This is a genomic window from Sulfitobacter sp. AS92 (genome assembly GCF_038900015.1).
Lineage (GTDB): Bacteria > Pseudomonadota > Alphaproteobacteria > Rhodobacterales > Rhodobacteraceae > Sulfitobacter.
Genome location: NZ_JBBMQL010000003.1, coordinates 55,299 through 112,036, shown reverse-complemented (window position 1 = coordinate 112,036; position 56,738 = coordinate 55,299). Strand labels below are relative to the sequence as shown.

The 56,738-nt window shown below is 60.6% G+C and carries 51 protein-coding genes and 2 tRNA genes (1 of these 53 only partly in view); 9 read left to right on the top strand and 44 right to left on the bottom strand.

The genetic code is table 11. From position 1 onward, the window contains the following. The 11 genes in view from WNY61_RS06695 to WNY61_RS06645 are tightly spaced (at most 54 nt apart) and all read right to left on the bottom strand, a layout consistent with a single transcriptional unit that may run on beyond the window. On the bottom strand, positions 1-1,000 hold the 5' portion of the coding sequence (locus WNY61_RS06695) for a class I adenylate-forming enzyme family protein (protein ID WP_342850693.1). It extends 500 nt beyond the left edge of the window; only the first 1,000 of its 1,500 coding nucleotides appear in the window; its start codon is at positions 998-1,000; its stop codon lies beyond the left edge, outside the window. A 54-nt stretch (positions 1,001-1,054) separates the two neighbouring features. Next, positions 1,055-1,822, bottom strand: a complete 768-nt coding sequence (locus WNY61_RS06690) for an enoyl-CoA hydratase family protein (RefSeq protein WP_342850692.1) — start codon at positions 1,820-1,822, stop codon at positions 1,055-1,057. Further along, positions 1,819-2,226 (bottom strand): PaaI family thioesterase, encoded by a 408-nt coding sequence (locus WNY61_RS06685; protein WP_342850691.1) that lies wholly within the window; start codon positions 2,224-2,226, stop codon positions 1,819-1,821. Before WNY61_RS06685 ends, WNY61_RS06690 begins: the two co-directional genes overlap by 4 nt. Continuing rightward, a complete protein-coding gene (locus WNY61_RS06680) occupies positions 2,207-3,340 on the bottom strand; it encodes an acyl-CoA dehydrogenase (RefSeq protein WP_342850690.1) in 1,134 nt (377 codons plus the stop codon). The genes WNY61_RS06685 and WNY61_RS06680 overlap by 20 nt, the downstream gene beginning before the upstream one ends. Further along, positions 3,337-4,536 carry an acyl-CoA dehydrogenase family protein gene (locus tag WNY61_RS06675; RefSeq protein ID WP_342850689.1) on the bottom strand — a complete coding sequence of 400 codons (1,200 nt, stop codon included), beginning with the start codon at positions 4,534-4,536 and terminating at the stop codon, positions 3,337-3,339. Before WNY61_RS06675 ends, WNY61_RS06680 begins: the two co-directional genes overlap by 4 nt. Positions 4,537-4,549: 13 nt before the next feature. Beyond that, complete coding sequence (locus WNY61_RS06670; RefSeq protein ID WP_342850688.1) at positions 4,550-5,725, bottom strand: acetyl-CoA C-acyltransferase; 1,176 nt, start codon at positions 5,723-5,725, stop codon at positions 4,550-4,552. Further along, positions 5,722-7,818: a 3-hydroxyacyl-CoA dehydrogenase NAD-binding domain-containing protein gene (locus WNY61_RS06665; RefSeq protein ID WP_342850687.1), complete on the bottom strand. Its 2,097-nt coding sequence runs from the start codon at positions 7,816-7,818 to the stop codon at positions 5,722-5,724. Before WNY61_RS06665 ends, WNY61_RS06670 begins: the two co-directional genes overlap by 4 nt. A 17-nt stretch (positions 7,819-7,835) precedes the next feature. Beyond that, the gene (locus WNY61_RS06660) at positions 7,836-8,624 is read right to left on the bottom strand and encodes a helix-turn-helix domain-containing protein (RefSeq protein ID WP_342850686.1); all 789 of its coding nucleotides are present in this window, start codon (positions 8,622-8,624) and stop codon (positions 7,836-7,838) included. Next, the gene (locus tag WNY61_RS06655) at positions 8,621-9,961 is read right to left on the bottom strand and encodes a TRAP transporter large permease (RefSeq protein WP_342850685.1); all 1,341 of its coding nucleotides are present in this window, start codon (positions 9,959-9,961) and stop codon (positions 8,621-8,623) included. Before WNY61_RS06655 ends, WNY61_RS06660 begins: the two co-directional genes overlap by 4 nt. After that, a complete protein-coding gene (locus tag WNY61_RS06650; RefSeq protein ID WP_007117719.1) occupies positions 9,961-10,494 on the bottom strand; it encodes a TRAP transporter small permease subunit in 534 nt (177 codons plus the stop codon). The genes WNY61_RS06655 and WNY61_RS06650 overlap by 1 nt, the downstream gene beginning before the upstream one ends. 25 nt (positions 10,495-10,519) lie before the next feature. Further along, positions 10,520-11,575 carry a C4-dicarboxylate TRAP transporter substrate-binding protein gene (locus WNY61_RS06645; RefSeq protein WP_342850683.1) on the bottom strand — a complete coding sequence of 352 codons (1,056 nt, stop codon included), beginning with the start codon at positions 11,573-11,575 and terminating at the stop codon, positions 10,520-10,522. Between the two features lie 211 nt (positions 11,576-11,786). Here WNY61_RS06645 and WNY61_RS06640 point away from each other — a divergent pair, with 211 nt between their 5' ends. Further along, positions 11,787-12,431, top strand: a complete 645-nt coding sequence (locus WNY61_RS06640) for a 5-formyltetrahydrofolate cyclo-ligase (protein WP_342850682.1) — start codon at positions 11,787-11,789, stop codon at positions 12,429-12,431. Between the two features lie 17 nt (positions 12,432-12,448). Here the strand turns inward: WNY61_RS06640 and WNY61_RS06635 are convergent, their stop codons facing one another. From WNY61_RS06635 to lepA, 4 genes are all read right to left on the bottom strand, one after another. Beyond that, a complete protein-coding gene (locus WNY61_RS06635) occupies positions 12,449-13,225 on the bottom strand; it encodes an MBL fold metallo-hydrolase (protein ID WP_342850681.1) in 777 nt (258 codons plus the stop codon). 205 nt (positions 13,226-13,430) lie between these two features. Then, the gene (locus WNY61_RS06630; protein ID WP_342850680.1) at positions 13,431-13,943 is read right to left on the bottom strand and encodes an alkylphosphonate utilization protein; all 513 of its coding nucleotides are present in this window, start codon (positions 13,941-13,943) and stop codon (positions 13,431-13,433) included. Positions 13,944-14,164: 221 nt separating this feature from the next. Continuing rightward, positions 14,165-15,184 (bottom strand): hypothetical protein, encoded by a 1,020-nt coding sequence (locus WNY61_RS06625; RefSeq protein ID WP_342850679.1) that lies wholly within the window; start codon positions 15,182-15,184, stop codon positions 14,165-14,167. Positions 15,185-15,429: 245 nt separating this feature from the next. Beyond that, positions 15,430-17,229, bottom strand: a complete 1,800-nt coding sequence (gene lepA, locus WNY61_RS06620) for a translation elongation factor 4 (RefSeq protein ID WP_342850678.1) — start codon at positions 17,227-17,229, stop codon at positions 15,430-15,432. A gap of 214 nt (positions 17,230-17,443) precedes the next feature. Here lepA and WNY61_RS06615 point away from each other — a divergent pair, with 214 nt between their 5' ends. Next, complete coding sequence (locus WNY61_RS06615; RefSeq protein ID WP_342850677.1) at positions 17,444-17,806, top strand: hypothetical protein; 363 nt, start codon at positions 17,444-17,446, stop codon at positions 17,804-17,806. 4 nt (positions 17,807-17,810) lie between these two features. On the opposite strand, the gene WNY61_RS06610 is transcribed toward WNY61_RS06615, so the two are convergent. The 7 genes from WNY61_RS06610 to WNY61_RS06580 all read right to left on the bottom strand — a co-directional run bounded on the left by WNY61_RS06610 (position 17,811) and on the right by WNY61_RS06580 (position 22,485). Further along, positions 17,811-18,272, bottom strand: coding sequence for a low molecular weight phosphatase family protein (locus WNY61_RS06610; protein WP_342850676.1), 462 nt, complete (start codon positions 18,270-18,272; stop codon positions 17,811-17,813). Beyond that, positions 18,273-18,776: a UPF0262 family protein gene (locus WNY61_RS06605; protein ID WP_279625044.1), complete on the bottom strand. Its 504-nt coding sequence runs from the start codon at positions 18,774-18,776 to the stop codon at positions 18,273-18,275. 78 nt (positions 18,777-18,854) lie between these two features. Next, complete coding sequence (gene hisD / locus WNY61_RS06600; protein WP_342850675.1) at positions 18,855-20,156, bottom strand: histidinol dehydrogenase; 1,302 nt, start codon at positions 20,154-20,156, stop codon at positions 18,855-18,857. A gap of 51 nt (positions 20,157-20,207) precedes the next feature. Next, complete coding sequence (locus WNY61_RS06595; protein ID WP_342850674.1) at positions 20,208-20,537, bottom strand: hypothetical protein; 330 nt, start codon at positions 20,535-20,537, stop codon at positions 20,208-20,210. Positions 20,538-20,566: 29 nt separating this feature from the next. Beyond that, on the bottom strand, positions 20,567-21,037 hold the full coding sequence (locus WNY61_RS06590; RefSeq protein ID WP_342850673.1) for a DUF2948 family protein: 471 nt from the start codon (positions 21,035-21,037) through the stop codon (positions 20,567-20,569). Continuing rightward, entirely contained in the window at positions 21,034-22,305 is a 1,272-nt protein-coding gene (murA, locus tag WNY61_RS06585; RefSeq protein ID WP_342850672.1) for a UDP-N-acetylglucosamine 1-carboxyvinyltransferase, read from the bottom strand. The genes WNY61_RS06590 and murA overlap by 4 nt, the downstream gene beginning before the upstream one ends. 3 nt (positions 22,306-22,308) lie before the next feature. Then, positions 22,309-22,485: a hypothetical protein gene (locus WNY61_RS06580; protein WP_342850671.1), complete on the bottom strand. Its 177-nt coding sequence runs from the start codon at positions 22,483-22,485 to the stop codon at positions 22,309-22,311. 85 nt (positions 22,486-22,570) lie between these two features. Between WNY61_RS06580 and WNY61_RS06575 the strand changes: the two genes are divergently transcribed. After that, a tRNA-Thr gene (locus WNY61_RS06575) sits at positions 22,571-22,645 on the top strand. A 312-nt stretch (positions 22,646-22,957) separates the two neighbouring features. Here WNY61_RS06575 and WNY61_RS06570 read toward each other — a convergent pair. Together WNY61_RS06570 and WNY61_RS06565 are read right to left on the bottom strand one after the other, a co-directional pair. Continuing rightward, positions 22,958-25,642 (bottom strand): Hint domain-containing protein, encoded by a 2,685-nt coding sequence (locus tag WNY61_RS06570; RefSeq protein ID WP_342850670.1) that lies wholly within the window; start codon positions 25,640-25,642, stop codon positions 22,958-22,960. A gap of 220 nt (positions 25,643-25,862) precedes the next feature. After that, entirely contained in the window at positions 25,863-26,384 is a 522-nt protein-coding gene (locus WNY61_RS06565; RefSeq protein ID WP_342850669.1) for a superoxide dismutase family protein, read from the bottom strand. A gap of 105 nt (positions 26,385-26,489) precedes the next feature. Here WNY61_RS06565 and WNY61_RS06560 point away from each other — a divergent pair. Next, positions 26,490-26,566, top strand: a tRNA-Arg gene (locus tag WNY61_RS06560). 127 nt (positions 26,567-26,693) lie between these two features. On the opposite strand, the gene WNY61_RS06555 is transcribed toward WNY61_RS06560, so the two are convergent. Continuing rightward, positions 26,694-28,082, bottom strand: coding sequence for an MHYT domain-containing protein (locus tag WNY61_RS06555; protein ID WP_342850668.1), 1,389 nt, complete (start codon positions 28,080-28,082; stop codon positions 26,694-26,696). Between the two features lie 560 nt (positions 28,083-28,642). On the opposite strand from WNY61_RS06555, the gene WNY61_RS06550 reads away from it, so the two are divergent. Next, on the top strand, positions 28,643-30,448 hold the full coding sequence (locus tag WNY61_RS06550) for a histidine kinase N-terminal 7TM domain-containing protein (RefSeq protein WP_342850667.1): 1,806 nt from the start codon (positions 28,643-28,645) through the stop codon (positions 30,446-30,448). 6 nt (positions 30,449-30,454) lie between these two features. Here the strand turns inward: WNY61_RS06550 and WNY61_RS06545 are convergent, their stop codons facing one another. The 3 genes from WNY61_RS06545 to WNY61_RS06535 form a co-directional block, all read right to left on the bottom strand. After that, positions 30,455-31,162 carry an SDR family oxidoreductase gene (locus WNY61_RS06545; RefSeq protein WP_342850666.1) on the bottom strand — a complete coding sequence of 236 codons (708 nt, stop codon included), beginning with the start codon at positions 31,160-31,162 and terminating at the stop codon, positions 30,455-30,457. Positions 31,163-31,222: 60 nt separating this feature from the next. Continuing rightward, positions 31,223-31,942, bottom strand: a complete 720-nt coding sequence (locus WNY61_RS06540; RefSeq protein WP_342850665.1) for a LuxR family transcriptional regulator — start codon at positions 31,940-31,942, stop codon at positions 31,223-31,225. Positions 31,943-32,191: 249 nt separating this feature from the next. Beyond that, positions 32,192-32,314 (bottom strand): hypothetical protein, encoded by a 123-nt coding sequence (locus WNY61_RS06535; protein ID WP_342850664.1) that lies wholly within the window; start codon positions 32,312-32,314, stop codon positions 32,192-32,194. A 239-nt stretch (positions 32,315-32,553) separates the two neighbouring features. On the opposite strand from WNY61_RS06535, the gene WNY61_RS06530 reads away from it, so the two are divergent. The 3 genes from WNY61_RS06530 to arsJ are packed head-to-tail and all read left to right on the top strand — an operon-like array spanning position 32,554 to position 35,650. After that, entirely contained in the window at positions 32,554-33,396 is an 843-nt protein-coding gene (locus WNY61_RS06530; protein WP_342850663.1) for a helix-turn-helix domain-containing protein, read from the top strand. Next, positions 33,393-34,391: an ArsJ-associated glyceraldehyde-3-phosphate dehydrogenase gene (locus tag WNY61_RS06525; RefSeq protein WP_342850662.1), complete on the top strand. Its 999-nt coding sequence runs from the start codon at positions 33,393-33,395 to the stop codon at positions 34,389-34,391. The genes WNY61_RS06530 and WNY61_RS06525 overlap by 4 nt, the downstream gene beginning before the upstream one ends. Continuing rightward, a complete protein-coding gene (gene arsJ / locus WNY61_RS06520; RefSeq protein ID WP_342850661.1) occupies positions 34,388-35,650 on the top strand; it encodes an organoarsenical effux MFS transporter ArsJ in 1,263 nt (420 codons plus the stop codon). The genes WNY61_RS06525 and arsJ overlap by 4 nt, the downstream gene beginning before the upstream one ends. 7 nt (positions 35,651-35,657) lie before the next feature. On the opposite strand, the gene WNY61_RS06515 is transcribed toward arsJ, so the two are convergent. From WNY61_RS06515 to WNY61_RS06465, 11 genes are all read right to left on the bottom strand, one after another. Beyond that, positions 35,658-37,163, bottom strand: a complete 1,506-nt coding sequence (locus WNY61_RS06515) for a mannitol dehydrogenase family protein (protein WP_342850660.1) — start codon at positions 37,161-37,163, stop codon at positions 35,658-35,660. Between the two features lie 72 nt (positions 37,164-37,235). Next, positions 37,236-38,240, bottom strand: coding sequence for an ABC transporter ATP-binding protein (locus tag WNY61_RS06510; protein ID WP_342850658.1), 1,005 nt, complete (start codon positions 38,238-38,240; stop codon positions 37,236-37,238). Between the two features lie 15 nt (positions 38,241-38,255). Then, on the bottom strand, positions 38,256-39,086 hold the full coding sequence (locus tag WNY61_RS06505; protein ID WP_342850657.1) for a carbohydrate ABC transporter permease: 831 nt from the start codon (positions 39,084-39,086) through the stop codon (positions 38,256-38,258). Positions 39,087-39,098: 12 nt separating this feature from the next. Next, positions 39,099-39,965: a sugar ABC transporter permease gene (locus tag WNY61_RS06500; protein WP_342850656.1), complete on the bottom strand. Its 867-nt coding sequence runs from the start codon at positions 39,963-39,965 to the stop codon at positions 39,099-39,101. A gap of 118 nt (positions 39,966-40,083) precedes the next feature. Further along, positions 40,084-41,388: a sugar ABC transporter substrate-binding protein gene (locus WNY61_RS06495; protein WP_342850655.1), complete on the bottom strand. Its 1,305-nt coding sequence runs from the start codon at positions 41,386-41,388 to the stop codon at positions 40,084-40,086. 115 nt (positions 41,389-41,503) lie between these two features. Then, entirely contained in the window at positions 41,504-42,535 is a 1,032-nt protein-coding gene (locus WNY61_RS06490) for a LacI family DNA-binding transcriptional regulator (RefSeq protein WP_342850654.1), read from the bottom strand. A gap of 154 nt (positions 42,536-42,689) precedes the next feature. Continuing rightward, a complete protein-coding gene (eda, locus tag WNY61_RS06485) occupies positions 42,690-43,343 on the bottom strand; it encodes a bifunctional 4-hydroxy-2-oxoglutarate aldolase/2-dehydro-3-deoxy-phosphogluconate aldolase (RefSeq protein ID WP_342850653.1) in 654 nt (217 codons plus the stop codon). A gap of 3 nt (positions 43,344-43,346) precedes the next feature. Beyond that, complete coding sequence (gene edd, locus WNY61_RS06480) at positions 43,347-45,155, bottom strand: phosphogluconate dehydratase (protein WP_342850652.1); 1,809 nt, start codon at positions 45,153-45,155, stop codon at positions 43,347-43,349. Then, positions 45,152-46,615: a glucose-6-phosphate dehydrogenase gene (zwf, locus tag WNY61_RS06475; RefSeq protein ID WP_342850651.1), complete on the bottom strand. Its 1,464-nt coding sequence runs from the start codon at positions 46,613-46,615 to the stop codon at positions 45,152-45,154. Before zwf ends, edd begins: the two co-directional genes overlap by 4 nt. Before the next feature lie 148 nt (positions 46,616-46,763). After that, complete coding sequence (locus tag WNY61_RS06470) at positions 46,764-47,690, bottom strand: carbohydrate kinase (RefSeq protein ID WP_342850649.1); 927 nt, start codon at positions 47,688-47,690, stop codon at positions 46,764-46,766. Between the two features lie 3 nt (positions 47,691-47,693). After that, positions 47,694-48,821, bottom strand: a complete 1,128-nt coding sequence (locus WNY61_RS06465; RefSeq protein ID WP_342851103.1) for an ROK family transcriptional regulator — start codon at positions 48,819-48,821, stop codon at positions 47,694-47,696. Positions 48,822-49,130: 309 nt separating this feature from the next. Here WNY61_RS06465 and WNY61_RS06460 point away from each other — a divergent pair, with 309 nt between their 5' ends. Then, complete coding sequence (locus tag WNY61_RS06460) at positions 49,131-50,063, top strand: EamA family transporter (protein ID WP_342850648.1); 933 nt, start codon at positions 49,131-49,133, stop codon at positions 50,061-50,063. Between the two features lie 184 nt (positions 50,064-50,247). Here WNY61_RS06460 and WNY61_RS06455 read toward each other — a convergent pair whose 3' ends face one another. From WNY61_RS06455 to WNY61_RS06435, 5 genes are all read right to left on the bottom strand, one after another. Beyond that, entirely contained in the window at positions 50,248-51,864 is a 1,617-nt protein-coding gene (locus WNY61_RS06455; protein ID WP_342850647.1) for an MFS transporter, read from the bottom strand. A gap of 570 nt (positions 51,865-52,434) precedes the next feature. Then, positions 52,435-53,217 (bottom strand): arginine deiminase family protein, encoded by a 783-nt coding sequence (locus WNY61_RS06450; protein ID WP_342850646.1) that lies wholly within the window; start codon positions 53,215-53,217, stop codon positions 52,435-52,437. 15 nt (positions 53,218-53,232) lie between these two features. Continuing rightward, positions 53,233-54,825: a 5-guanidino-2-oxopentanoate decarboxylase gene (locus WNY61_RS06445; RefSeq protein ID WP_342850645.1), complete on the bottom strand. Its 1,593-nt coding sequence runs from the start codon at positions 54,823-54,825 to the stop codon at positions 53,233-53,235. Then, positions 54,822-56,009, bottom strand: coding sequence for a pyridoxal phosphate-dependent aminotransferase (locus WNY61_RS06440; protein ID WP_342850644.1), 1,188 nt, complete (start codon positions 56,007-56,009; stop codon positions 54,822-54,824). The genes WNY61_RS06445 and WNY61_RS06440 overlap by 4 nt, the downstream gene beginning before the upstream one ends. Further along, positions 56,006-56,689: a TetR/AcrR family transcriptional regulator gene (locus WNY61_RS06435; RefSeq protein ID WP_342850643.1), complete on the bottom strand. Its 684-nt coding sequence runs from the start codon at positions 56,687-56,689 to the stop codon at positions 56,006-56,008. The genes WNY61_RS06440 and WNY61_RS06435 overlap by 4 nt, the downstream gene beginning before the upstream one ends. Positions 56,690-56,738 lie beyond the last annotated feature (49 nt).

The window sequence follows — 56,738 nt, the reverse complement described above, 5'->3', positions numbered from 1 at the left end:
CGTCGATTTTGCATTCAGTGCCCGGCGTGACCGGCCCGACAGAGGTGTCGGGCGAGCCAAGCGCGTTGCTTGTGGCCGATGCGCCGGAACAGGTCTCAGTCATGCCAAAACCGTTTTGCAGCGGCAGTTCATAGAATCCTTCCGCTTTGCGTTTCCACGCAGGATCAAGCGGTGCGCCGCCCGAAGAGACATAGCGCAGCGTGGGGCTGGCCAGTTTCGCCATGCCGCCCTCGCGGGAGTATTGCATCACCAGCGCGTGCATCTGCGGCACCGCTGGAAGGATGGTCACATCTTCGTGGGTCGCGGCATGAAGCTTGGCTGCGGAAAAACGCGACTCCTGCCGCACCTTCGCACCCGCGCTCACTGCCGCCATCAAGACAGAAACCAGCCCGAAAACATGGGTCATCGGCAATACGCCATAGACCACATCACCCGGCACCATCTGTCGCAGGTCCGCCGAGGCCCGCGCGCCGAAACGCAGGTTCTGATGGGTCAGCATCACGCCTTTGGGGTCGCCCGTGGTGCCGGTGGTGTAGAGCAGTACAGCCACGTCATGCAGATCAGCGTCCGGGCTGCTGGGCAGCGGCGTGGCCAAATGCAGGCTGCCAAAAGCGCCGGAGACCTCACGCGCGTTAAAACGCGCCGCATGAGCCGCCGCTTCGGGGGAGACATCACAGGTCAGCAGCACCGCTGCGGGGGTGGCATGGTCGATGATGCGGGTGACTTCGGCTTCGGTCTGGCGGGCGTTCACGGGGATCGCCACCGCGTCCAACTCCCAGCAAGCATAGAGCGAAGCAACCGCTGCAACACAGTTTTCCACCATCAAAAGCACGCGGTCGCCCGCCTGCACACCCGCACCGCGCAGCTCAGCGGCCAAAGCCACCCGCGCGCGGTCCAGATCGGCGTAGTTCCAAGCGGCACCGCTGGCGTCACTCAGCGCGGGCGCCTCTGGACGGGTCGCCAATTGCTCAGCTAGAAAATCCTGTACCCTGGCGTTCATGGGTGTCTCCTCCTGCCTAAAAGCGCTGCCCCTCCCCGGGTGGCGCTGCCTGGTCTAAAACCGGGGCTTACGTTTTTCCAAAAAGGCCGCGATCCCTTCGGCGGCCTCATCTCCGCCAGCAGCACGCGCCATAGCGTCGCGTTCGGCATCAAGCTGATCGGCCTCGTTGGCTTCATAGGCTTGCGCCACCAACTGCCGGATCACACCCTGCGCCTCACGCGGACCAGCGGCCAACGTATCGGCCAGCATCAGCGCTTCGTCCAAGGCTTTGCCATTGGCGCAAATGCGGTTCACCGCGCCCAGTTCAGCAAAGCGCATCGCCATGACGGGGCGGCCCAAAAGGCACATCTCCGCCGCCAGCGGGCGCGGCAAAAGTCGGGCGAGCGACGCGGTGAGACCGGCATCCGGCACTAAGCCAGCTTTGACATAGGCGGCGGTGAACTGCGCCTCTTCGCAGGCCACGATCATATCGCAAGCCAGCGCCAGCGACAGCCCCGCCCCGGCAGCGCCCCCTTCAATGGCCGCGATGATGGGCACCGGGCAGGCACGCATGGCGCGCACCAGATCATGTAGCCCGTCGACCCGCTCGCGGCGCACCTCTTCGGTCAGCTTGCGCCGCTCGATCAGCACGTTGAGGTCGCCCCCCGCGCAAAAAAACCGCCCCTCAGAAGTGAGGATCACCGCACGGATGCGCGGCTCCTCGGCTACGGTCATGGCTTCGGCAATCGCTTCATAAAGCTCGGGCGTCAGCGCCCCGCGTTTCTCGGCATTGCCGTTCCAGACGATCAGCCTGTCGCCCCGGTCTTCGATCCGCGCACTCATGTCTTGGCCCTTTTGAAAACGCCTGTGGCCCGCGACAGCAGCTTGCCTTCGGCGTCGTGCAACTGCGCCTCGGCATAGAGGATTTTATACCCTCCACCTGTCACGCGCCCTGTCGCGACAACCTGCCCCGCGCGCACTGCCAAGATGTAATCGGTGGTCAGCGACAGGGTCAGCATCGGCACGAAGGGCCCGCTCATGGCGCAGTGCCGCGCGCAGGCAAAGCCTGTGGCCACATCCAAGAGCAACGTATGCAGCCCTCCGTGCAGCACGCCCGAGACGTTCAGGTGCTGCGGGCCAAGGTCGAGTGTGACGCGGGTGCTGCCATCGGGGTTCGACAGATCGGGCTGAAACCCGATGAGCTGCTGAACCCCGCTGGTCGGTGCCTCATGCGGCGGATAGTGCAATGAACCGCTCCAGATGATGGTCAACGTCGCCGAAGCGGTGGTCCGCCATGGTGATGCGTTTGGCGATATGGGCCAGTTCATACTCCTGCGTCATGGCAATGCCGCCATGCATCTGGATCGTATCTTCGGCCACCAGACGGCCCACGCGGCCCATCAGGTTTTTGGCGGCTGAGACGTGACGCTCGCGGCTGGCGCGGTCGTCGGCCAGATGGCCTGCGGCGTTAATGACGGCAGAGCGGGCCTGTTCGAGGTCGATGAGTAGGTCCGACATGCGGTGCGCCAAGGCTTGGAAACTGCCGATAGGGCGGCCGAACTGCTTGCGCGTGCCAAGGTATTCGCGGGTCAGCGTGCAGGCGGTTTCCATCGCGCCCAGCGTCTCCGCGCAAAGCGCGGTGGTGGCCACGGCGGTGCGGGCCTCGATGGCGTCGAACGCCTTGCCTGCTGTACCCAGACGGGCGCTTTCGGGCAGGGTCACATCGTCCAGCGTCACTTCGGCGGCACGGCCCCCGGCCAGCAACGCGTAGCCTGTGATGGTGACGCCTTTGGTGTCGGCTGGGACAAGGAAAAGCGAGATGCCTGCCTCATCCCCGGCCTCCCCGCTTTCGCGGGCAGAGACGACGAGCATGTCGGCAGCCTCAGCATTCGCCACCACGGCCTTACGGCCATTCAGCACGATGTCGCCGCCATTCTGCGCGGCGGTGGTGGTGACGCGGTTGAGGTCATAGCGGCTGCCCGGCTCGCCATGCGCAAAAGCCAATTGCAACTTGCCACCGATCAGCGCCTCAATATGCTCTTGCTGCTTTTCATTGCCGAGGTCCGCGATCAGCCCCCCCGCCAGCACAGCGGAATCGAGCAGCGGCTCAACCACACCTGCGCGGCCCAGTTCTTCGAACACCGTGGTGATGTCGAAGCCCGCGCCGCCAAAGCCGCCCTGCTCTTCGGTGAAGAGCGCGCCGATCACGCCCAGTTCGGCCAAGCCGTTCCAGATGTCAGCAGAGAAGCCCGCTTCGCTTTCCAAGATGCCATTGCGCGTGGCGGTGTCATATTTGTCGCGCAGGAAACGGCGCAGGCTGTCTTGCAGCATCTGGCGTTCTTCGGTCAGGTCGAAGTTCATTTTGCACCTCCCAGCATGGTCTTGGCGATGATCTGTCGCTGGATCTCATTCGAGCCGCCAAAGATCGACAGTTTGCGGTTGTTGAAATACTGAGCGGCCACCGGGCCTGCTTCATTCGGGTCAGGCAGCGCGTCGTTGCTGCCCGCGACCGCTTCCGAGGCAAAGGGCATGGCATAGACGCCAGCCGCCCGGCGCGCGAGGTCATTGATCTCTTGCCGAATGATGGTGCCTTTAACCTTGAGCATGGAGCTTTCCACCCCCGGTGCCTGCCCTGCGGCGGCCTTGGAGATGATGCGCAGGTTCGTCGTCGCCATGGCCATCAGATCAATCTCTGCCTGTGCCACACGCGCGGCGAAATGCGGGTTTTCGATCAGCGGGCGGCCCCCGGCCATTTCGGATTTTGCGATGCGTTTGACTGCCGACAGACCGGCTTGGGAGAACCCAACACCCGCGATATTGGTGCGCTCATGGGTCAATAGGTACTTGGCGTAGGTCCAGCCCTTGTTCTCTTCGCCGACGAGGTTCTCGGCGGGCACTTTCACGTTATCAAAGAAGACCTCGTTCACCTCGGCGCCGCCATCCAGCAGGATGATCGGGCGCACGGTGATGCCCGGCGTGTCCATGTCGATCAGCAGGAAGGAGATGCCCTCTTGCTGTTTCACGTCCTTGTCGGTGCGCACGAGGCAGAAGATCATGTTGGCGTGCTGGCCAAGTGTGGTCCATGTCTTCTGGCCGTTGACGATGTAGTGGTCGCCGTCCTTCACCGCGGTGGTCTTGAGCGAGGCGAGGTCCGACCCGGCGCCCGGCTCGGAATAACCCTGACACCACCAGTCTTCGCCCGACAGAATCCGCGGCAGCCAGTAGTCCTGCTGCTCTTTCGAGCCGAACTTTTGCAGCACGGGGGCCAACATCGACAGGCCAAACGGCACGATGCGTGGGGCGTGGTGTGCGGCGGCCTCTTCCTCAAAGATATGGCGCTGCACGGCGTTCCACGCGGCCCCGCCAAATTCCTTGGGCCAGTTCGTTGCCAGCCAGCCTTGGTCGTTCAGGATCGCGTGCCAGCGCTCGTGGCCTTCCTTGCCCAGTTCTTCGCCGCGCTTGACCTTGTCGGCGAGGTCTTCGGGCAGTTTCTCGGCCAGAAATGCGCGCACGTCTTCGCGAAAGGCGCGTTCTTCGTCAGAATAGCTCAGGTCCATGTCGGCCCCCTTTTCAGTAGATTTCGAAGAGGCCAGCCGCCCCCATGCCGCCGCCGATGCACATCGTCACGACACCCAGCTTTGCGCCGCGGCGGTTGCCTTCGCGCAGGATGTGGCCCGTCATCCGCGCACCGGTCATGCCGAACGGGTGACCGATGGCGATGGAGCCGCCGTTGACGTTGCATTTGTCGGGGTCGATGCCCAGCTTGTCGCGGCAGTAGAGCGCTTGGCTGGCGAAAGCTTCGTTCAATTCCCACAGGTCGATGTCATCAACGGTCAAACCATGACACTCCAGCAAGCGCGGCACGGCAAAGACCGGGCCGATGCCCATCTCGTCGGGCTCGCAGCCTGCCACGGCGAAGCCCTTGAAAGCGCCCATGGCCTGCAGACCTTGCTGCTCGGCCTGCGTGCTATCCATCAAGACCAGTGCGGCGGCACCATCAGACAACTGGCTGGCGTTGCCTGCCGTGATGAATGCCCCCTCGCCGCGCACGGGTGTCAGGCCTGCAAGCCCTTCGAGCGTGGTGGTGGGGCGGTTGCATTCGTCGCGGTCCACGGTGACTTCGCGGGTGGAAATCTCTTTCGTTTCCTTGTCCTGCACGCCCATCGTGGTTTGCATCGGCGCAATCTCATCATCGAAGAGGCCCGCTTCCTGTGCTGCGGCAATCAACTGTTGGCTGCGCAGACCGTAGGCGTCCTGATCCTCGCGGGAGATGTTATAGCGCTTCGCCACGATGTCGGCGGTGTCGATCATCGCCATATAGACTTCGGGCTTATGCTCCATCAGCCAGGCTTCCTTGACCGATTTGGCGTCGGGTTGGACCATCGAAATGCTTTCCACCCCGCCCGCAACCATCGGGCCTGCGCCCTCTTGGCAGATGGCGTTGGCAGCCATGGCGACGGTTTGCAGGCCGGACGAACAGAAGCGGTTCACGGTCACGCCAGAAGCGGTGACCGGCAGGCCCGCGCGCAAGGCGATCTGCCGCGCGATGTTCGAGCCCGTAGCCCCCTCAGGGTAGCCACAACCGATCATCACATCTTCGATGGCCGACGGATCGACGCCGGAGCGTTTGACCGCTTCGGCGACGACATGGCCGCCCATGGTGGCACCGTGGGTCATGTTGAACGACCCGCGAAAGGATTTGGCCAGCCCGGTGCGGACGGCAGAGACGATGACAGCCTGTTTCATTTGGCAGCTTCCTTGTTCAGATCATCAAAAGTGCGGTTGGTCTTGACCAGATCGACCAGCAGAGGGGCCGGTTGCCAGAACCACGAGTCTTTCTCGGCAAAGCCTTCGATCGCGGCGAGGACATTGGGCAGACCTTGAATGTCGGCCCATTTCATCGGGCCGCCCCAGTAGCGCGGGAAGCCGTAGCCGAAGAGCAGGGTCATATCGATGTCGAGCGGGCGACGCGCGATGCCCTCGCCCAACACCTTGGCGGCTTCATTGACCATGGCGGACATGTAGCGGCGCACGATCTCGGCCTCGGTGAATTCACGCGGGGTGATGCCGCGCTCTTTCTGCTCTTCTTCGATCAGGCGAGTAATTTCCGGGTTCGGCGTGCCGCCGCGTTTGCCCTTTTCGTATATGTAGTAGCCTTGGCCGGTCTTCTGGCCGAAGTGGCCTTGTTCGCAAAGACGGTCGATATAGGTCGGCACCCGCTCTTCGGGGTGGCGCGTCGCGGCCTTGCGCTTGCGCGTGGCCCAGCCGATGTCGAGCCCGGCGAGGTCGGCCACGGCGAAGGGGCCCATGGCAAAGCCGAATTTTTCCAGCGCCGCGTCGATCTTGTAGGGACTGGCCCCATCCAGCACCATATGATCCGCCGCCGCCCGGTAGGTGGCGAGGATGCGGTTGCCGATGAAACCGTCGCAGACGCCCGCGCGGACACTGATCTTGCCGAGCGCCTTGCCGAGCGCGAAGCCAGTGGCGACGACCTCGGGCGCAGTTTTATCGGCCACCACGACTTCAAGCAGCTTCATCACATGCGCGGGCGAGAAGAAGTGCAGCCCGATTACATCGGCGGGGCGCGAGGTGCTGGCGGCGATTTCGTCGACGTCCAGATAGGAGGTGTTTGAAGCCAGCACGCAGCCCGGTTTGCAGACCGCGTCAAGCTTGCCGAAGACCTGCTTTTTGACGTCCATGTCCTCGAACACGGCTTCGACCACGAGATCGACGTCCGACAGGCTCGCGTAATCGGTGGAAACGGTCAACGCCTCACCAGTCAGCGTCTCGAACTTCGCTTGGTCGATCTTGCCGCGTTTCAGCGCGCCTTGAAGGTTGCCGGAGATACGGTCATGCGCGGCCTTGGCGGCTTCGTCCTTCATCTCGATCAGCACGACAGAAAAGCCCGACAGCAGCGCCGCCGTGGCGATGCCCGCGCCCATGGTGCCACCGCCGATGACACCAATGGCTTTCAACTCGCGCGGCTCGACACCTTTAAGTTCGGGCAGGTTGCTAACGGCACGCTCAGAGAAGAAGGCGTGGATCATGCCTTGGCGCTGGTCGGTGTTCATCAGTTCCGAGAAGATGCGGCGCTCAGCTTTCATGCCCTCTGCAAAGGGCTTCTCAACACCCGCCTGCACGGCGCGCACGGCCTCGGCGGGGGAAATCTGGCCGCGGCCCTTTTTCAGAGTTGCCTCATAGGCGGCATCCCAGTCGATGGGCGCAGGCGCGGGCATGTCGCAGATCGGGCGCCGCTCGGCACCGCTGTCGAGCAACTCGCGGACATAGGCGAGGCCCACTTCCTGCGGATCGCCCTCTTCCACACGGTCGACGATGCCCATCTCCAGCGCCTGCGGTGCTTTGATGTGGCGGCCTGTGGTGATCGCGTCGAGCGCGGGTTCGACACCGATCAGACGCGGCAAACGCTGGGTACCACCAGCGCCGGGGATCAGGCCGAGATGCACCTCAGGCAGGCCGACCCGGGCCGAAGGCTGGGCGATGCGGTAATGCGCCGACAGCGCGACTTCGAGACCGCCGCCGAGGCTGACGCCATGCATGGAGGCGACGACCAGCAGGGGCGAGGCCTCAATCCGGTTGCACAGGTCCGGCAGGAAAGGCTCCATCGGCGGCTTGCCGAATTCGGTGATGTCGGCCCCCGCGATAAAGGCGCGGCCTTCGCCCACGATCATCACGGCGCGCACGCCGTCTTCAGCCTCGGCGCGGTCCATACCCTCGGCCAGACCTTGGCGTACGGCCTGGCTCAGCGCGTTAACGGGCGGGTTTTCGATGCGCAGCACGACGATGTCGTCATGGCGAGAATAGGCAATCTTGTCAGTCATTTTGAGAACTCCTTGTTCTATCCGCGCCGGGACAGGGCCGGTGCCCGTCCGGTGCGTTGTTCGATGCCGCTGACCACGTCACGCAGCGCTGGCCCCACTTGTGACAGAATGCGGCTGTCGGGCAAGTCGGCGGGCAAAGCGCCGCAGGTAAAGGCCACAGGTTCGCCGAATTCCCCTGCGTAATAGGGCACGCTCACGGCATTAATGCTGCGGGCATAGCGGGTTTCGGGCGGGGCGAGGACAAAGCCCTGCGCCAGCAGTTGTTCATAGCCATCGCGGCGGAAATCGCGCAGCCGCTCATCAGGGTTAAGCGCGCCGAAACGGTCTTCGTCAAGGCTGGCCAGAGTGGCGAGGCCCGAGGAAGAGCCATAGACCGGGATGCGGTGCCCCGGCTCTAGCCAGATGGTCGAGGCGGTATGCGGCCGCCAAGTGCGCACCAACATCATCCGGTCGCCATCGCGCACGGCGATCAGTGCCAGCGTGCGGGTCTCGTCGGCCAATTGCTGCATCGCGTCCGAGGCCATATCGACAAAGCTCACCGCGACGGAGGCGACCGAGCCGAGCGCAATCGCCGCAGGCCCGAGCCGGAATTTGTCGTTGCGCCCGCCGTGGGCAAGATAGCCCAGTTCACACAGCGTATAGGTCAGCCGCGAAACGGTGGGTTTGGGCAACCCCGTCCGCTCGGCGATCTGGGCGTGCGACAGTCCGCTGTCACTGGCGCGAAAGGCCCGCAGAATCCCGAGGCCCCGCGCCAGTGTGTTGGCGAACTTGCGGTCGGTGACAGTATCTGACGCCGTCTGAATCATCGCGCGGCCATCGGGATCAAGAGCGAGATCATTGGGAAGGACATGATGAGGATCAGCACGATGAAATCGACGCTCAAGAACCGAGTGATGCCGGCGAAGATCTTATCAATCGGCGCCTCGCGGCCCACCACATTGGCGATGACGAAAACGTTGAGGCCAACAGGAGGTGTGATCAGCCCAATCTCCAGCAGTTTAATGACCACAACGCCGAACCAGATGAGGTTGAGATCATAGCTTTCCACCAGCGGGATCATCAGTGGCAGGGTCAGCACCATGATGCCAATGGGATCAAGGAACATGCCCAAAAGCAGGTAGATCAGCGCGATGCAGATCATCAGCACCACAAGCGACATCTGCGCATCGGACACGAAACCAACGATGGTGCCCGCCACGCCAGTCAGCGCAACAAAGGCCACGAAGATCTTAGCGGCGGCGGCGATGAGGAAGATCGCGGAAGTCTGTACGCAAGTCTCTTTGACCGCTTCCCACAGGCCCGACCAGTTGAGCTTGCCCTGCACGAAACCGATGAGCGTGGCCGAAACGACGCAGACGGCGGCGGCTTCGGTCGCGGTGAAGATACCGCCGTAGATACCGCCGATGATCAGCACGAAAAGCAGGATTGCGGGCCAGCTGTCGAGGGCCGCGCGCCAGCGTTCCGCCACACTATAGCGTTGGGCGGTCGAGGGCGCGATGGCCGGATCGCGCCAGACCCAGACGGCGATGACAAGGATGAATCCCGCCAGCGTCAGCAAGCCCGGCAGGATACCTGCAAGGAACAGCGACGAGATCGAAGTTTCGGTAAAAATACCGTAGATGATGAACAGCACCGACGGCGGGATCAGCGAGCCGAGCGTGCCGCCTGCGGCAACACTGGCGGTCGCCAAACGCGGGTCATAGCCCATGCGCAGCATCTCGGGTGTGCAGATTTTCCCCATCGTCGAGGCGCACGCGATGGACGAGCCGGTAATCGCCGAGAACCCGCCGCAGCCCATGACGCTCGCCATGGCAACGCCACCCGGCAGACGGGTCAGCCAGACCTTGGCCGCGTGGTAGATTTTCGTCGTGATATCAGCCCGATACGCGATATGTCCAAGCGCCACAAAAAGCGGGATCATCGACAGATCGTAAGAGTGAATAAGGTCGAAGGAGTTGGAGAACACCATCGAGGTGGTCGCCCGGATCGCACGTTCGGGCATGAAAGTCCCGGTGCGGAAGGCGAAGATAAAGAAGGTGGCGACTGTCGCAACGGCGGCCAGCGTAAAGGCGATTGGCACGCGCAGGGCGAGCAGGATCAGAACCGCGGCAAAGGCGATCATTCCGATGGTCGAGGCATCCATTACAGCACGTCCTTTTCGACCATCAGGTCAGCAGCATGTTGTTGTTCGTCCGAGACGACCCCACCCGAAAGGACAGTACGTCCGTCGCGCCACGTAAGCTCAGCAAGCCGCAGGAAAGTGGCGATCATCCCGACAAGGAACAGCAGCCGCCCGGGCCATTTCGGCAGGTTCAGGTCGCCGTAGAAAAAGCTCCCCTTCTCGACCACAGCAAAGAATTCGCGCCCGCCGGAATAGATCAGCGGGGCCAGCGCCAGCATCCCGATGGCAGAGCCTGCAACAATCAGCACCGAGCGGGCGCGGTCTGGAAACCGGTCCGTCACGAAGGCGACAGAAACATGCGCGCGTGCAGCGGTCGCAGCGGCGAGGGGCAGCAGGATGGCGGCGACCATGAGCTCGCGCACCATGGTCACACTATCGGGCACCTGACTGGCAAAGAGCGCGCGGGCGATCACGTTGGAGGTGATCAACACCCCCAAGGCGATCACCGCCAAAGCCCCCAGTCCCAACAGGATTTTTTCCAGATTTACCAACATTTGCTGCCCCTCCCCAAGTTAGCGATCAGTTGCTTTTAGCTTCCCAAGGGTAGCCGTTAGCATCGCGCGCTTCGGTATATTTGGTGATCAGACCCTTGTACTCTTCCAAGAGTTCTTCACCCGGCAGGCCAGTGGAGCTGGCGGTCTGCACCCATTCGTCGAGGAACTTTTTGCCCGCATCGACCAGTGTGGCCCGATCTTCTTCGGGCAGGGTGATAACCTCGACGCCCTGCTCTTTCATCGAAGCGATGGCCTTTTCGTTGGCTTCAGTTATCAGACGACCGAACTCATCCGCCATGTCTGAACCAACAGACGCCAGCGTTTCTTGCTGCTCGGATGTCAGGCTGTCGTGCATATCCTTGTTCATAAAGATGCCAAGGCCGCCGACCTGACCCCAATCAAGGATCGTGTAGCTGTCCATCACTTCAGCCTGCTTGAGCGCCGCGACGGCATAGCTGTAGCCCTGCGAGCAGTCGATCAGCCCGGTGTCGAGACCTTGGTAGGCATCATAGATCGACATGTTGACCATGTTCGCGCCCTGCTCACCGAAGACCTTGCCGTATGCGCCCACGCCGCGGACCTTCTTGCCCGAGATATCCGCCACAGATTTAATCGCGCCGCCCTTGCAGCCGATGTTAACCTGAGAGGTCGTCCAAGTGCCGATGTAGACGAGGTTCTTGTCGGCCAGATCGTCTTGGATTGCTTGGCTAGAGCGCATCAGCTCATCCGTGGCGCGCATGCCGACCCAAGCGTCGGGGTTGTTTACGGGCAGGTCAGCGATGCCGTAGCCCGCCATTTCCTGCGGGTAATAAACAGCGATGACCGAGCCTGTGTCAGCCACGCCATCGGCGATGGATTGCACGGCGGCGTTGGCTTTGAACAGCGCCCCACCCCATTGAATGTCGAATCGCATGTCACCGTCCGAGCGTTCGGCAACCTGATCGGCGAACCACTGCAAAGCGTCGGCGCGTGCGCCACGGTTTGGCCCGGCTTCACCGTGAATCAATACGGTTTCAGCGCTCAACGCGCCACCAGCCAGCGCCAGAGCTGCGGCGCAGCTCAGGTGTTTGAAAATTGTCATGTAGGCTCCTCCCAGAGACTTGTTTCGCAATGCGAACCATTGTTTCGCATTTGTCGCAAGTCACGCTAGTCTGCAGGTCCGAACCAATCAAGCAAAACTTCGTACATACTGAGCCATAAGCTATAGGCGTCTGAAAACGCTGTATGAAAAGATCAAGCAGGCGAAAACTGCGCCGCTTGCGCGGAACGCCGCAGCACGGCAGGCTGTCTATATGACCCAGGAAAGTGCCCCCTGCTTTGTCCATCTTATGGTGAACGGCCAACCTGTCGACCCGCAAACACGGCGCGACGTGGCCCGCTTTCGCCGTGCGGAACGTGCCCGATTGATGGCCGCGCGGCGGGCGCTGTCGACGATCGACCTGATCGCGCAGTCGGGACGGGTGGCGCAAACGTTAAGGCAGTTGATCGCAATCGCCCCGCCCCTGACCATCGCAGCCTATTGGCCAATCCGGGGGGAGTTGGACTTGCGCGGCTGGATGACAGAGATGCACAATCACGGTGCACAGATCGCGCTGCCGGTTGTGGAGGAAAAGAACGCGCCGGTCGCATTTCACCGCTGGACGCCAGCGGCTGAGATGACCCGTGGGGTGTGGAATATTCCGGTGCCCAAGATCGCTAGCCCAGTTGTTCCCGATGTGGTGATAGCGCCGCTCTTGGGCCTCGACGCCGCAGGCTACCGGCTTGGCAATGGCGGCGGGTATTATGATCGCACTCTTGCCGCCCTACCCCAAATGCCGCGCGTCATTGGGCTGGGCCACGACTTCTGCCGCATAGAGACAATCTTCCCCATGCCGTGGGACATACCTATGCAACAGTCCGCGCTTGGCGATGGCACTGTGATCGACCACGCCCGTTAAGGCGTGGCCGAGAGGGCTTAGCTGCCGTACCAGTCGCCGAATTTAACCTCGACATCGGTGCCGACGCGCTTGGCAAACTCTTCTGGATCCTGCGTGCCGCCATCTTTGCCCCGGAAGTGATAGGGGTAAACATAGGTCGGCTTGAACTCGGACACAGCAGAGGCCGCTGCGTTGGAATCCATAGTGAACGGCAAGTTCATGCAGACGAAGGCCAGCGAGATGTCGGTCAACCCGCGCATCTCTGGCGTGTCTTCGGTGTCGCCCGAGATATAAACGCGGAACCCGTCGAAGCCGAGGATATAACCGTTGTCGCGGCCCTCGGGATGGAAATTTTTGCGCTCTTCGGTGATGTTATAGGCCGGGATCGCGTTGATCGGCAGGCCGTTGAACTCAGTATTCTCACCATTGGCAACCTTGCTGGCCTTAGCAGCGAGCGCTTCGGGCAGCATGTCGAAAACGGCAGGGTTGGTGATGATCTGCACGTCATCCCCGGCCAGTGCGGCAAGCGTGTCGGCGTTGTAATGGTCGCCATGCTCATGGGTGATGAGGATCAGATCGGCAGCGGGGAAATCGCTGTATTGCGCGGGCTCGCCCACCGGATCGACATAGATCACACCTGCAGGTGTCTCCAGCACGATAGAGGCGTGATCGACGGGATGTACCGTGATCGGGCCGGCGTCTGTGTCGAATGTATCACCACTGTGCGCGGCGGCGCGGGCGGCGAAGGGCAGCAGCGTCACGATGCCAGCGGCGGCAGCGGAAGTTGCAAGGAAATGGCGGCGGGTGTGGGACATTTCAGGCTCCTGTTGGTTGCTGATACGGGACATAGCTGCCCCGACCTGCATTTCAACGCAGCGTTGATGATGCGGCAAGCTTATGCCGGGCGGAGATTGGGGAACCCACGCGGTTGTGCGGGTGGGGCGGCGGCGCGAGGGAGGGTTTGGCGGGGAACGCTCTATAATGCTCCCCCAACGGCACACGCGGCCCGCGGGTGTCGGCTTAGCGCTTTTTCACAAACTCGGTCAGGATCACGATGCGCTGGCCCTCGACACGGCCCTCAATATGGGCGGGGTTGTCGGCGACCAGCGAGATGCGGTGCACCGCCGTGCCACGCTTGGCGGTGAAGCCCGCGCCCTTTACGGTGAGATCCTTGATCAACACCACGGTATCGCCCGAGGCCAGCGGCACACCGTTGCTGTCGCGGTGGGCGGAGGGCTGGGGGATGTTCTCGGCCCATGCTCTCGTCTCGTCGTCGAGGTAGAGCTGCTCGGCAAGGTCGCGGGCCCAAGGCTCGGGGATCTTGGCGAGGGTGCGGGCGGCGAGGACCTGAATGGCGGGGTCTTCGGACCACATGGTCGAGGCCAAGGCGCGGAAGTGGGCCGGGTCTGGCGTGTCGCTGGCGGTCTGCTCGGCGCAGGTGGCGCAGATATCGGCTGTGGCGTCAGCGGGGCCGCCGGGGACCGGGGCTTGGGTGAGCGGGGCGCTGGCTGTGGCGCAGAGGGGGCATGTCATGGGGGTGAGGCATAGTCCGGCGCAGCCGGATTGAACAGTCCGGGGGACTGTTCAAAATGTCGAACGCAGAATTCGCGAGAATTGGGCCGGGGATGGATTGGGTGTGGTTGATTGGGACTGCCGCGCCCGAACCGAGGGGTGGGGAACAAGTTAAGCGCCCGCCCCGTGGGGGCGGTTCGAGCGCTGCCAAACCCTTGGGGTTTGGCATTCTGCGAAAAGAACTAAAGTTTTCCGTTCAGGTACGCCTCAACACTCTGGAAGCTAACACTTTTGACCCCAAGTTTCTGCTTTACACGATGTGCTTCGCCGTGAATCTTCGATAAAACGTTTTTGATTTTCTTTTCATCGCTTAGGTCAATAGACATCGACACCAAGGTACCTTCCAAAGAGCAGTCTACGTCGCGCACGGTTTTTCCCATCAGCAACAAGCCAGCACTGCCCGAGGCTAGAAAGAAATGACCCAATTCCCCGAAAAGCTGGTGAGCAAAAAAGAGCCCATACCCTGAGTTATCCCAGTCTGACTTTTGATGCGCCTTCTTTTTCTTATTTCTCCAAGCTTTTGAAGAAACGCCCGGCATCAATGAAAAATACAGAGCCTCGCGATCACTGCTAGGCTTAGTATGCTTACTAGTATTTAGAGAATTGCAGACCCCTACTCCCCTATCCGCTATGCATATCTCAACTTTATCTGGTTTAGCCCAATATTGAACGCAGAATACCGCTGTATTCACCTCACCGTGTTCAAATACATTTCGGAAAATCTCTCTGAAAGAATCCGCAAGCAGCTTTCTGAGTGCATCCGACCTATCCTGCGACACCACCCTAGCGAGGTTTTCGCACTTAACTTGAATTGCATCGCCTAGTTCAACCCAGTTTTCTGCAGCATAAGCTTCTAAACTATCACGTTGCATCACGCTTATAGGAATATATGTTCTGCCGCCAAATGCCCCCTGTGGATACGGCTTATCCTTGATGTTTAACGCTTCCGAAAAGCCGAGGTTATTAGCATATTTATGCTCTTTTAACCCTCTGTATAACACTCTTTCTTCAGGGTAGCGGCGCCTGCGCTCCCTGCACACTTTAGCAATGAATATGAGTGCTGTTGGGGTGAGAAACCGCTCTAACCCAGTATCTATTATTACTTTTTTGCATTCTGGAGCCTCAGATAACTCCATTGAGAACGCAGCAAGCGAATTGGGTCTACAGAATTTTGGAACCTTAAATATTCGCTGTTCACTCATTTTGCCAAACCGCCATTCCAATTTATCTCATGAAACGAGGCTAACCGGCTCAAACACTATTTGACAACACTCACTCGCACGGAATGTATCATGGGTATAGCAGCAGAACTGCTCGCCTGGAGGTCGCGGCACAACTGAAATGCTTTTCGGAGAATGGTGTTGCAACAGTCCCCAAACACAACCGAGCGGGAACGCGCATTGCTTCGCAAGACCCAGCCTCCCGCGCGCTCTAAAAATGGCCAGCTTTAGCTGTCCATTTTTAAAGCGGAAATAAACGCTTCCTGCGGGATATCCACCTTCCCAAACTGGCGCATCTTCTTCTTACCGGCCTTCTGCTTCTCCAGCAGCTTCTTCTTCCGCGTCGCGTCCCCACCATAACACTTCGCGGTCACGTCCTTGCGCATCGCGGACAGCGTCTCGCGGGCAATCACCTTGCCGCCGATGGCCGCTTGGATCGGGATCTTGAACATGTGGCGGGGGATCAGGTCTTTGAGTTTCTCGACCATCGCACGGCCCCGCGTCTCGGCGCGGTCGCGGTGGACCATGGTCGACAGCGCGTCGACAGGCTCGTCATTCACGAGGATCGACATTTTCACTAGCGCGTCGGTGCGGTAGCCGATCATCGCGTAGTCAAAGCTGGCGTAGCCCTTGGTGACCGATTTCAGGCGGTCGTAGAAGTCGAACACCACTTCGTTGAGCGGCAGATCGTAAACCACCATCGCGCGGGAGCCGGCGTAGGTGAGGTCGAGCTGCATACCGCGGCGGTCTTGGCAGAGTTTCAGCACATCGCCCAGGTATTCGTCGGGCACAAGGATCGTCGCCTTGATGCGCGGCTCTTCGATGTGGTCGACATAGGTGAGGTCGGGCATGTCGGCAGGGTTGTGCAGCTGCTCGACGGTGCCGTCTTTCATGTGGATGTCATAGATGACGCTCGGAGCGGTGGTGATGAGGTCGATGTCATATTCGCGCTCGATCCGGTCGCGGATCACTTCGAGGTGCAGCAGGCCCAGAAAACCGCAGCGGAAGCCGAAGCCGAGGGCGGCGGAGGTTTCCATCTCGAAGGAGAAGCTGGCGTCGTTGAGGGCGAGTTTTTCGATGCTGTCGCGCAGGTCTTCGAACTCGGCCGCGTCGACGGGGAAGAGGCCACAGAAGACCACGGGTTGCGCGGGTTTGAAGCCCGGCAGCGCTTTGTCGGTGCCTTTTTTCTCATGCGTGATGGTGTCACCCACGCGGGTGTCGCGGACCTGTTTGATTGAGGCGGTCAGGAAGCCGATCTCGCCGGGGCCGAGCACGTCGATCTCTGTCATCGCGGGGCGGAAGACGCCGATGCGGTCGACATGGTGGACGGAGCCGTTTTGCATCATGCGGACGCGGTCGCCCTTTTTAAGCTGGCCGTCCATGATGCGGACGAGGACGATGACACCGAGGTAGCTGTCGTACCACGAATCCACCAGCATGGCCTTGAGCGGCGCGTCGAGCGTGCCTTTGGGAGCGGGCAAACGGGTGACGATGGCTTCGAGTGTTTCCTTGATGCCGATGCCGGTTTTGGCCGACACGCGGATTGCCTCAGACGCGTCGATGCCGATGACATCTTCGATCTGCTCGGCCACGCGGTCGCAGTCGGCGGCAGGCAGGTCGATCTTGTTGAGGACGGGGACGATCTCGTGGTCCGCGTCGATGGCGTGGTAGACATTGGCCAGAGTCTGGGCCTCGACCCCTTGGGTGCTGTCGACCACCAGAAGCGAGCCTTCGACCGCACGCATGGAGCGGGAGACTTCATAGGCGAAATCGACGTGGCCGGGGGTGTCGATCAGGTTGAGGACATAGTCCTGCCCGTCGTCAGCGGTATAGTTAATCCGGACGGTCTGGGCCTTGATCGTGATGCCCCGCTCGCGCTCGATATCCATGCTATCGAGCATCTGTTCCTTCATATCCCGGTCGGCCACCGTTTTGGTGGATTGGATCAGCCGATCGGCGAGCGTGGATTTCCCGTGGTCGATATGCGCGACGATGGAGAAATTGCGGATGTTTTCAAGCGGTGTCATGCAGGGGGATATGGCGCAGAGCCGCGCCTGCGTCAATTGGCCTTGAGCGTGTCAGAGGCCCCTACCCGCCCCACATGGCGCTTTATCGCAACGTCCTGCGCGTTCGACCCCAAAGGAGAATTGCGCGACGCCCCCTTTTGCGGCATAAAGGAAGGCAGAGCAGACCGGGCCGACAAGGGGAAAACCCCGTGGTCCAAAACAATAGGGCAAATCAATGCGGACAGTTGTAAGTTTGATGGCGCTCGTCGTGTTGGCGGGCTGTGGCGGGTCGCGGTATTCCAGCGATGCGGCCGTGGGGCGTTTTTCGCCCCCTCCGGTGCTTTTCGCGACCGGACCAATCCAAAAGGCATGTTTGGCCGATGGGCGGCGGGAATCGAGCCACACGCGCTGTGGCTGCGTGCAGGCTGTGGCGGATCAGACCTTGTCCCGCTCAGATCAGCGGCAGGGGGCCAAAATCTTCCGCGATCCGCATCAATTGCAGGAAATGCGCCAATCCGACAACAAAAGCCACAACGCCTTCTGGAGCACATGGAAAGCCTTCGGCCAGAGCGCTGCGGCGGCCTGCTCCAACACCTAATCGCTTAGTTTTCGTCTAATGGCGCGCCGAACCGGTCAATCAACCGTCCGACGATCTGATCGCGGGCGGCGCGGAACTGCGTGAGCTTGGCCTCCCGCCCCTCGCCCAGCCCTGTGGGATCTAGGATCGGCCAATATTCCACGTCGAGATGATAAAACCGCGTCAGGTCCAGCGCCCGGCGTTGGCTGGCGGGGCTCAGCGCGATCACCAGATCGAATGACCCCAGATCGTCGCCCCATTCCTCCATCTCGTCAAAGCTGCGGCTGCGGTGGCGCGCCAATTCCACGTCTAATTCGGCGCAGACAGCGATGGAAAAGCCGTCAATCTCCATGTCGTTCTTGACGCCCACGGACTGCACATAGGTGCCGGTGCCGTAGAATTTCTTCATCAACCCCTCGGCCATGGGCGAGCGGACGGCGTTATGGTCGCAGCAAAAGAGAACGGATTGAGGCAGCTGCTGCGTCATTTAACCGCCGAAATGCAAAACGCAGATCAGGGTAAAAAGCCGCCGCGCGGTGTCGGTGTCGATCTCGGCTTTGCCGGAGAGGCGCTCTTGCAACACGCGGGAGCCTTCGTTGTGGATGCCCCGCCGGGCCATGTCGATCGTCTCGATCTGGCTGGGGGGCAGTTTCTTGACCGCCTCAAAATAGCTTTCGCAGATCTGGAAGTAATCTTTCACCACCTGCCGAAATGGGCCAAGCGACAGGTGAAATTCCGCTGCTTTTTCAGCCGCTTCGGTTTCAACGTCAAACACCAGCCGCTTGTCGCGGATCGACAGGGACAGGTGATACGGGCCCGATGGCACCGGGCCTTTTTCGCGCTCCGGCAGGACAAAGCTGTTCTCTTCCAGCAGGTCGAACATCGCCACCTTACGCTCTTGATCGATCTCGGGCGTGGGGGGCGGCATGTTCGCGTCATCAAGCGCGATATGGGTGATGCGGGTCATCGACGCATCCTTTTTGCTGGCGATACGTCGTCTTGGATAGCGCAGCCCCGAGGGCGGGGCAATGCGAGATGGGAAAGGCAGTACATATGCACGCCCACGACCCTAGTCGTTCAGCTTGCGCAGGCGCGCGGTCACCGACAACCCATGCGCCTCAAGGCTCTCCGATTGGGCCAGCCGCTCTGCCGCGGGGCCGATGGCCCTGAGCGCCGCAGGGGTCATCTGCGCCAGCGTAGTCCGCTTCATGAAATCAAGCACCGACAGGCCCGATGAGAATCTCGCCGAGCGCGCCGTGGGCAGCACGTGGTTCGGCCCACCGACGTAGTCGCCAATCGCCTCAGGTGTCCACTGGCCAAGGAAAATCGCCCCCGCATGGGTGATCTTTTCAGACAGCGCTTTTGGGTCGGCCACGCAAAGCTCAAGGTGTTCCGGCGCGATGCGGTTGCTGAGCGCGGCAGCGACATCCAGATCGGCCACGGTGATGATCGCCCCATTGTCGCGCCAGCTGGCGCCCGCAATCGCACGGCGTTCAAGGGTCAGCAGGCGCTTCTCCACCGCTTCCTCCACTGCGCGGGCGAAGGCGGGATCGGTGGTGATCAGAATGCTCTGTGCGCTTTCGTCGTGTTCGGCTTGGCTTAGCAAATCAAGTGCAATGAAATCCGGGTCGTTGTCGCCATCCGCAATCACAAGGATCTCCGACGGACCCGCGATCATGTCGATGCCCACTTTGCCAAACACACGCCGTTTGGCGGCGGCGACGAAGGCGTTGCCCGGCCCGGTAATCTTGTCCACCGGGGGGATCGTATCGGTGCCATAGGCCAATGCGGCCACAGCCTGCGCGCCACCAATGCGGTAAATCTCATCCACCCCAGCAATGCGGGCGGCCAGCAGCACCAGCGGGTTCAATACACCGTCGGGGGCTGGCACCACCATGGCGAGGCGCTCAACACCCGCGACCTTGGCCGGGACCGCATTCATCAAGACCGACGAAGGGTAGCTCGCCAGCCCGCCCGGCACATAAAGCCCCGCCGCCGAGACGGGCGTCCAGCGCCAGCCCAGCGTGGCGCCGTCAGGATCGGTCCATTCCGCATCTTCGGGCAATTGCCGGACGTGGTAGGCGCGAATGCGGTCGGCGGCGAGTTCTAGGGCTTTGCGATCTTCCGGGGAAACTTCGGCGACGGCTGCGTCGACCTCTGCCGCGCTGATGCGTAACGTGTCTGGCGTCAGGGTCACGCGATCGAACTTTTCGGTCAGGGCGATAACGGCAGTATCGCCCCGCGCACGCACGTCGGCGATGATATCGGCCACCACGGCGTCGACATCGGGGCTGTCTTCGCGTTTGGCGTTCAGAAGTTTATCGAACGCAGCTTCAAAATCGGCAGCGGAGGCATCGAGCGTGACAGGCATGGGTTTAGGCTTTCGAATGGGGGGCTACCGCAACGGGCTGGCCCAAAGGTATCAAGGCGCGGATGGTCGGCGCAGGCTGGGCTCAGCACGCAGGCCTGAGGTTTTGACGGCGGCACTGGGGGCGAACCGCTGCGCGAGGCGCATGGCGCGGGTGTCTTGAGCGTTTTCGAAAACGGCCCGCGCAACATGGGCCGCAAGAATGGCAAAGAGCCCGCCTGCAATCGCTGCCGCAGGCGCCAACAAGCCCGGCAATGTGACGGTGCCCAAAAGGTGCCGCACCGCCAATGCCAACCCAAGCACCAAAAGCGCCCAGCCGGTCGCTTCGGTCATCAGGGCCGCCACGCGACCACGGGTAAATCTATTCTGTTTGAGTTCAGGCATCTCGCGATCCTTGGCACCGTGACGCGATGTCACTCAGGGTGAACGGGCCGTTTCTTGGACGGGGCGACATAGGGGCGCGTAACGTCCTTGAGGGTCACTTCTAGCGCTTCGACCTCCAGCCGGATCGCGCCGTCGCCCGCAAGGGTAAGCGTGACTTGGCCCGAGGGTGCATCGCTTTCCTCGAAGGTAATGTCGAGCAGCGACAGGATCGTGTCGGCGTCACCTTTGGGCACGCCTTGGCTGGCCACACGCTGCACATTGTTGAACATCAGTATCGATTGCACACGTTCGGGCGCGTGCCGTGCAGCGCCCGTATCCTCATGCCGCAACCGGTTCAGCAGCAGTGCAAAACGCGCGCCGGTGCGGTGCCAGCGCATTTCCGAGGCCGGAAAGACCGCATCTTGGGTCAGCGACGCGATCACCGTCAGATCCTCGGCGTCGAATGCGCCAAGGTTTAACGGCGCTTCGCGGCCATCTTCGAAACGTGCATCTTCGGTCATTTGCTGCTGATCCTTTCGATATCGGCCCCGACACCGCGCAGCTTGGCCACGACGTGTTCATAGCCGCGATCAAGGTGGTAGACGCGGCTTACCGTGGTCTCTCCGCTGGCGGCCAGCCCAGCAAGAATGAGCGAGATCGAAGCCCGCAGATCGGTCGCCATCACCGGCGCACCTTTGAGTTTCTCGACGCCGTTGACTGTGGCCGTGCCGCCATGCACGTCAATCCGTGCGCCCATGCGGATCAGCTCTGGCGCGTGCATAAAGCGGTTCTCAAAGATTTTCTCTTCCAGCACCGATGTGCCTTCCGCCGTGCAAAGCAGCGCCATCATCTGCGCCTGAAGGTCGGTCGGGAAGCCGGGGAAAGGTTCGGTGGTCACGTCGACCGCCGAGATGCGCCCATTGCGGCGCGCCACCTTGAGGCCCGCTTCGGTCTCGGTCACTTCAATGCCCGCCGCGTCGAGCTTTTCGCAGAACGCCTGCAACAGGTCGATCCGTCCGCCCAGCAGTTCGACTTCGCCGCCGCAGAAGGCGGGCGCCAGCATATAGGTGCCAAGCTCGATTCGGTCGGTGACGACCTTGTGGGTCGCGCCATGCAGGCTGTCGACGCCCTGAATTGTGATGCTCGGCGTGCCATCGCCTTCGATTTGCGCCCCCATAGCGCGCAGGCAGTCCGCCAGATCGACGATCTCGGGCTCGCGTGCGGCATTGTTGATGACGGTCGTGCCCTTGGCCAGCGTCGCGGCCATCAGGATGTTCTCGGTCGCACCAACCGAGGCGAAGGGGAAGTCGATCACCGCGCCCTTCAGCTTGCCGCCGTCGGCTTTGGCGTAAAGATACCCGTCCCGCAGATCAATCTCGGCGCCCATTTTGGCCAGACCGTCAGTGTGAATATCCATCGGTCGCGCGCCAATAGCACAGCCACCGGGCAGCGAAACTTCGGCATGGCCTTCGCGCGCCAGCAGCGGCCCAAGCACAAGGTTCGACGCGCGCATCTTGCGCACAATGTCATATTCCGCACGGGTGTTGATCGGCCCATGGCTGGCCATCGTAATGACTTTGCCGTCTTGCATAGACGCCACTTCGGCACCCAGAGAGCGCAGCAGTTCGGTCATGGTGCGAATGTCACTTAGGCGCGGCGCATTGGTCAGCGTCAGCGGCTCTTCGCTCAGCAATGTCGCAGGCATCAGCGCCAGACAGGCGTTCTTGGCCCCCGCAATGGGAATTTGCCCGTTCAGCTCGCCGCCGCCTCTGACCAGAATCGAATCCATCGTTCAGTTGTCCTTTTCCGACCCTTCGGGGTCATTGCCTGTATCCTGCGCCACATCCTCGGCCCGCGCACGCGCCTGAGCCTTGCGCCGGCCCATATTGGCCTTCAGCGCAGCCTTCAACCGCGCCTCACGAGCGCTCGGCGTTTTTGCGGTCTTTTCTGGGGCGTTTTGCTTTGCCATGCCGCCTATCTAGCGCAGGGTGCACGAAGCGTCCAGATCAGGGGTTGCGCCCCTTTTCGATTGCGGCTAATCACCCGCCCACGGCGCTGCTGTAGCTCAGAGGTAGAGCACTCCCTTGGTAAGGGAGAGGTCGAGAGTTCAATTCTCTCCAGCAGCACCATGAACCCCTTACATCGCTTGATACTTCGCGCCTAGCACCGCTGATGGTCTCTCGACTACGCCCGCCGCTGCGCGTCAGTCTGAGTGCGAGAGGTCAATTCTCTCCAGCAGCACCATGAACCCTCCCCTTCGTCGGATACGCAGCCCCTAGCACCGCTGATGGTCTCTCGACTTACGCCCGCCGCTGCGCGCCAGTCTGAGTGCAAGAGGTCAATTCTCTCCAGCAGTTCCATGTACCTCTTATGTAACCAGATACGCTGCGTCACGCACGGGCCGTGGACGCATGCGCCGTAGCGCGGAGCCTACGAAAGTTTCATGCAGCGAGCGTGGGGAGCGGCACGTCACATAACCTAGCAAAGGGACGTGCGGTGGGTCCATAAGCGGTTTCAGCTGGATCACCCTGCCCTGCCGATTCCGCGTTGGCCAAAGCGGGCATCATGCGGTCGAACGTAGCCCGCGCTTCGGGCGACAGCATCCGCAATGCGGTGCGACCGGGGTAGAAGCTCTCGCTCGGGATGCCTTCGGCAAAGATGATCTCATGCTGGGCAAAGAACAGATGCACATAAGTGACCTCACGCTTGCCGTGGGCGATGCGCACGCCGGGCATATCGCGAGCGAGATGGATTGCGCGCACGAGGTGGTCACTCCCAATCATCATTCCATGCTGGCGCGACACAAACATCGCGCGGTGGTTGCCTAGGGCACCCTTGGAAATCCGGATCGGGCGCAACTCTTCGTTGGCGGTGAGTTCGGCATCGTTGACATGACGTTGACCGATCCACAAAAGCGGCTGCGGCCCGTGGTCCAAGGTCTCAATCAGATCGCCGGGTTTGAGCGTCTCGATCGCCACTGGACCTTGAGGGGTCAGCACCTCGGTCCCTGCGGCGAAACAGACAATCCCGGTGTTGTCATAGGTATAGCTGTCTGGCGTGGCATTCTTCACCGTGAGAGAGCTCTGCTCCAACCGCGCGTTGTCGGTGTAATCGACAGCGTTGCCCTCATCGTCGTGGGTGTTGGACTGGTTCAGTATACCGTCGTCGGCTTGGTCGGCGCGCAGCTCATCGAGGCTGTCGTAATAGTCCCCCAGACCCAGAACATCGTTGTTGCTGGGATCACCATCGCCGGTGCGTCCGGTATTTCCGAAACCAAAATCGCTGACAGTGTCATGGCCCTCGCTGACGCGGAAAAGGTCATTGCCGTCCCCGCCGATCAGTTGATCGTTGCCCGCGCCACCATCCAACGTGTCATTTCCGGCCCCGCCTACTAGGGTGTCGTGGCCACCGCCCGCACCCCCGCTATCGCCCGAAAGGTAATCGTTGCCGTAGCCCCCATCGACATAATCATTTCCCTCGCCGCCACTGATGTGATCCGAGCCTGCGTCGCCAAAGAGCTTGTCGTTGCCAGCGCCGCCTGAGATCACGTCCTCTCCGGCGCCGCCATGAAGGATGTCGTCCCCCGCGCCGCCCTCTAGAGAATCGTCGCCCGCGTCACCGTAGATCAGGTCATTGCCCGTCCCGCCGTCAATCGTATCCGCGCCGTCACCGCCATAAAGCGTGTCGCCGTTTGCACCGCCTTGCAGCGTGTCATCACCCGCGCCGCCGTAGATCAGGTCCGCCCCGTCGCCGCCGCTGATGCTGTCATGGCCTTCCTCACCATCAAGCCGGTCATTCCCGGCCCCGCCGTCAATCGTATCATCCCCGATGCCACCATAGATCGTGTCGTTCCCCTCACCGCCCGCAAGCTGGTCGTGGCCACCCTCACCAAGAATATAGTCATCACCGGAGCCGCCAAGCACAGTATCGTCCCCGTCGCCGGCGCTGACCCCCATGTCCCCGCTGTTGGCAGAACCGTCAACTCGGTCAGATTGCCCGGACAGATAGAAGGCTTCGATGTCGGTGAAGGTGATTTGATCGTGGCCCGCGCTTGCGGTGCCTTGCTCGAACCCAGTGAAGGTGACTTCGACGCTTTGGCTGTGGCCGCGAAAATCGATGTAATCGTGGTCGCCATCACCACTGCCGCCATCGACTGTATCGTTGCCAAAACCGTCACTGGCCACGAAACTGTCCATGCCTGTGCCGCCATGGAGCGTGTCACTGCCTGCACCCATATAGAAGATATCATCGCCCGCACCGCCCTCAGCGTAGTCGTTGCCCGCGCCGTCCCAAAGGTGGTCGTGGCCGCTGCCGCCCTCGAGGACATCGTCACCCGCGCCGCCGTTGAGCACGTCGTTGCATGCGCCGCCTTCAAGCGTGTCTGCCCCATCGCCCCCGACCAAGGTGTCACTGCCCGCGCCCCCTTCGAGTGAGTCGTCACCTGCCCCACCTCGAATGTAATCACGGCCCTCCTCGCCATAGACGGTATCATTGCCCGAGCCCGCATCAATCTTGTCTGCACCGTCGCCACCATAGACCACGTCGTCATTGCCTTTAGTACCGCCACCGCGCCCGTCATCGATGCTGTCGCCATCGGCGTCGGTGTAGTGCGCATCCATGCTGTCATCGCCAGAGGTGCCATCAACAACACCGGGCCGCGTGTCGGTTTCGGCATAGCGAACCGAAGAGCTTTCCCCATCGGCGCTGTCCATCGCGTCGCCGTTGCGAGAGGATGTGGCTGAAAAGCTTTCGCCAGCCTTGGGTTGCTCCTTAGCCGGGTAGACAAAGCCTACATTCTGCCCATCAATGCGCAGGACGTAGACTTCTGTACCGGATGCATCAATCAGAGAGAATTCATTCTCAAGAACCGCCCCGGCGGGATAGGTAACCCCATTGATCGTTACCGGCTGTGCGAGGGTCTGTGCGCCGCCCTCTTCGACATAGCCGTCTTCGAAATGGCTGTCATCGTCGTTGATGACGATATTTGTGCCGTCACCGCCTTTAAATTTAAAATCTTGGTTCAGCCAGCTGGGCTTTGACGCATCATAGTACCGCGCCGCGCTGTCATTGGCCTGCACATCGCCGGTCAGATTGGCTTCTGACAAATCCGATGGGGTCTTAAACATAGACCAATCATAGACGGTAAACTGATAACCCACTGCGCGCGTCCCATAGATGCCGAGGCCTTAAGACCTTCGTTTTCGTAGGAGCCCGATGTCGCCTGGAAATATGGCGAAGATGAGACATAAATTAGGAGGGCTTGAGCAGCGTTGCAAATATGTAACCGCAAAACACCCCCGCCCGGTTCAACGGACAGGGGTGCTGAATTTCATTTCGTAGGTTGTGTTAGGACGCCTCAAACACACCGCAGGCAATGCGCGAACCGGCATCACCAGCGGGTTGTGACGTGTAATCGTCTGCACCGTCGTGGATGACAAAGGCAGCACCGTCATCGTCTTTGATCATGCCATCGATATCGAGCAGATCAAGGAACACTTCGGCCTGAAGCACACCGTCGTCACCGACAACCATGTTGGGCATGTCACCCGGATGCGGCCCGCCTTCGACAAGCACACCATGTTGATGGTCGCCCGCGATATGACCACCAGCCGAGGTGAAATCCTCTGCAGAGCAGTCGCCGGTTTCATGGAGGTGCACGCCATGCGTCCCTGTTGGCACACCTGTCACATCAATCTTGACCAGCGTCCGGCCTGAGGCCGTCGTGTTCAACGTAACGCTCCCAGTGATATCGTCAGATTTGCCAGCCACCTGAGCGGTCGCCGCCGTTTGCATGTGGCCTTCGGCCTGCGCCGCTACGGCGCCAGTTGTGACCAAGGCGGCCCCGAGTAGGATATTGCGCAGATACATGGCTTTCCTCCGTTGGGTTCTATGTCAGATGAAACCACAACCCCTCCGGGCCACGTCGGGTTCCTCTTGATGCGACCCAAAGCTTGGCCCTATAAGCGGCCGAGTGCTCCCTTAGCTCAGCTGGATAGAGCAGCCGACTTCTAATCGGCAGGTCGAGGGTTCGAATCCTTCAGGGAGCGCCATTTTCGCAAGGCCGAACAACGGGCCATCAGCAGAATTTGCGAGGCCACCAGATAGACCGGTTCCGATTTGGCCGAAGGGCAGCTTTGGCGTCGAGCCTATCCCGCCCGACACCGCCCCTCTGGTCAATTAAGCCGCGACACGCGCCTTCTCCATCTCTACGATGAAGGCACAATTCGGCAAATCCACGGTGAACTTTGTCCCGGCCCCGATAGTGCTTTCTACATGAATGTCCCCATCATGCGCCGCGGCAAGCTTTTTGCTGATCGCGAGACCCAGACCGGTGCCACCGTCCGTACTTTTCGTCGCAGTTTCGGCTTGGATGAAGGCTTGAAAAATTCGCTCTAGGTCTTCTTTCGGCATACCGCATCCGTTGTCTTCAATCTCAAGGCGGCACGTCTCTCCGATCATCCTGGCACGCATGCGGATGTTAGAGGCCGAGGAGAATTTCAGCGCGTTGCCAAGGAGGTTAATCAGGATCTGCTTGCAGCGCCCACGGTCGGCCAACACGTTGAACTCATCAAATTCAATCTCGATTAACGACTGCTTTTCTTTCGCCAAGCCCTGAAACTGCTCCTCTAGCTCGGCCAGCAAATCACCAGCTTGGAACGAGGTTTTGTTAAGTTTGATCGAGTTCAACTCGATGCTGGTGTAGTCGAGAATTTCATTAATGATCGTCAGCAGGTGATCGCCTGCCGATTTGATGCGGCCCCCGTAACGCTCGGTCTGGTCGCCTAGGTCATCGAAGTGGACCTTAGAGATCGGCTCGTTCGGTTTCAGCTTGGCGATCGTATGCCCTTTGAGGTTCGTAAGAAAGCTGGCGTAGCCATTGATAATGGTCAGCGGCGTGCGAAGCTCATGGCTCAGAACGCTCATGAATTCTGATTTGGCGCGGCTGGCATTGCGCGCCTCATCCCGTGCCTGACGCAGCTCGACGATGTTTTCCATCCGTGTGCGGTTTTCGATGAAATACGTGAACAGCCCGCCCAGCACGATCATCGCTGCAGTTCCTGCGATCACCAGTGCCAGCAACTTGAACTCATCAGGGTTGCTGTAGCCCCCCATCAAAGTCGTCGGTGTCACGTGAAACGCGGCCATGCCGGTGAAATGAAGACCAACAATCGCCAGCGCAAAGGCCAGTGTCATCTTAAGCGTGGTATACCGGTGGTTCTGCGCGCCAAAGAACAGGGCGGCAGTGGAAAAGACCATCGCGAGCAAGACAGACGCGATAAGGTAATTTTTATCCCAATGGATTATGCCTTCGACACGATAGGCGACCATCCCGGTGTAATGCATGGCCGAGATCGACAGCCCCAAGATCACCCCTCCGAGGACGGTCGTGATCCACAGGCGGAACATTCCTGCAATCAAAATGCCGATGGTGCACCCAAGAATTGCAATCACGAGCGATGTGAAGGTGAGGCCCAGATCAAAGCTTACCGGAGCATCGGGTTGGTACGCGAGAATGGCGATGAAATGCGTGCACCAAATGGCAATTCCAGAGGTGACGGCAGTCATGAAATACCACAACAATGCCTGACGCGGCGTTTGCTTAAGCGCGTGCCGGTAAAGATTTGTAATCACCCAACTGCCGAATGTGCACAAAAGCGCTGCAAGCAAGACCAGAGTCGTATCGTGGTTGGAGTGCATAGAATGAGCAACTGTAAGCATTTTTAACCTCAAGATAATCAAACTATCTTGCGCAAGGAATGCGGCGAAACCTTGTCCGAGTGGGTTCTTTTTAACGTTAATTCGACACTGCGCACTCAAATGCACCAGCCCTAATGCGAGCGGCAAAAAGCAGTGTGATTTCTCACCATGTGACATGCGGCGGCTTCATTGCTGTGGCCAGACGCATCCCCGAACAAATTGTCACAGGATACCGGACCCGACGGGCATACAGAGCCAAATGCCATCTCAATCGCCGCCCCCTGCCCTTAGACAACCTGTGCAAAATAGCCCCCTTCACATCCAAGGGTTGCGCTTACCTGCCACAATGCGCCACTACCCGGTCTAATTTGCGCCGCATTTTAATGCTGATCTGCGCACATTGTATTTAGCTCATAGGTAAATCCGCCATGCTAACCTGTCTTCAAGGACTGATGCTGGACCCGGTCTATTGGGCCGTGCTTGCCGTCAGTACGATCGCCGCAGCTGTCGCGCTGTGGACGCTCAGATTTCAGCAGTTTCAAGGCAAGGTTTACTATGCACTGACATTCGTCGGAATGATCTGGACCCTCATAATGGTCGGGTCCGAAGCTGCAACAGTCGCCTTTGACTGCCAGATGCAACAGGCGCAACTGGCTTGGTTGGGTCATGGTCTGGTGCCCGTCGCATGGGCATTCTTTATCTTCGACTATGTCGGCCCCTCAAACAAAGCGCACCGGCGGATCAGCCTTTTGGCCCTTGTAGCTGTACCGCTGGGGGCGTTTGGCTTGGCCGCGACAAACGGCTCGCACCAACTGATCTATACCTCAGAAACGGCGATCTTGCCGGGCTCAGACCGGACTACGTTTGTGCATGGGGCGGGGTATTTCCTTGTCCTTGCCGTACTTTATTGCTTCGTGATGGCGGCGCTCATCTGGCTTGGCCGCGCGTTTTTTCGGGCGAAGCGGGCCGCTTGGCCGTTGTTGACGATGTTGGTTGTCATTACGTTGACCCCGCTGGGGGCGAATGCGGCCTATGCGTTCTTTGGATTTACGGTGATGGGGCTCGATCCGACGGCCTTCATGTTCACCTTGGGTATTCTCGCCTTTTCTTGGTTGCTGGTGACGAACAAGACGATGGACATGCCCTCGGTCGGGCAATCGACCCTGTTTGACACAATGAGCGAGCCGCTGGTCCTGCTTGACGCGCGGCGCCGAGTAGTCCGTTCAAACGCGGCGGCAAAGCGCAGCGGCATTCTCTCTGATCCGGACTGGGGCACTGACCTCATTGCCGGGATCGACGCACAGACTGCCAAGGGCACCTCTTCGCATATTACCTACAATGAGCGCCTGTACGAGCCGCGCGTTCACCCCATCGAAAACCCGCTTGCCCCCGCTGGCCCCGCCATCGGCTGGAGCGTTACCTTTGTCGATGTGACCAAGCGGATCGCCACCACGACAGCCCTTGAGCAGGCGCTGAGGGAGGCCGATGAGGCCAACCGCGCCAAGGATGAATTTATCTCTGTTGTGAGCCATGAACTGCGTACGCCACTCACCTCATTAAAGGGGGGGTTGGCCTTGGCGCTGAGCGGCAAGCTCGGCGAGGTCAGAGGACCATTGCGGTCCTCGCTCGACATCGCCCACCGCAACGGCGTTCGCCTGTCACGGTTGGTCGATAATATACTTTTGGTGCAAAAGCTTGAGGTTCAGGCACTTTCGCTTGAGTGGCTGCCCGTTGATCTGCCTGCCCTGCTGCGCGACAGCATTGAGGAAAACCGTATGTATGCCCACGAGCGTGGCGTGCGGCTCGACATTGGTAAAATCGATCAAGCTGCCGTCGTCTTGGGCGATGCCTTCGCCATCCGGCAAGTGGTCGACAATCTGATCTCCAACGCGGTTAAATTCTCCCATGTGGGCAACACTGTGGAGGGCACACTGACGACCAACCAAGGCCGCGTGCGGATCTCTATCCGCGATCACGGGCGCGGTATTCCTGAGGGGATGGAAGAAAGGGTCTTTGGTCGCTTTGGACAGCTTGATGACGACGGCCAGAAATCAACGCAAGGTTCCGGCCTTGGCCTCCATATCTCCCGCCAACTGGCGCGGCAGATGGCGGGAGACTTGTTTTACGAAAGCGAAGTCGACGTCGGATCAATATTCCATGTCGAGTTCGGCATCGGGGCAGAGGAAAACCCCGCGCCCCAAGATGAAGACAACACGCTACAAATAACCACCTGACCGCCTCTAAAGCTCAATCCGGATGTCGTGAATCCACAGCTTTGGCGGGCGTGACAGGACAAAGACAACCACGTCGGCCAAATCATCCGGTTCAGTGAAAATGTGGTTCGGCACGTCTTCTCCGGCCTTGGCAAACATGCCTGTATTGGTGCCCGACTGATAAAGCCCGCCGACCCGCACGCCGGTGCTTTCCTCATCCGCCTTCAACACTTCGGTAAAGCCACGCACACCGTATTTCGTGGCCGTATAAACCGACTGCCCCGCCTGCGCCACGACACCGGATTTGGAAACGACATTGAGAATGATCGCCTCGTCATTGTCGCGCAGCGCAGGCAGCGTCGCCTGTGTCATCTGCATTAACCCGGTCAAATTGGTCTGCACTGTGGCCTGCAACATCTCGGGTGCAATGGTGTCGAGCGGCCCGGCCTTGTGCCAAATCCCCGCGTTGTTAATAAGAATATCGAGCCCACCAAAGCGTTCCACCACCTGCGCGGCGGTCTGATCAATTGCCAAGGGGTCTTGGAGGTCGCAGGTCAGCCCGATGGTCTCTGGCGCGCCTGCGGCTTTGCAGGCTTCGGCCACCGCCTGAAGGCGCGTCTCATCCCGGCCCAGAATGGCCAGCCGCGCGCCAGTCTCTGCCAGCTTTAGACAGATGTGTCGCCCAATCCCGTCGCTGCCGCCAGTGACCAAGATACGTTTGTCGCGCAGTTCCATATCGCTCTCCTATGCTGGCAGCGGCCTACCGCGACGCGCCGGGTTTTGCAAAGACCCGCGTCAGATCGTGATAAGCTGCGCCCGGATTGCCTTGGCCACCGCATGGGTCTTGTTGGCCACGTCCAGCTTAGCGCAGGCGTTATATAGGTGGTGGTTCACGGTGCTGTTGGACACAGTCATGATCTGCGCCGTCTCCCAAGCCGTTTTGCCCACGGCGGCCCATTTCAGCACTTCCTTTTCACGGCGGCTTAACCTCGGCCCCGGTTCTCCCCCGGTGATACCAGCCACCATATCGCTCTGAAGCAGGCAGCCCAGATAGATCGCATCGGCGATGATCCCGCGCTTGTATTTGCGCCATTCGTGAATGCGCAGATCAGAGTTCAGCGTCAGCACCGCCTTGCCATGCACATGATCCCGAATGGGGATCGACACGCCGTTCTGACGCACGCCAAACTCCATCGCCTCCCCAAAAAAGTCCCGTGTCATCCGGTCGACTTTGGGCAATTCGCTCCAATCCACGGGCAGGGTGCCCTCAAGCGATCTGTCCACCACGGGATCAATCAGATGATAGTTTTCCTCTTGGTAGCGGGCCAGCCAAGCGGGGTCATAGGTTGTATGGATGACTGGGTCACTGCCGCCGCAGGTGTCCTTGTGAAACCCAAGATAAGATAGATTGTTAAGCCCCATCTCCTGCGCCAAAACATTGAGAATCTCAGAAGTTTTGAGATCTGGCTGCTGCTCTTTCAAGTCGAGATAGCGGTCGGAAAGGGGGGTCACCATGGGGCGGCGTTCAACTACTCAAACGATATTAAATTGAGCATTCTTTATAGGGCGATACAACCCGTGAGGGAACATGCGGCGAGGCGAATGCCTTCCCGGTATACGCGAAACAGGCCAAAGCGTTGCATATTTACCCCCATCTTCCGAAGTAAAAGAGGCAACTCACCCCCACTATGCGAGGGGGGGCGTTGGGCGCGGTGCAGCGTATTGCGGCCCCCGCCTGAAAACCGTTGCACCCCTTACAAAAACTCAGTCGTCCAAAACACCGGACAGGGGCGCGATTTCCATGGCGAGGACCGCGGCAGAGCCAAATGGCAGGCCCTGCTGAAAGGTTGCGTCAGCCGTAGCACGCAACTCTTGTCTGGCTTTCATTCACTGCAGCCGCAAACACGAATAACAAGATTCGCCCCCTCGATCCTTAAGCATTTGTTATGGTTTGGTTAAATTTTCGGCATACTTCGGCTGATTTCCACGGCTGGCCTGTGTAAAGCTGGTAGAATTTACAGGGTCGGTGAATCATCGCGATGCGGCGCCGGATGATCCTATCGCCCGCATCTCTGTTACAAAAACATCACTTGCCCAAATCCACCTAATTCCGTAATTCACGAATTATGGAAGAAACAGTCCCCAACCGCCTTGCCATCCTTGGCCATCCGCAGCGTCTCGCCCTTTTTCGGCTGCTGATGCGGCGCTACCCCGATCGCGTGCCCGCAACCGAACTGGCACTGGCGCTTGGTCTAAAGCCCAACACGCTCTCGACCTATATCGGCGCGCTGTTGCAGTCCGGCTTGGTCACTCAAGAACGGCAGGGCACGTCGCTGCGCTATGCAATTGATCTAAAGGCGGCCCGCGACACCATCGGCTATCTGCTGAACGATTGCTGCCGCGGCCGGCCGGAGATTTGCACCCCCCTCACCTCTTCAGATGGAAACCTTCCCATGCCTGATGACAAGTTCAATGTCCTGTTCATCTGCACCGGCAATTCGGCGCGGTCGATCTTTGCCGAAAGCATCCTGCGCGACCTCGCAGGTGACCGTTTCAACGTTTACTCCGCAGGCACTCGGCCACAGTCGGACTTGAACCCCTTTGCCGTGCAGGTGCTTGAGCATAAGGGCCATGACGTATCGCAATTGCGCTCAAAGAACGTGGCTGAATTTCAAACCGACGATGCGCCGGCGTTCGACTTTGTCTTCACCGTCTGCAATCAGGCGGCGAACGAAGAATGCCCCACTTGGCCCGGCCAGCCGATCAGCGCGCATTGGGGTTTGCCTGATCCGGTGAAGATCGAAGGGTCCGACGCCGAAAAAAGCCTCGCGTTCCAGCAAGCCTATGGCACCCTGCGCAATCGCATGCTGGGCTTTACCAGCCTGCCGCTTACCTCGCTCGACCGTATCTCGCTGCAAAAGGCCCTCGACGCGGCGGGCCAAACTGACCAAAAAGGAAACCCCGCATGACCACCTATGCTATCAACGGCCTTGGCCGCATCGGCAAGCTTGCCCTGAAACCGCTGCTGGATCATGGGGCGGACATCGCATGGATCAACGACGCCGTAGGCGACCCGGAGATGCACGCGCATCTGCTGGAGTTCGACACGGTTCACGGACGCTGGCAGGCAGACTTTGCTCATGACACTGACAGCGTGAGCATCAACAGCACCCGCCTGCCCTTCATCGGCACGCGCGACCTGAGCGTGCTGCCTCTCGACGGGGTGGATGTGGTGATCGACTGCACCGGGGTCTTCAAGACCGAGGCCAAGCTGGCCCCCTATTTCGATGCCGGCGTGAAAAAGGTCGTGGTTTCGGCTCCGGTGAAAGACGGTGACGCGGCCAATATCGTCTATGGCGTCAACGATGATGTCTATGACCCCGCGCGTCACCGGATCGTCACGGCGGCAAGCTGCACGACCAACTGCCTCGCCCCAGTGGTGAAGGTGATCCACGAAGCGCTGCGGATCAAGCACGGCTCCATCACTACGATCCACGATGTGACCAACACGCAGACCATCGTCGACCGCCCCGCCAAAGACCTGCGTCGCGCACGCTCGGCCCTGAATTCCCTGATCCCGACGACCACCGGCAGCGCCACGGCGATCACGTTGATTTACCCCGAACTCAAAGGCCGCTTGAACGGCCATGCGGTGCGGGTGCCACTGCTGAACGCTTCGCTGACCGATTGCGTGTTCGAGGTAGAGCGTGAGACGACCGTGGAAGAGGTGAACGCCCTGTTCAAAGCCGCAGCCGAAGGCGAGTTGAAAGACATCCTCGGCTATGAGGAGCGCCCGCTCGTCTCAGCCGATTACACCAACGACACCCGCTCAAGCATCATCGACGCGCCCTCCACCATGGTGGTGAATGGCACGCAGGTGAAAATCTATGCGTGGTACGACAACGAGATGGGCTATGCGCACCGGTTGGTCGATGTGGCGCTGATGGTCGGGGCAAGTCTGTGAGCCAGAGCGCGACCCGCCCCGAGGGGCTTTCGGCCTATATCGCGGTCACGGCGGCCTATTGGGCCTTTATGCTGACCGATGGCGCGTTGCGCATGTTGGTGCTGCTGCACTTTCATCGTCTTGGTTTTTCGCCCGTGCAACTGGCCTATCTCTTTGTGCTTTATGAGATCGCGGGCGTTGTCACCAACCTCTGGGCGGGTTGGATCGCGGCGCGGTTTGGGCTGGCATCCACGCTTTATGCGGGGCTGGGCTTGCAGATCGTGGCGCTGCTGGCGCTTGCGCAGCTTGATCCGTCTTGGGCGGTTGGTGCTTCGGTGGTGTTTGTCATGCTGGTGCAGGGTGCAAGCGGGGTGGCCAAGGATTTGGCCAAGATGTCGTCGAAATCCGCGGTCAAATTGCTCGCCCCGGCTGAGGATGGCGGGTTGTTCCGCTGGGTCGCGCTGCTGACCGGGTCCAAGAACATGGTTAAGGGTCTAGGCTTTCTGCTGGGGGCCGCTTTGCTGGCCACGCTCGGCTTTGTCTGGGCCATGCTGGGCATGGCTGCGATCCTTGCGCTGATCCTGATCGCCGTCCTGACCGCCATGCCGCCTGGCCTGCCGAAGGGGCGCAAGGGCGCGAAGTTCTCCGAAGTCTTCTCCAAATCCCCCAACGTGAATTGGCTCAGCGCAGCGCGGGTGTTTCTGTTCGGCGCGCGGGATGTTTGGTTTGTGGTGGGCATCCCCATCTACTTCTACGCGGTCCTCTCGGACGGCACGGAAGAAAGCAACCGCGCGGCCTTCTTCATGATCGGCACATTCATGGCGGTCTGGGTGATCCTCTACGGCATGGTGCAGATCTACGCCCCACGCCTGCTTCGCGCCAAATCCCGCCCGGCGGAAGACCTGATCTCAGCCGCGAAGGGCTGGGCATGGTCGCTCGCCGCCGTGCCTGCGGCGTTGACACTCGCCGCGCTGCTCAGCGACGGACCGCAGACATGGCTTAGCGCGGCGCTGGTCGTTGGCCTGCTGGCCTTTGGCGCGGTCTTTGCGGTGAATTCGTCCCTGCACTCCTACCTCATCCTGTCCTTCACAAAGGCCGAGCGGGTGACGATGGATGTGGGGTTTTACTACATGGCCAATGCCGCAGGACGGCTGTTGGGCACGTTGATGTCGGGGCTGAGCTATCAAATTGGTGGGCTGCCCCTGATGCTGGGGGCGGCGGCGATCATGGTGGCCCTGTCGGCGCTGCTGGTCGGGTTCTTGAAACCCGACCAGAGCTAGTTGGGGGTCACCCTGCCTTGCTGGCGCGACCGTTGCTTTGACCGTCCTGCGTATAGGCGGTCATCGCCGCGACCGCCCCCTCATCCCAGATGAGCGTGAGCCAAGCGACAAAGGCATCACGGAAGGCGTCGACTTGCGCCAGATCGCCATAAAGGCGGTCTTGCTCTAGCCATGCCTCAGGCCGCTCCCGCGCGGCCAGCGCCACGGCTTGCAATTCATCCCAGATCGGATCATTCGCCACGATCTCGCTGCCGTTTTCGCGCGTGCCTGCACACATCCGCGCCCAGAGCGCTTCGACCAAGGCCAAGCCAGAGACTGAGCGCCCCGCCGCCAGTTGATCCCGCAAGATCGGCAGAACAAAACCGGTGTGCCGTGCAGAGCCGTCAAATGCGACGCGGCGGGTTGTGTCGACGATACGCGGGTTCGAGAACCGCTGTTCGATCAGCTCAAGATACGCCAGCGGCGTCATGCCGGGCACCGGGGCGACCGTCTGGGTAATCTCTTCGGCCTGTACGCGGTGGAACATCGCGCGGATCGCCGGATGCGCCATAGTGGCCGAAATCGTCTCGATCCCCAGCACTTCACCGACGTTCGCCAAAACCTGATGGCCCGCGTTGAGGATGCGGATCTTCATCTTTTCATAGGCATGCACATCGTCCGAGAAGGTGGCCCCCACCTGATCCCAGTTGGGGCGGCCTGCGCAGAAATCGTCTTCGATCACCCATTGGCGGAAGGCCTCATGCGTGACGGGGGCCGCGTCGTTCACGCCGAACTCCCGCGCCTGCGCAATCTCGGCAGGGCCGGTGGCCGGGGCGATGCAATCGACCATGGAGTTGGGGAAGCTGGCGTTCGTCTCGATCCAATCGGCCAGCGCCGGGTCGGACATCCGCGCCAGCGACACGACCGCTTGGCGCAGGATATCGCCATTGCCTTGCAGGTTGTCACAGCTGAGCCCCGTGAACGGCCCCTGCCCCGCATCGCGGCGCAGCCGCAGGGCCGCGACGATGGCCCCGAAGGCCGTGCGCGGGGTGTCAGGGTTCGCCGCGTCATGGACGATATCAGCGTGGGTAGCGTCGAACCCCTTGCTCACCGGGTCAATGTAATAGCCGCTTTCCGTGACCGTCAGCCCGACGATGCGAATGGCCGGGTCGGCCATGGCGCGGATCAAGGCGCCGTTGCCCTCCTCGATCGGCAGGTAGTCGATCATGGAGCCCACAACCTCGGCAGAGGTTTGCGCGGGGTCGAGTTCGATCAGCGTTGTCAGGCAGTCCTGCGCCAGGAGCTTTTCCCGCATCGCCGCATCATAGGGGCGCACGCCCGCGCCGAGGATCGCCCAGTCATGCGCTTGGCCGTTCTGCATCAAACGGTGCAGATACCACGCCTGATGCGCGCGGTGAAAATTGCCAACGCCGATATGCACGATGCCGGGGGTCAGGGCGCTGCGATTATAGGTGGGGCGTGCGATGTCGAGATCACCCAGCGTCGCGTTCGAGAGGTCTACCAATTTATCCATGATCCACATCCTTGTAGGGCCGCGCACCGGGGAAAGGGTGCGGGGGTCGGCCTGTCGTTCCTGTCGCTTGCATTACTCGACCCGAAGGCCTTGTGCGTCGAACCGGTGCAGCTTGTCCGCCTGCGGGGTGAGGAAAATACGGTCGCCATGTTTCACCGGCAGTTCCCCATCCACGCGCACGGTCATCGGGTCACAACCCGCGACACCGTGGATGTGCAAGAAGGTGTCAGAGCCCAGATGCTCGGCCACGCCGATGGTGCCTTCCCACGCGCCCTCAGTCGTGGAGACGTCAAAATGCTCGGGCCTGATGCCGATGGTCGGCGCGCCGCGCGCTTCGGCTTCGGCACCTTTGATCAGGTTCATCTTGGGCGAGCCGATGAAACCCGCAACGAATTCGTTGCGCGGCTTGTAGTAAAGCTCAAGCGGGGTGCCGACCTGTTCGATATAGCCCGCGCGCAGCACGACGATCTTGTCGGCCATGGTCATCGCTTCGACCTGATCGTGGGTGACGTAGATCATCGTCGTGGCCAGCCGCTTGTGCAGCTCGCTGATCTCCAGACGCATCCCCACGCGCAGCGCGGCGTCGAGGTTCGACAGCGGCTCATCGAACAGGAACGCCGAAGGCTCCCGCACAATGGCACGGCCAATCGCGACCCGCTGGCGCTGGCCGCCTGACAGTTGGCCCGGACGACGGTCAAGGTAGTCAGTCAAGTTCAGCGCTTTGGCAGCCGCTTCAATCCGACGGTTTTGTTCATCAGCAGGCAGCCCGGCCATTTTCATCGGAAAGGCAATGTTCTTGCGCACCGACATATGCGGGTAAAGAGCGTAGGATTGGAACACCATCGCCAGACCGCGTTTCGCGGGCGGCACATGGGTCGCATCCGTGCCGTCGATGTCGATATGGCCCGAGGTGATATCCTCTAACCCCGCGATCAGCCGCAGCAGTGTCGATTTCCCGCAGCCCGAGGGGCCGACGAAGACCGTGAACTCGCCATCTTCGATGGTCAGATCAAGGGGCGGAATGACTTCCACGTCGCCGAAGCTTTTGGAAACCTGATTGAGTTTAATTTGTCCCATGTGACTGTCCCTTACTTACTTGACTGCGCCGAATGTCAGGCCGCTGACAAGCTGCTTCTGGCTGAACCAGCCGAGGATGAGGATTGGCGCGATGGCCATGGTGGAGGCCGCGCTGAGTTTCGCGTAGAAAAGGCCTTCGGGGCTGGAATAGCTCGCGATGAAGGCCGTGAGCGGTGCCGCTTTGGCCGCTGTGAGGTTGAGCGTCCAGAAGGCTTCGTTCCATGCGAGGATGAAGTTCAAGAGCAGCGTGGAGGCAATGCCGGGGATCGCCATGGGCGTGAGGACATAGAGCACCTCTTCACGCAGGCTCGCCCCATCCATCCGTGCCGCTTCCAAGATCTCGCCAGGGATTTCGCGGAAGTAGGTATAAAGCATCCAGACGATGATCGGCAGGTTGATGAGCATCAAGATGATGACCAAAGCGATCTTGCTGTCGAGCACACTAAACTGGATGCAGAGCAGGTAGATCGGATAGAGCACACCCACCGCGGGCAGCATCTTGGTCGAGAGCATCCAGAGCAGGATGTCTTTGGTCCGCTTGCCGGGCACAAAGGCCATCGACCATGCGGCGGGCACCGCGATCAGGATGCCAAGGACGGTCGAGCCCCCGGCGATGATGATCGAGTTCCACAAGAACCGCCCGTAGTTCGAGCGTTCCAGAACCGCCTCGTAATTGGCCAGCGTCCAATCAAAGCCGAGGAAGATCGGCGGATCGGCGATGGCCTGTGCTTCGGTCTTGAAGCTGGTGAGGATGGTCCAAAGGATCGGGAAGAAGATCAGGAAACCGATGCCCCATGCGATGGCCGTGTTGACGATCTTGCGTTGTTTGGTGACTGAGCGTGCCATGATGTCTCCTCCTCAGGCGTCCAAGTTCTTGCCGACGATGCGCATCAGGAAGATGGCAATAATATTGGCGAGAATGATTGCATAGACACCGCCTGCCGATCCAAGGCCGATGTTCTGGCTTTCCAGCACCCGCTGGAAGATGAGATAGGTCAGTGTTTTGGTCCCAAAGGCACCGCCCGTGGTCACGAATATCTCCGCAAAGATCGACAAGAGAAAGATCGTCTGGATCAAGATCACCACGGTGATCGCGCGGCCCAGGTGCGGCAGGGTGATATAGGCGAAACGTTTGCTTGCGGGGGCGCCGTCCATCTCAGCTGCGTCAAGCTGCTCGCGGTCGAGCGACTGGATCGCGGTGAGCAGGATCAGCGTCGCAAAGGGCAGCCACTGCCATGACACGATGATAATGATCGACGTCAAAGAGGCTTGGCTCATCCATTGCACCGGGGTCGCCCCGAAGAATTCCCAAAGGTAGGCGAAAAGCCCGTAGTTCGGGTCCATGAACATGTTCTTCCACACCAGCGCCGAAACGGTCGGCATGACAAAGAAGGGCGCGATCACGAGGATGCGGACAAAGCCCTGCCCCCACATCGGCTGGTTCAGGAGAATGGCAAGCACAATGCCAAGGCAAACAGTAATCGCCAGCACACCGCCGACGATAATCAGCGTGGTCATCACCGAGGGCCAAAAGGCGCTCGAGGTGACGAAACGCACGTAGTTGTCGAACCCCACCCAGCCCAGATCACCGCCGCGCATCGGCAGGTATTTCTTGAACGAGAAATAGAGCGTCATAGAAAGCGGGATGAGCATCCATCCAAGAAGCAAGACCACCGCAGGGGCCATCATCAGGCGTGCCGCTGATCGGGAATGTTGGGTAGCCATCGGGCACATCTCCTCTGCTGGCGGCGGATGCCGCGTTTAGGTGAAGGGTATCATATTTTGTGGTGGGGCGAAAAAGGGCGGCGGTGGCCGCCGCCCTTTGTGCCGATAAAGCGGCGGCTTAGCGGTAGCCGGCGGCTTCCATTGCGTCGTTGGTCAGGGCTTGTGCCTTCTCAAGTGCCTCTTCGACGGTCTGTTGACCGGCATAGGCGGCAGAGAACTCTTGGCTCACGTCTGTCGCGATGCCTGCAAACTCTGGGATCGCGGCGAACTGAACACCGACATAAGGCGTCGGATCGACGGTGGAGTTCTCAGGATCAGCCGAAAGGATCGAGTCCAGTGTCATCTGTGCGAAGGGCACTTTCTGGTACTCGGGGTTCTCATAGAGAGACTTGCGCGCGCCGGGAGGGACGTTTGCCCAACCTTCGTTCTCGGCAACCAGCTCAATGTAGTCTTTCGACGTGGCCCATTCGATGAACTCTTTCGCGGCATCTTCTTTTTGAGTGCCCGCCGGGATCGCCAGCGCCCATGCCCAGAGCCAGTTGGAACGTTTGCCAAGGCCCGTGTCCGGTGCCAGCGCAAAACCAACCTTGTCGGCCACGGTGGACTCTTCACCGTTGGTCACGAAGGACGCCGCCACTGTGGCGTCGATCCACATGCCGCATTTGCCCTGCTGGAACATCGAGAGGTTCTCGTTGAAACCGTTGGAGGCATAGCCTGCTGGGCCGCTCTCATCCATCAGGTCTTTGTAGAAGTTGATCGTGTTGGCCCAAGCTTCGGTGTCGAACTGGGCGTTCCAGTCTTCGTCGAACCAGCGTGCGCCGAAGGAGTTGGACATCGCCGTGATCAGCGCGCCGCCCTCGCCCCAACCGGCTTTGCCGCGCAGGCAGATGCCGTTGATGTCGTTTTCACGATCGGTCATGGCAGCCGCGGCTTCGCGGATGAACTCCCAAGTCGGGTCTTTCGGCATTTCCATGCCGGCTTTTTCCATCAGATCCGTGCGGTACATGATCATGGAGCTTTCGCCATAGAAAGGTGCGGCGTAAAGCGTACCTTCGTGGCTCAGACCACCGGCCATGGCCGGCAGGATATCGTCTGCGTCATAGTCTTCGCTGAGGTCATCCAGCGGCACCAGCCAGCCGTTCGCACCCCAGATCGGCGTTTCATACATGCCGATGGTCATGATGTCGAAAGAGCCGCCCTTGGTCGAGATGTCGGTGGTGACGCGCTGGCGCAGCACGTTTTCTTCCAACGTGACCCACTCCACTTCGTGGCCGGTCTCTTCGGTAAATTTGTCGGTATAGCCCTGCATACGGATCATGTCGCCGTTGTTCACGGTGGCGATGGTGATCGTTTCGGCAAAAGCGCCGCCGCCCATGATCAGGGACATGGCTGTCGCGGCTTGCAATGATTTATTCGAGAACATCGATAGTTCCTCCCTCTATAGATGATGAAGCAAGACTAGCGATCCACATAACGCGCCGTCAACTTAAATTTTACGCGCGTTAATTATTTTTGAGGCAACTTGCGAACTCAAGGGGTTACGCAGAGGCCCGCATCACAAGTTTGCCCTCAAATAACGTCTCTTCGCGCTCAGCCAGCCGCGTTTCGCTTTCGATAATGCGGAACAGGGTGCTGGCCGCACGATTCGCGATGGCGCCATAATCCTGTGCGATGGTGGTCAGCGGCGGGCAGGTGTAGCGCGAGAACGGGTGGTCATCCTGCCCTGCGATCCGCATGACGCAATCCTTGCCGTGGCCAACCCGCAGACCCAGCTCATAAGCCGCCGACAGCATCCCGATGGCTAGACGGTCGTTCGAGCACAGTACTGTATCCGTCTCAAATGCACCGGTTGAGATCAGCTTCCCGCCCTCGGTCGCGCCGATCTCCTCGAAATTCCATCCCTCGCCTGGGACTTGATGAATATGCGGTGCAAAGCCGTGCCGCTCCATCGCCTCAAGATAAGCCTGACGGCGTTTATTGGCATTGGGGTTGCTGGGGGTCTTCATCTCGAAAAAGCAGGGCGGCTCGCCGCTGCGACACAGATATTCGACGATCAATTCGACACTTTGGAAGTTATCAGTCCCGACGAAAGCCTCGCAAACCCCTTCGACAGTCGCGTCAAATGTGACGACGGGCACGTCCCTACAGAAGCGCTCAATCGCCCCTCGGTCTGAGGCCTTGCCGAACGGCGCCAACAGCACGCCCGCAGGTTTCAGCGCCCGAAGCGAATCCAGATTGGCCCGTTCCTGCGCCGGGTTGCCGTGCGAACTGAGCAAGATCGGGCTATACCCTGCAGCCAGACAGGCCAGCTCCACCTCGCGGCCAATCTCGGAAAAGAACGGGTCGGCGAGGTTGGGCACGACAACGCCGATGTTGCGGGTTTTGCGGCGGTTTTGGTTCACGGCATAGACGTTGGGGCGATAATCATGCTGGCTCAGCGCCGTCTCGATCCGCTCTCGGGTAGAGCGGCGCACGCTGTCGGGATCGTTAAAGTATTTCGATAGGGTGGGCCGGGAAATGCCACTTACTGCGGCAAATTCCTCCATATTGCGGATCTTTTGCTGGCCCATTTTAACCCTCCCTTGACGAAACGCTGCGCGCGTAAACTAAAGTCAATATAGGGATAAGTTTGCTCAGCCAGCAAGAGCGTTGAATGCGGCAGGCCTTTCACAGCCCATGCATCCACTGTGAAAAAACCGCTCCTTGCCCCTGCCCCCGACGGGTTTAGCCAGACTTGCCAGACTGTGCCGCTGCCCGTGCAAGCGCTTCGATCCCGGCCCAATCCTGGGCGTCGATCAGGTTTTTCGGTGCCACCCAACTGCCCCCGGCGCAGAGCACATTTGGCAGGCTCAGGTAGCTTTCTACGTTCTCGGGGCTGACGCCGCCGGTCGGGCAGAAAGTGATCTGCGGCAGCGGGGCGCCAATGGCCTTGACCGCAGGTGCCCCGCCAGAAGCTTCGGCGGGAAAGAACTTCAGCATGTCATAGCCGCGCTCCAGCAGCCGCATCGCCTCGCTGGCGGTGGCAGCACCGGGCAGCAGCGGCAGGTCCTCTTCTTCACAGGCGGCGAGCAGCGCGTCGGTGGCACCGGGCGAGACGCCAAAGATCGCCCCTGCCCGTTTCGCCGCGCGCACATCTTCAGGAGTGATCAGCGTCCCCGCCCCCACATGCCCGCCCGTGACTTCGGCCATGGCCGCAATCGCGTCGAGTGCAGCAGGTGTGCGCAGGGTGACCTCTAAGGCGGGCAGCCCCCCGGCGACCAGCGCCTCGGCCAATGCGCGGGCGTGGGCCGCGTCTTCGATCACCAAAACGGGCACGATCGGGGCGAGTGCGCAGATTTCGCGGGTGCGACGGCTGGCGTCTTTTGCAGTAAGGGTCATGGATCAGCCTCCAAAAATGGTTGCGCCGGTGGTGGCGGAACCGACAGTGTTGCGGAACATTTCGAACAACTCGCGCCCCGTGCCTGCGTGATAGGCCGACAGGTCCGCCGTGACGTTGGGACGGTCTTCGAACCCATCGGCCAGCACGTCGAGCGTGCCCGCCACCGCGTCAACGCGCAGCAGATCACCGTCCCGCACCCGCGCGATGGGGCCGCCGTCGACCGCCTCAGGGCTGACATGGATCGCCGCAGGCACTTTGCCCGACGCGCCCGACATGCGCCCATCGGTGACCAGCGCCACCTTCTGCCCGCGACCTTGAAGGATTGACAGGAGCGGGGTCAGGCTGTGCAACTCAGGCATGCCATTGGCCTTTGGCCCTTGAAAGCGCACCACGACGATTACGTCGTCGGTAAGCTCGCCTGCCTTAAATGCCGCTTTGACTTCGTTTTGATCAGCAAAGACCCGCGCCGGGGCTTCGATGATATGGTGCTCGGGTGCCACGGCAGAGACTTTCATACAGGCCGTGCCCAAAGACCCGGCCATGCGCCGCAGCCCGCCCGTCGATTGGAAGGGATCGCTGGCAGGGCGGAGGATCTTCTCGTTGAGGCTTTCGCCTGCTCCCTTTTCCCAAACCAGACCGTCAGCCTTTAGCTTCGGCTCAGACGTGTAATGCTCCAACCCCTGCCCGGCGACGGTATGGGTGTCGGGGTGCAGATGGCCAGATTTCAGCAATTCGCCGATCATATAGCCCAAGCCGCCCGCCGCGTGGAAATGGTTCACGTCTGCCAGACCGTTGGGATAGACCCGTGCCAGCAGCGGCGTGATGTCGGAAATGTCCGAAAAATCCTCCCAATCCAGAATGATCCCCCCGGCCCGCGCCATAGCGATAAGGTGGATCAGCAGGTTGGTCGACCCCCCCGTTGCATTGAGCCCGACGATCCCATTCACGAACGCTTTTTCATCAAGGATCGAAGCCACGGGCGTGTAGTCATTGCCCAGAGCGCTCAGAGCCAGCGCACGTTTCGCCCCCTCTTGGGTCAGCGCATCGCGCAACATCCCGTTTGGCGGCACAAAGCTCGCTCCCGGCAGGTGCAGACCCATGAACTCCATCAGCATCTGGTTGGTGTTCGCGGTGCCGTAGAAGGTGCAGGTGCCCGGCCCGTGGTAAGCGGCCATCTCGGCAGCCATCAGCGCGTCCCGCCCAACTTCGCCTGCGGCAAACTGCTGGCGCACCTTGGCTTTTTCATCATTCGACAGCCCGCTCTCCATCGGCCCGGCGGGCAGGAAGACGGCAGGTAGATGGCCAAAGGCCTGCGCCGCGATCACCAGCCCCGGAACGATCTTGTCGCAGACCCCAAGGTAAACGGCAGCGTCAAAGGTGTTGTGGCTGAGTGCTACCGACGCCGCCAACGCAATCACATCGCGCGAGAAAAGCGACAGTTCCATCCCCGCCTCGCCTTGGGTCACCCCGTCGCACATCGCAGGCACACCGCCCGCTACCTGCGCGGTGCCGCCTGCGGAACGTACCGCGTCGCGGATCAAATCAGGGTAACGCTCAAACGGCTGGTGCGCCGAGAGCATGTCGTTGTAGGTGGTCACGATCCCGAGGTTGCCTGCGCTGGTGGTCGCCAGTCGGTCCTTGTCTTCGCCAGAGGCGGCATAGGCATGGGCCTGCCCGCTACAGGACAGATGCGCGCGGGCCGGTCCCTTGGCGCGGGCGGCTTCCATCCGATCCAGGTAGGGGCGGCGGGTCGCCTCACTGCGGGCGATTATACGGTCGGTTACACGGTCAATCGTTGAATGCAGGGTCATTGGTCGTCCTTTCTTGTGATCTCGCGCCAGCGACGGCCGTCGCGGTGCATCAGCATCAGCGCTTCTTCGGGGCCGGAGCTGGCAGGGTCATAGGGGTACGGAGGTTGCCGGGTCTCTTCCCAGCCGTGAATGATCGGATCGGCCCAGGCCCAAGCGGCCTCGACCTCGTCACCACGCATGAACAGCGTCTGATCGCCACGGATCACATCCATGATCAGCCGCTCATAGGCGTCTTGTGGCGTGGCCTCTTCGCCCAAGGCATCGGCAAAGGTCATATCCAGCGACACTTCGGCCAGACGCATGCCGCCGGGGCCGGGGTCTTTAATCGTGTTGCGCAGGGTGATGCCCTCATCCGGCTGCAGGCGGATAATCAGCGCATTGCCCTTATGCCCCTCCATCGCCGGAAAAATCATATGCGGCGGATCGCGGAAGATGACTGCAATCTCGGAGCTACGCCCGCGCAACTTCTTGCCCGTGCGCAGGTAGAAAGGCGTGCCCGCCCACCGCCAATTGGCGATTTTCACCTTCATCGCGATGAAGCTTTCAGTGCGGCTGTCGGGATCTCCTGCGTGGTCGCGGTAGCTGCCTTCGCCATTCGCCGAGCGGTACTGGCCGCGGGCGAGGTCTTTTTGCGCCACTGGCTCTAACGCCTCGATCACCTTCACCTTCTCGTCGCGCACCGCGTTGGGGTCGAACCGCGAAGGCGGCTCCATCGCCGTCAGACACAACAGCTGCATCAAATGGTTTTGTACCATATCACGCATCGCGCCCGAGCGGTCGTAATACTCGCCCCGCCCCTCAACACCGAGGCTTTCGGACACCGTGATCTGCACATGGTCAATATGGGTGGAGTTCCACAGCGGTTCCCACAGCGCATTGGCAAAGCGCAACGCCATGAGGTTCTGCACGGTCTCTTTGCCAAGGTAGTGGTCGATCCGGTAAATCTGGCTTTCGTCGAAATTCGCCCGCAGATCGGCGTTCAGCGCCTGCGCGGTCTCCAGATCATGACCAAAGGGCTTTTCGACAACGATGCGGCTTTCGCGGGTAGCGATCCCGTGATCGTGCAGCTTACCGCCAATCGTGCCAAAAAGCGATGGGGAGACCGAGAGGTAAAAGGCCCGTACAACATCATCGCGCATCAGGTCTTTCAGGTCCGCCCAACCCGCATCGCCCGCAGCATCGACGCGAACGTATTGCACCATACCGAGGAACTGCTCCAGCAGCGCGGTTTCTTTGGCCAGCGCGGGGGCAAACTCCAGCAGGCTATCACGGATCATGCTGCGAAAGGCTTCGGCATCAAACTCAGAGCGGGCCGCGCCGACGATCCGCGCCGCGTCGGGCATCTGGCCCACGGTAAAACGATGGAAAAGACCGGGCAGGATCTTGCGCCGGGCAAGGTCACCCGTGGCGCCAAAGATAACGAGGTCGAAAGGATCGACGGGGATAACGCGTGAAACCATTGGTCAGGCCTCCTGGCCGAGAGGATGCACTGAGGCACCGATTCTTGGATTGTCCAAAGCCATCGCCATTTTCCAAACCCCCTCCTTTGAGCGCTCACTGGTAGCGCTAACATATCTGAGCGAAAAAGATAGGTGCTTCATCAACATATCATATTTCCTCGACCCAAGGCGGGTTCGCACCGGCGCGCGAAACGGTCACAGCGGCGACCCGGGCGCCATAGGCCAAAGCCTCTGCCAGCACCTCAGGCGAGAGATTGGCCAGAGCGGATTTATGCAACTGCCCAAGCTCCGACATCTTCGCCAACACGCCTGCGTTGAACGTATCGCCCGCCCCCACCGTATCGACGATTTCCGCTTTTACGGCAGGAACTTGCACCTCTTCTCCATTTGCCAGATAGCCCATTGCCCCCTCGCCCCCACGGGTCAGGATGACCACCGATGGCCCTTTGGCCAACAACTCGGCCACCTTATCGCGGAGCGACAGGGGCGCGGGGTTGATCCAGTTCAGATCCTCATCCGACACCTTCACGATGTCCGACAAGGCCAGCATCCGGTCGAGCCTTTGACGGTAACGCTCGATATCCTTGATGAAACCGGGGCGGATGTTGGGGTCGATCATCACCGCGCGCCCTTCGGCGTTGCGCGCCAGCAGATCGGCATAGGCATCTGCCCCCGGCTCGCAGGCCAAGCTGATCCCGCCGAAATACAGCGCCGAAACCTCGCCCGAGAGCGTGGGCATATCCCCCGGCGTGATCATGCGACCTGCGGAGTTTTCGTCATAAAAATCATAGGTTGCATGGCCGCCCACCAGCCGAACAAAAGCGAGGGTCGTCGGGCGGTCGGATACGACAAGATGCGACACGTCGACATGGCTGGCCTTTAACCCATCAACCAATTGCCGCCCGAACATGTCCGACGATAGGCCCGAGAGCATCCCGACCTGCGCCCCCAACCGCCCCAAAGCGATTGCCGTGTTGAAAACCGCCCCGCCCGCATGGGGCACAAACCCTTCTGGTCCTGTGGTGGTGGGGGTTGGGATCATATCGATCAGGGCTTCTCCGCTACAAAGGATCATCTGTTAGCCTTTCAAAAATGCGTCGCGGTCGACGAGGAAACGGTCAGAAAGCGGCAGGCTCGCCGCACCAAGTGCGCGGGCGTCGCTGCCAACGGTGCCTTCGCGCAATTCAGGAAGGGTCACACCCGGGAGGGGCTGTGCTGCAAGGTGGCGACGGCAGCGCGCGACAATGTCCGCGCGCACTTTCACAGGGAGGGAGCCGTCGATCATCACCGTGTCGAAATCGATCAGGCAGGCGGTCATGCGGATCGCCTGTGCCAGCGCATCGGCTGCGCTGTCGAGCCACCGCTCCAGTATGTCGCCTGAGATGACCCAAGCTGCCGGGTCGCTCCAACTGGCGCGGCGGGTCTCTCCGGCCTGTTGCAACGCCGCCTCTAATGTCGCCAACGAGGCGACGTCGACCAATTGACGCGGCGCGCCTCCGGCCAGCGGCATGGAGCCCAGCGCCCCCGCATTGCCGGTTTTGCCAGTGTAGAGCTTGCTATCCAGCACCAGCCCGCCACCGACAAAATAGCCGATGTAGAAATATAGAAAATCGCGCGGTTTATCCTGCGTGCCAAAGACCAGCTCGGCCCCGCAGGCGGCGGAAGCGTCATTGCAGATGTAGATCGGCAGATCGACAACCTTGGCCAAAGCCGCGGCGATATCAAAATCACGCCATGCGCTCAGATCGCCGCTGGTCACTTCCCATTCCCACATACCAAAGGGCAGCGCGATGCCCATACCCGCGACGCGCGCCTGTTGATCGGCGGTCAACGAGGCAAGCGAGTTTTGCAGGGCAAGGGTTGCGAACCCCATGACGGCAGCAGGGGTCGGATGCTGATAAACCTCGCGGCTGTGGTGCGTCACTTGCCCTTCGAAGTCGGTCAGGATCAGTTCCACACTGCGCCGCCCGATCTTTAACCCCAGAAAGAACGCCCCCTCTGGATTGAGGCTAATCGGCACCGAAGGCTGCCCCACCCGGCCCCGCACCCGCGCGCCTTTTTTCAGAAGCCCATCCGCCTCAAGCGCCCGCATGATGACCGAAACAGTTTGCGCAGATAGGCCCGTCAGACGGGCGATCTCAGCCTTTGAGGTCGGGCCACTACGGCGGACAAGCGACAGAACAAGCCGTTCGTTATGCGCCCGCATCCCGCTTTGGTTTGAGCCGCGCGCGGTTCGGTCGGCGAATGTTTGGATGTGCTGCAAACTGGCCTCCCCTCCGGTTTCTGCGCTGCTTCGCTCGCACAAATCCCAAATGCACGTGGCTAAGTCAATAATTAAATCACTCTTATTTACTTATCGGAAGATTAACGCCGCGGGCGCTCTATATGGGCGCCTAAAGGCGATAGCAGACCTGACCGCCTCTTGGTGGACACAGGGGCATAGCGAAGCCTTGAACGGCCTACTGACTAAGGGTACCCGTTTGGCACCTCTAAAGAGAAACAGGGCGTAAGAGTGATGCAGGGCAACCGCTGGGGCGTGATCGCCATTCTTTTCGCCGCTGTGGTCTGGGGCACAACCGGCACGGCTGCTACCTTCGCACCCGATGTCAGCGCTGCCGCCATCGGGGCGGCGGCCATGGGGCTGGGCGGAATTGCACAGGCGCTCTGGGCCGGGCGGGGTATTTTGCAGCAACGCGCGCGGCTTTGGGATCAACGCCGCTTGCTGGTGATCGGTGCACTTGCTGTCGCGGTCTATCCTTTGGCCTTTTACGGCGCGATGCGGTTGGCGGCGGTGACGGTGGGCACGGTTATTACCATCGGCTCCGCACCGCTGCTGTCGGCGCTGATCGAATACGTGCTTGATGGCCGCCGCCTGACCCTAAGGTGGTCCCTCGGTGCGGTGGTGGGGTTGATTGGCATGGGGCTGATCTGCCTCGCTGAAGGGGCCGCGCATGATAGAGGAGCGGACGCCGCATCCGTCCCATTGGGCGTTCTTTTGGGGCTGGTCGGGGGGTTTACCTACGCGCTGTATTCGTGGAGCGCGCGGAAGATGATGTTGCAAGGAACAAGATCCTCGGTGGCCATGGGGGCCACTTTTGGACTGGGTGGGCTGATGCTCATGCCGGTTCTGCTTGTTTCAGGTGACGCTTTTCTCACCTCTTGGAGCAACGCTGCCGTGGGTCTCTACATGGCTGCCGTGCCGATGTTTCTGGGCTACATCAGTTTTGGCTACGGCCTTGCCCGGGTAGAGGCAAGCACGGCAACCGTCATAACCCTTTTTGAGCCTGTGGTGGCCGCGGTACTGGCCGTGCTGATTGTCGCAGAGCGCCTGCCCCCGCTTGGCTGGGTCGGGGTGGCACTGGTCATCGGCTGCCTTGCAATCATCACCCTCCCCCTGCCCGCAAGGCTTCGCCGCGGTGCGCATGCTCAGCCGCCGGGCGTGGGTTGAGGGGTAAGAACGCGCCTTTGGTTTATTCGCGCCAATAGCCGTTCGATGGTCACTGCCAGTTTCATTTGGCTCTGGGATCGCAGGGCAAACAGCCACACGCCTGCGTTCTCACGCCAGCTTGGCATTTTTCTGACGTTCGACTGGGCGGGCCATGAACGCTGACTGCCTTAGGGAGTCGCGTCGTTTAAGTCCCTTTTTGCAACATATCATCGCGCAGTGGCACGGTTTGGCGCTCAATCATCCGATGCACTTCGGGCGGTGCCTCGCCGCGATGGAGCCGACTGATCTGATCCGATAGCTCCGCATCTGCATTGGTCCGCCGCTCGTTGTGACGGACGTATTCACCCCACGTGGGCACATGATAGCTCTCGCTCCAATGCTCTGGTCGGTGCAGATCGCGCAGCAGCGCCCATTGCTGCGCGCCATCGCGGATGCGCACCCGCCGCCGCAGGCTCATCGCGGTTAGAAATTCCGGCACATCCGACTGCGCGATCTCATAATCTACCATGACCATCACCGGCCCGCTGCGATAGCTAAGATCAAACCGCGTGTCGGGTTCTTTGAAACGGTTGAGGGGGTCAAGGTCGAGCCCGCTGAACTCAGGCAAAGGCAGCCGCAGGCCGATCATCGCACCGATCAGCAGCATTACGCTGGCCCCGGCAAGCGCGGTTTCCGGCCCGCCCCGGTCGGCGACAATCCCCCAGATCAAACTGCCTGCCGCCATGCCCCCGAAAGTGCCTGTCTGGTAAAGTGCGATCACCCGGCCCACGACCCATCGCGGCGTTGAAAGCTGGATCGTCACGTTGAACATTGACAGCGACAGCACCCAACACGCCCCAGCGAGCATCAGCGCGGCACCCGATAAAACAGGCTGCGCGCTGACTGCCAGCACGGCACAGCTGAGGGCGAAGCCAACGAAACCGCCACGCGCGATCATCTCATTGCGAAACCGCGCCCGCAGCCCTGCGTTTGCCAGAGCGCCAAACACCGCCCCCATGCCGAAACACCCCAGCATGATGCCATAGACGAAGGCCGTTGCCTGAAGCGTCTCACGCACCACAACCGGCAGCAGCGCCAGCAGGGCAATGGCCGACAGCCCGAACCAAAAGCCGCGCAGGATAACCCGCATCAGATTGGGCGACATCGCGACATAGCGCAGCCCGGCGGAAAAGGCGCTGCCCATCGGCTCACGCGGCAAATGCGTATCACGCAGCGGCGCTTTCCAGCGCAGCAGGGCAAGGATGATCGCCACATAACTCAGCGCATTGACGGCAAAGGCCGCCGCCGCGCCCGCAATCGCAACAATCGCTCCGCCTGCCGCCGGCCCGATGCTGCGCATCAGGTTGAATCCCATAGAGTTGAGCGACACCGCCGAGGGCAGCTCTTCTCGAGAGACAATATCGCCCATGGTCGCCTGCCAAGACGGGTTATGCAGCGCCGTGCCGCAGCCGATGGAAAAGGTAAAGGCCAAGAGCAACCAAGGTGTAAGCCAGCCCTCAAATGCCATGAAGGTCAGCAGGATCGAGACGCCGAACATAAAGCTTTGCGCGATCAACATGACCCGGCGGCGGTCGAAATTATCGGCAAAGACACCCGCCAGCAACGAGAAGATCATGATCGGCAAAGCGACAGAGCCTTGCACCAGCGCCACCATATTCTGCGAGTCCGACAGCGAGGTCATAAGCCACGCAGCACCCACCGCCTGCACCAGCCCGCCAAAGTTCGACGCCAGCGCGGCGATCCACAAAGATCGGAAGGTCTGGTTGCGGAAAAGGATCAGGGGCGAAATACGGTCGGGCAAAGCTGAAGGCCTCGTGTAACTGTCCTTAGTCGATATGTGGTTTGATTATTAATTTCCACCCAGAAGCGACCCGCGCATCGGCAGCGCCATAGAGAATACAGGCAACTAGGTTTGTGTCAGCGGACGTCTGCCAGTCGACCCGGCGACAACAGTTAGCCCGTGACCCAGCGGATCATATACAGACCCTGCATTGCCGATCATGAAGAAAGCAACTGTGAGCACCGCAACGACAAATCACACGACAGCGACCCCGATCGAGCTTGAGGATCGCTCCAGCTGGCTCGCCACCGGTGCCAGCGTGTCTGGCGCATTGGCCATGACATCTTGCTGCATTCTGCTGTTGGTATGGTCAGCCTCGGCGTGACCTTGGCCTTCGTTGGTCAGTTTACCGCGCTCTATGCCTAAACACGGGTGACCTTCAGCCTCGCTCCTGCCGGGGATGGCGCTGCGGTTGTTGACCTATGGCGGTGGCCAGTTCCCTCCGAGCAAAGCAGAGATTGATCCGTCGACGCTGCAAGAAACAGACATCACGCGAGTGCGGACCAGTCCCTGAACAAAGCGACCTTCAGATCAAAACCTTAAAGACAAACACGACATGCCGCCGTCCAGTTTGGCGCACTCGGAATTGCTGATTTCAACGACTTTATAGCCCTCATTTGTCAGCATTTCGGCGGTGCGGGGAAAGCCCGCGGGGCAAAGCACAAATTGGTTGAACCGGATGCTATTTGCGGCGGCCTCTTCGCCCTCGGCGGTGTGCAGCACGCGGTAGCCTTCGAAGCAGCCCGAAGCGTCGAGCCGTTTGGTGCTGAGAATGGTGCCACCGTCGAGCAGCGAGCAATCGGTCTTGAAATGCAACACGCCGGGCGGGGTAAAGACCTCGCGCAGGCTATATCCCCAGTCCGAGACGATCCGCGTCAGCTCGGCCACGCCCTCGGCGTCGGTGCGGTCTGATCGGCCTACTAAAATCTCACGCCCGGTGACCAGAATGTCGCCTCCTTCGATGTGGCCGGGGCCATCGATCTGGCGCAATTCGTCGTAGAGGGCGCCGAGCGTCGGTGCCATTTCGGCGACCTCTCCCATCCGGCTTGGTGCGCCAGGGCGCATCAGAACCGCTCCCTTGGGCAGGCATAGCGCGGTATCCTCGACAAAGACGGAATCTGGAAACGCTTCAAGTGCGGGCAGTTCGATCACCTCGGCGCCAGTCTCTTTCAGCGTCGCAACGTAATGCCTGTGGGCTTCTTCCATTCGGGCAAGATCGGGCGTGCCGATGTCCTCGGCGCGCAGACCGTTGACGATGCTGGCAGCGGGGCGGCGGGTGACGGCGCGGCTGAATTCATAGGTGGGGTCTGTCATGTCATGCTCTCTGGTTCACTGGCGCAGGAATGGCTGGGCCTGAATTTCAATTAGGGTTGGTCCGCCTTGAGCTGTTGCCGTGCGGAGCGCGTCTGCGACGGCCTCTGGCTCTGGCCCGCAGCGCCAGAAGGGCAAGCCACAGGATTGCGCAACAGCGGCGAAATCTGGCGGGGTCGGGTCGCAGCCGACTACACTCACCCCCGCATCCTGCATGGAGGTGGCGATTTCCTGATAGCCGTGGTTGTTCCAGATCATGAAGCAGATCGACAGGTTTTCCTGAACGGCGCACATCAGCTCCGGCAGGCTAAACTGCGCGCCGCCATCACCTGCGATGCAGATCACCGGCGTATCTGGCGCTGCCGCTGCGGCACCAATCGCGGCGGGGATGCCATAGCCAAGCGCGCCGAATCCGGTGGCGGCGTTGAACCAGCCGCCGGGGCGGTCGTGATCGTAATAGAGGTTGCCTGCGTAGATCGGCTGAGCGGAATCGCCGACCATGATTGCCCCCGGAACTGTCGTACGCACTTCGGCAAGGACATCGCAAAGCGCGCGCATTTCTGGGCCGATTTCTTCGAAAGCCTCGCGGCGGACCTTAGCGGCCCGTTCCGCGCCATCTGAAGCCGCCTCCCGGTCTATAGCCGCATTCAGCGCGTCAATTGCGGTGGTCGCGTCGCCGAGGATCGACAGCTCGGCGGCATGGCGGGCAAGCTGTTCAGCACATACATCAATGCGGATGAGCCTTTGCATCTCAGGCATCGTGCCGGTGGCATACATATCATAATCGGTCGGCCCCAATTCAGTACCCAATGCCAGTACGACGTCGGCTTGGGCGATCAGCCTGCGCACGGCCTGCAGGCTGGGGCTGGCCGGAACGCCTAAAGGATGCTCAAACATTAAGCCGCGCGCATTCACCGCCTGCACAACCGGGGCACCAAGCTTTTCGGCAAGTGCGCGCAGGGCCGCCCCTGCGCGACGGGCCCCGCCCCCGGCGAGGATCACTGGTGCCTTGCTCTGCGCCAATAGCGCGGCGGCTTTTGCGATCTGTTCGGCAGACGGAGAAGGCGGGGCCGTCTCAGAACAGACCTGCGCCTCTGCGGTATAGGGTGCACCGGCGACATCCAGCGGGATTTCGAGATGTGTGGGGCCGGGTCGGCCGCTGTGAAACGGCTCAAACACCCGCGCGAGCATCGGCGCCAGTTCATCAGCGCTTTCAACACGCTCCGAAAGCAGCGCCACGGTCCGTGCCATAGCCCGTTGATCGGGTAATTCGTGCAGGTGGCCCCTGCCCTGCCCGAGGCTGGGCAGCGTGTTGACGCCGGAGATCACCAGCATCGGCACGGAATCGGCCCGCGCCTGCCCCATTGCCGTCAGCGTATTGGTTAGCCCCGGCCCTGTGATGACAAAGGCAACACCGGGTTTTCCGGATACCCGCGCGTAGCCATCCGCCATGAATCCTGCGCCCTGTTCGTGCCGGGGTGTCACATGGCGAATGCCAGAGGCAGCCAAGCCCCGGTAGAGCTCAATCGTATGCACGCCCGGGATGCCAAAAACACAGTCGACCCCGCGTTCTGAAAGTTGGGCGACAAATGCCTCTCCGACGCTGGTCATGCGGATTCCAGTTGCAGTTGCGCCGCATGGCGGATGATCCGGTCACAGGCTGTGTCGAATGCCGCATCGCCGGTGGTCAGCGCCACCCGCACCCAAGCATCGAGTGTCTCGCCAAAGGACGCGCCGGGCATAACCGCAACGCCACCATGCTCAAGCAGGTGAAGGGCATAGTCGGTGCCGCTCATGCCCGTGGCTGAAACGTCGATCATCGCAAACATGCCAGCCTCTGGGCGGTGCACCTTCAATTGGCTCTCGTCAGAGAGGCGGCTGTGCAGACGCTCGGCCCGCGCGGCGAAACGGTGCTTCATCCCATCGGCCACAGGTGACCCTTCGCGCACTGCCTTTTCGGTCATGTCCGCGATAAAGGGCTGGTTGCCAAAGAGCATGGTCTCCGACAGCGGCAAAAGTGCCTCGGTGAAGGCTTCTGGCCCTATGCACCAACCGCTGCGAAAGCCAGGTGCTGCGTGGGACTTTGAGATCGAAGAGACAACGATGACACGGTCAGCCAGTTGCGGGTGCCACAAGGGCGAGCAGAAATCGGAGGTGTCAAACGTAAGATCTTCGTAGACCTCGTCAGAAATGATCCAGAGGTCATGGGCGATTGCCAGTTCTCCAATCGCGTCTATATCCGCGCGGGTCAGCACCGATCCAGTGGGGTTATGCGGCGTGGTTAACAAGATCGCCGTGGTCTGCGGGGTGATCCTTGCAGCGATGTCATCGGCGTGAATGCGAAAGCCGTTTTCCGGGCGCAGCGGGACCGGAACCATCTCAGCACCACTAGAGCGGATGACCCCTTCATAAGTGGCGTACATCGGGTCGCCGACCAGAACCTGCTGACCGGCCTCTGCAACACCCAGCAGCACCGCATAAAGGGCCGTCTGCGTGCCGGGAAAGCACATCGCCTGATCCGGCGTGATGCGGCGGCCCGCGGTGCGCGAATAGCGCTCGGCCAGTGCGGCGCGCAACCCCATCTCCCCCCGGCCGTCGGAATAGCCAGTTCGACCACGGCGCATCGCATTTGCGGCAACGTCCACAAGCGCATCGGGCGTCGGCACATCAGGCTCGCCAATGGTCAGTTCAATGACATCGCGGCCCTGTGCGGCAAGCGCGCGGGCCTTCAGATGGACTTCCCATTTCGCGCCGCCAAGCCCTGCAAGGCGTTTGGTTATATCTGTCTGTTTCATGTCTGTTGCCCAGCCTTTGTAAGGTCTATTCCGAGGATTGCGCCGACTGATCCAATCCCGATGTCCGGAAGTTCATCCGGCGCGAAAGCGCTTGGAAGAACGCCGCCTTCCATCCACAATCCGTCGATCACGGCGTTGCAGGCGATTGCCAGATGACGCAGCTCCTGCGGCGTTCGTGGCGTGCCAGCTTCGCTCAATACAGCTGCAATCAGCACTTCGAGCCGATCGCGGAATTTGTAATAGGTCCGTTCGTGCGTATCCCGCATCTGCTTGTCAGCATGGACCTTGGTGAAGAAGCCCGCCCAAAGACTAACAGACCCGGCGTCAACAACCGGCGGTGTCAGGCTCCCCACGACAAAGGCCGCGAGCCGCGCTGCTGGTGCGCCACAGTCGGCGCCCGCAAAAGCCGATGTCAAATCGGTCAACCGGTCCATGTGATACTCATAGGCCGCGGTTATCAGGTCTTCTTTGGACGAAAAGTGATGCCGGATCATACCTTGTGACACATCGGCGCGGGCAGAAATTGCCCGGACCGTTGCTGCATGAACGCCCTTTTCGGCGATCAGCGACAGGGTCGCCTTAATCAGCGCCTCCCTGCGGTGCTCCGCCGGCTCACGCTTGAATTTGGGAGTGCTGTCCGACACGGGCGTTATCCAGACCTCGTAATTATACACTTGCATAATTACGAAATACGGGCCTTACTACAAGTCACAATTTTGGGGCACACAA

What these genes read in the sequence shown, in the direction of transcription:
- WNY61_RS06690 (WP_342850692.1), bottom strand. Translation starts at nt 1,822, where the DNA reads ATGAGTGCGCGGATCGAAGACCGGGGCGACAGGCTGATCGTCTGGAAC.
- WNY61_RS06680 (WP_342850690.1), bottom strand. Translation starts at nt 3,340, where the DNA reads ATGAACTTCGACCTGACCGAAGAACGCCAGATGCTGCAAGACAGCCTG.
- WNY61_RS06675 (WP_342850689.1), bottom strand. Translation starts at nt 4,536, where the DNA reads ATGGACCTGAGCTATTCTGACGAAGAACGCGCCTTTCGCGAAGACGTG.
- WNY61_RS06670 (WP_342850688.1), bottom strand. Translation starts at nt 5,725, where the DNA reads ATGAAACAGGCTGTCATCGTCTCTGCCGTCCGCACCGGGCTGGCCAAA.
- WNY61_RS06665 (WP_342850687.1), bottom strand. Translation starts at nt 7,818, where the DNA reads ATGACTGACAAGATTGCCTATTCTCGCCATGACGACATCGTCGTGCTG.
- WNY61_RS06660 (WP_342850686.1), bottom strand. Translation starts at nt 8,624, where the DNA reads ATGATTCAGACGGCGTCAGATACTGTCACCGACCGCAAGTTCGCCAAC.
- WNY61_RS06655 (WP_342850685.1), bottom strand. Translation starts at nt 9,961, where the DNA reads ATGGATGCCTCGACCATCGGAATGATCGCCTTTGCCGCGGTTCTGATC.
- WNY61_RS06650 (WP_007117719.1), bottom strand. Translation starts at nt 10,494, where the DNA reads ATGTTGGTAAATCTGGAAAAAATCCTGTTGGGACTGGGGGCTTTGGCG.
- WNY61_RS06645 (WP_342850683.1), bottom strand. Translation starts at nt 11,575, where the DNA reads ATGACAATTTTCAAACACCTGAGCTGCGCCGCAGCTCTGGCGCTGGCT.
- WNY61_RS06640 (WP_342850682.1), top strand. Translation starts at nt 11,787, where the DNA reads ATGACCCAGGAAAGTGCCCCCTGCTTTGTCCATCTTATGGTGAACGGC.
- WNY61_RS06635 (WP_342850681.1), bottom strand. Translation starts at nt 13,225, where the DNA reads ATGTCCCACACCCGCCGCCATTTCCTTGCAACTTCCGCTGCCGCCGCT.
- WNY61_RS06630 (WP_342850680.1), bottom strand. Translation starts at nt 13,943, where the DNA reads ATGACATGCCCCCTCTGCGCCACAGCCAGCGCCCCGCTCACCCAAGCC.
- WNY61_RS06625 (WP_342850679.1), bottom strand. Translation starts at nt 15,184, where the DNA reads ATGAGTGAACAGCGAATATTTAAGGTTCCAAAATTCTGTAGACCCAAT.
- lepA (WP_342850678.1), bottom strand. Translation starts at nt 17,229, where the DNA reads ATGACACCGCTTGAAAACATCCGCAATTTCTCCATCGTCGCGCATATC.
- WNY61_RS06615 (WP_342850677.1), top strand. Translation starts at nt 17,444, where the DNA reads ATGCGGACAGTTGTAAGTTTGATGGCGCTCGTCGTGTTGGCGGGCTGT.
- WNY61_RS06610 (WP_342850676.1), bottom strand. Translation starts at nt 18,272, where the DNA reads ATGACGCAGCAGCTGCCTCAATCCGTTCTCTTTTGCTGCGACCATAAC.
- hisD (WP_342850675.1), bottom strand. Translation starts at nt 20,156, where the DNA reads ATGCCTGTCACGCTCGATGCCTCCGCTGCCGATTTTGAAGCTGCGTTC.
- WNY61_RS06595 (WP_342850674.1), bottom strand. Translation starts at nt 20,537, where the DNA reads ATGCCTGAACTCAAACAGAATAGATTTACCCGTGGTCGCGTGGCGGCC.
- WNY61_RS06590 (WP_342850673.1), bottom strand. Translation starts at nt 21,037, where the DNA reads ATGACCGAAGATGCACGTTTCGAAGATGGCCGCGAAGCGCCGTTAAAC.
- murA (WP_342850672.1), bottom strand. Translation starts at nt 22,305, where the DNA reads ATGGATTCGATTCTGGTCAGAGGCGGCGGCGAGCTGAACGGGCAAATT.
- WNY61_RS06580 (WP_342850671.1), bottom strand. Translation starts at nt 22,485, where the DNA reads ATGGCAAAGCAAAACGCCCCAGAAAAGACCGCAAAAACGCCGAGCGCT.
- WNY61_RS06570 (WP_342850670.1), bottom strand. Translation starts at nt 25,642, where the DNA reads ATGTTTAAGACCCCATCGGATTTGTCAGAAGCCAATCTGACCGGCGAT.
- WNY61_RS06565 (WP_342850669.1), bottom strand. Translation starts at nt 26,384, where the DNA reads ATGTATCTGCGCAATATCCTACTCGGGGCCGCCTTGGTCACAACTGGC.
- WNY61_RS06555 (WP_342850668.1), bottom strand. Translation starts at nt 28,082, where the DNA reads ATGACTGCCGTCACCTCTGGAATTGCCATTTGGTGCACGCATTTCATC.
- WNY61_RS06550 (WP_342850667.1), top strand. Translation starts at nt 28,643, where the DNA reads ATGCTAACCTGTCTTCAAGGACTGATGCTGGACCCGGTCTATTGGGCC.
- WNY61_RS06545 (WP_342850666.1), bottom strand. Translation starts at nt 31,162, where the DNA reads ATGGAACTGCGCGACAAACGTATCTTGGTCACTGGCGGCAGCGACGGG.
- WNY61_RS06540 (WP_342850665.1), bottom strand. Translation starts at nt 31,942, where the DNA reads ATGGTGACCCCCCTTTCCGACCGCTATCTCGACTTGAAAGAGCAGCAG.
- WNY61_RS06535 (WP_342850664.1), bottom strand. Translation starts at nt 32,314, where the DNA reads ATGAAAGCCAGACAAGAGTTGCGTGCTACGGCTGACGCAACCTTTCAG.
- WNY61_RS06530 (WP_342850663.1), top strand. Translation starts at nt 32,554, where the DNA reads ATGGAAGAAACAGTCCCCAACCGCCTTGCCATCCTTGGCCATCCGCAG.
- WNY61_RS06525 (WP_342850662.1), top strand. Translation starts at nt 33,393, where the DNA reads ATGACCACCTATGCTATCAACGGCCTTGGCCGCATCGGCAAGCTTGCC.
- WNY61_RS06515 (WP_342850660.1), bottom strand. Translation starts at nt 37,163, where the DNA reads ATGGATAAATTGGTAGACCTCTCGAACGCGACGCTGGGTGATCTCGAC.
- WNY61_RS06510 (WP_342850658.1), bottom strand. Translation starts at nt 38,240, where the DNA reads ATGGGACAAATTAAACTCAATCAGGTTTCCAAAAGCTTCGGCGACGTG.
- WNY61_RS06505 (WP_342850657.1), bottom strand. Translation starts at nt 39,086, where the DNA reads ATGGCACGCTCAGTCACCAAACAACGCAAGATCGTCAACACGGCCATC.
- WNY61_RS06500 (WP_342850656.1), bottom strand. Translation starts at nt 39,965, where the DNA reads ATGGCTACCCAACATTCCCGATCAGCGGCACGCCTGATGATGGCCCCT.
- WNY61_RS06495 (WP_342850655.1), bottom strand. Translation starts at nt 41,388, where the DNA reads ATGTTCTCGAATAAATCATTGCAAGCCGCGACAGCCATGTCCCTGATC.
- WNY61_RS06490 (WP_342850654.1), bottom strand. Translation starts at nt 42,535, where the DNA reads ATGGGCCAGCAAAAGATCCGCAATATGGAGGAATTTGCCGCAGTAAGT.
- eda (WP_342850653.1), bottom strand. Translation starts at nt 43,343, where the DNA reads ATGACCCTTACTGCAAAAGACGCCAGCCGTCGCACCCGCGAAATCTGC.
- edd (WP_342850652.1), bottom strand. Translation starts at nt 45,155, where the DNA reads ATGACCCTGCATTCAACGATTGACCGTGTAACCGACCGTATAATCGCC.
- zwf (WP_342850651.1), bottom strand. Translation starts at nt 46,615, where the DNA reads ATGGTTTCACGCGTTATCCCCGTCGATCCTTTCGACCTCGTTATCTTT.
- WNY61_RS06470 (WP_342850649.1), bottom strand. Translation starts at nt 47,690, where the DNA reads ATGATCCTTTGTAGCGGAGAAGCCCTGATCGATATGATCCCAACCCCC.
- WNY61_RS06465 (WP_342851103.1), bottom strand. Translation starts at nt 48,821, where the DNA reads ATGCGGGCGCATAACGAACGGCTTGTTCTGTCGCTTGTCCGCCGTAGT.
- WNY61_RS06460 (WP_342850648.1), top strand. Translation starts at nt 49,131, where the DNA reads ATGCAGGGCAACCGCTGGGGCGTGATCGCCATTCTTTTCGCCGCTGTG.
- WNY61_RS06450 (WP_342850646.1), bottom strand. Translation starts at nt 53,217, where the DNA reads ATGACAGACCCCACCTATGAATTCAGCCGCGCCGTCACCCGCCGCCCC.
- WNY61_RS06445 (WP_342850645.1), bottom strand. Translation starts at nt 54,825, where the DNA reads ATGACCAGCGTCGGAGAGGCATTTGTCGCCCAACTTTCAGAACGCGGG.
- WNY61_RS06440 (WP_342850644.1), bottom strand. Translation starts at nt 56,009, where the DNA reads ATGAAACAGACAGATATAACCAAACGCCTTGCAGGGCTTGGCGGCGCG.
- WNY61_RS06435 (WP_342850643.1), bottom strand. Translation starts at nt 56,689, where the DNA reads ATGCAAGTGTATAATTACGAGGTCTGGATAACGCCCGTGTCGGACAGC.